A 57,671-nucleotide genomic window follows, 5' to 3' on the forward strand; every position below is an offset into this window, starting at 1 on the left:
CCTGATCATTCTCGATATCGGCCTGCCGGATATCAGCGGCTTCGAGACCTGCAAGCAATTGCGGCGTTTCAGTGACGTGCCGGTGATGTTCCTCAGTGCCCGTGACGCCGAGATCGACCGCGTGGTGGGCCTGGAAATCGGCGCCGACGACTACGTGGTCAAACCGTTCAGCCCCCGGGAAGTGGCGGCGCGGGTCCGGGCGATTCTCAAGCGCATGGCACCACGACCGGTGGTGGAGGTGGCGGAGGTGGCTTCAGCGCTGTTTCGCATCGACGGCGATCGGGTGCAGATCAGCTATCGCAACCAGCCGCTGAGCCTGACTCGCCATGAGTTTCGTTTGCTGCAATGCCTGCTGGAACAACCGGAGCGAGTCTTCAGCCGCGAGCAATTGCTCGATGCGCTGGGGGTGGCCGCCGATGCCGGTTACGAGCGCAGCATCGACAGTCACATCAAGAGCGTGCGCGCCAAATTGCGCCTGGTGAAGGCCGACGCCGAGCCGATCCAGACTCATCGCGGCCTCGGCTACAGCTACAGCCCGGGGCACAGCTGATGTCACTGGGGATCCGGATTTTTCTGGTTTACGTGCTGTTCATCGGCCTGACCGGTTACTTCGTGCTCAACACCGTGATGGAAGAAATCCGCCCCGGTGTGCGCCAGTCCACCGAAGAAACCCTGGTGGACACCGCCAACCTGATGGCCGAGATCCTGCGCGACGACTTCAAGGCCGGCACCCTCAGCCAGAACCGCTGGCCCGAATTGCTCAAGGCTTATGGCGAGCGACAACCGCAGGCGAAAATCTGGGGCCTGTCGAAGAATCAGGTCAATCACCGCATTTACGTCACCGATGCCAAAGGCATCGTGGTGCTGGATTCCAGCGGGATTGCGGTGGGCCAGGACTACTCGCGCTGGAATGACGTCTACCTGACCCTGCGTGGCGAGTACGGTGCGCGTTCGACGCGCAGCAACCCCGATGACTCGAACTCGTCGGTGATGCACGTCGGGGCACCGATTCGCGACAACGGCCAGATCATCGGCGTGGTGACCGTGGCCAAACCCAACAGCTCACTGCAGCCTTACGTCGATCGCACCGAACGGCGATTGCTGACGTATGGCGCCGGATTGATCGGCCTCGGTTTGTTGTTCGGTGCGCTGTTGTCCTGGTGGCTGAGCGCGGCACTGCGGCGGTTGACGGCCTATGCCCAGGCCGTCAGTGAAGGCCGCCGGGTCGAGGTGCCGCATTACCGCGGCGGCGAGCTGGAGCAACTGGCCACGGCACTGGAGCACATGCGCACCCAGCTCGAAGGCAAAGCCTACGTCGAACGTTATGTACACACCCTGACCCATGAATTGAAAAGCCCGCTGGCGGCGATTCGTGGCGCGGCGGAGCTGCTGCAAGGCGAAATGCCGCCGGCACAGCAGCAGCGTTTCGTCAGCAACATCGACAGCGAAAGCGCGCGCATGCAGCAGTTGATCGAACGACTGCTGAACCTGGCGCAGGTTGAGCAGCGCCAAGGGTTGGAGGAGCGGGTGGCGGTGCCGTTGGCGGGCCTGGTGGAAGAACTGTTGAGCGCGCAGGCTGCACGAATCGAAGGCAAGCAATTGCGTGTGGAACGGCAAATTGCAGCGGATCTGAATCTGCTTGGCGAGCCGTTCCTATTGCGCCAGGCGCTGGGCAATCTGCTAGAGAATGCCTTGGACTTCACCCCAGCGCATGGCGTGCTGCGATTGTGTGCCGAGCGAGTCGGTGAGCAGATCGAGTTCAGGCTGTTCAACCAGGCCGAAGCGATTCCCGACTATGCGTTGCCACGCTTGAGCGAGCGCTTCTACTCACTGCCGCGTCCGGACAGTGGACGCAAGAGCACCGGTTTGGGGCTCAACTTCGTTGAGGAAGTGGTCAAGTTGCATGGTGGTGTGATGAGTATCGGCAACGTCGACGGCGGTGTTCAAGTGCGTTTGCGGTTGCCTTCAAGCCGCTGAAGATCGCAGCCTTCGGCAGCTGCTGCGCCGAGCGCAAATTCCACACACTCTCCACATTCCTCCCACAAAACCCCCACATACCCAATCCAGACTTTCCCCATCCAAACAGGGAGAGTCCCATGAACCGAAGCCTGACCCTAAAACTCGGGGCAATTGCCCTGCTGATTCTGTTGCTGCTGATCCCGCTACTGATGATCAACGGCGTGATCCAGGAGCGCCAGCAACTGCGTGACGGTGTACTCGAAGACATCGCCCGCAGTTCCAGTTACAGCCAGCAATTGAGCGGCCCGCTGATGGTGGTGCCCTATCGCAAAACAGTGCGCACCTGGAAAACCAACGAAAAAACCAACCAGCGTTATCAGGATGTCGGCGAGGAGCGTGGACGTTTGTATTTCTTGCCGGAGCGTTTCGAACTCGACGGCCAGGTCCAGACAGAGCTGCGCTCCCGGGGCATCTACGAGGCGCGACTGTTCCATGCCGATAACCGCATCAGCGGGCATTTTTCGGTTCCGGCACAACTGGGCATCAAGGAAGACTTCGCCGATTACCGCTTCGATCAGCCGTTCCTGGCTGTTGGCATCAGCGACATCCGCGGCATCGAAAATGCGCTGAAACTCGAACTCAATGGCCAGAAGCTGGATTTTGTACCGGGTAGCCAGGTGGGCTGGCTGGGCGAGGGTGTGCATGTGACGTTGCCGGCGCTTGACACCCAACAGGCCACGGAGTTGGCCTTCGGTTTCGACTTGCGTCTGCAAGGCACCGGCCAGTTACAAGTTCTGCCGGTGGGCAAGACCAGCAAGGTTTCACTGGCGGCCAATTGGCCTCACCCCAGCTTCATCGGCAATTACCTGCCGGCCCAGCGGGAAATCACCGATCAGGGCTTTACGGCCAATTGGCAGACCTCGTTTTTCTCCACCAACCTGCAAGAAGCGTTGAACAGTTGCGTGTCGGGCGGTCATTGCGAGGCGTTCAGCGGTCGCAGTTTCGGCGTGAGTTTCATCGACCCGGTGGACCAGTACCTGAAAAGCGACCGGGCAATCAAATATGCATTGCTGTTTATCGTCCTGACCTTCGCCGGTTTCTTCCTGTTCGAAGTGTTGAAAAGCCTGGCGGTGCACCCGGTGCAGTACGCCTTGGTGGGTGTAGCGCTGGCGTTCTTCTACCTGTTGCTGTTGTCGCTGTCCGAACACATCGGCTTTGCCCTGGCGTATCTGCTGTCGGCGAGTAGCTGTGTGGCGTTGATCGGTTTTTATGTCTGCCATGTGCTGCGCAGCGTGCGTCACGGTTTGAGCTTTTCGGCGGGGTTGGCGGCGTTATACGGGCTGCTTTACGGCTTGTTGAGCGCCGAGGATTACGCGCTGTTGATGGGCTCGCTGCTGTTGTTCGGGCTACTGGGTGTGTTCATGGTGCTGACCCGCAAGCTGGACTGGTACGGGATCGGGCAGAAAACCGCGAAGCCCTTGGACTTTGATATAGGTGCCGTGGAATGAGCCGGTGGTTGGGGTTGCGCGAGGATCAGCGTGTGGGTGAGGTGTTGGCGACGCGGATTTGCCAGTTATTTCCGTCAGATCCGGTGTGGTGCCATCGCGAGCAGGCTCGCTCCCACATTGGAACTCAGTTGCGCACCGATGGTGTGAACAACACAAATCCCCTGTGGGAGATTCTATGGTTGAGGGGAAACCCTCAACTTGCTTTCGGCTGGTATTCGCTCTGCCCCTTCAGTAGTGCGAATACGACCCGAGCAAGTTTACGGGCCAGAATCACCAGTGCCTGAGTGGTGCTGAACCCTTTAGCTCGTTGCTCTTCATAAAAACCTTTCCAGGTTGCCGTTCGGCTGGCCGACATGGCTGCATTGTGCAAAAGTCGGCGCGCCTCCGGATCACCTCGTTTTGTCAGACTGCGGCGACCGTCCTTCTGTCCCGACTGTGAAACCCGTAAATCCATCCCCAAAAAAGCGATGAATGCGTCAGCGTTTTTAAACTCGCCCCGCTGAAACGCCGCGATCAGGCGAGCTCCAGTCAAAAAGCCTATGCCTTCAACTTTCATGCAGCGCCTTAGATGGGTAAGTAAACCGGCCTCTTTAAGGAGGTCGTTGATCATCTTCTCGACCAGCACTTCAAGCCTCTGCATTGAGGCTATTTGCTCGGCAAAAGCGGCTTTGAGCAGCGGCTCACTTGCCCAGCTCTGTACCAGGCCAACTCGTGCCTGAACCAGCGCGGCGCGCCGGCGGAAAAGGCTCAAGAGCTGACGATACAGCGGCGATGGTGGAGTCCATGGGTGAAGCTCTTCATATTCGTTTTTCAGATAACGGGCGAGCAGCTTTGCATCCAGCGCGTCGGTTTTGGCGCGAACCTTCACACCTTTGCGGTAGTGGCTTAGTTCATAGCCACCGACCATGTAAATCGTGCAGCCGGCATCATGGGCCAGGTCGGCGAATTCCAAGTGATAGATATTGGTCGACTCAATTGCTACGTCGACCGGTTCCGGCAAGGCTTTCAGCCATTTCTTGATGGCTGGCTTGTTATTGGGAAGCGTCTCCAGCAGATCCAGTTCGGTCTGGTAGATCACCAGTTCATTTTTGGCGACATCCACGCCCACGATTGGCTTGGAAACAGAAACCGACATTGCCATTGAACACCCCCCCGAGATATGGTTTTGAGCACTTGAAGGGCTCACCCAGAGGCGCAGGCTTGTTCCTATCGTCGGTCTAGCCAGATGCATTCTTTATCGGCGCTTGGGTGAAAGGAGGAGGGGCGAAATCTCCCACGGATCTGTACTGCGCCAACAGTCAGAATCGAGCCTTGTCCCTCCTCCTCCCTTCAAGTACCAGCATACAAGCGAGCCGGCTTGCGATGAGGCCGGTACAGCCAGCGAAGATTTAAGCCTTGGGCATCGTCGCGATCATCGAAGGCCGCTGACTCACTTCGAAATACCACTCGGCCAACTTTGGATTTTCCTTGCGCCATTCCAGATCCGGATGGCGCAAATCCAGATAACCCAAGGCACAGGCCACACTGATCGCTGCCACATCGAAATGGCTGGTCAGCTCGGCAATCGCATCGGCCTCCAACAGCGCCAGGGCGCGACGAATCTTGTCGCGTTGACCGTCGAGCCATGCGTCCCAATGTTTCTCCGGTGAGCGCAGGGCCACTTCATAGCGAATCATCACGGCGGCATCCATGATCCCGTCTGCCAGAGAAGCCAGGGTCAAGCGCCGCCAGCGCGCCGAGCCTTCACGAGGAATCAGCGGATTGCCGACGTGCTGGTGATCGAGGTAATCGAGGATCACCCGGCTGTCGTACAACACATTGCCGTCGGCCAGGCGCAGCGCCGGAATCTTGCCCAGCGGGTTGTCTTTGTTGAGAGCCTGATCCGGGCTGACCGGCGTGAGCTGGCAGGCTTGCAGCGCCACGCGGTTCGTTTGGCCGGTCTCGTGCAACAGCACCATGACTTTGCGAACAAAGGGCGAGGCGGGGTTGTGGAACAAGGTCATGCTGGGGGCGGACATGTCGGCATCTCGATCATGGGCAGAGTCGGGAGCATAGCGCTTTAGTGCCTGAGCTCAAGCTCGTTTCCACAGGTTTTGTACCGTTCGCCGATGTCGCAAGCGACACAAAGCCTGTAGGAGCAAGGCTTGCCCGCGAAGGCATCAGCACAGCCACCGCAGATTCAGAAAGAAGGCGCTTGCCGCCGCCGCTTCCACTGACTCAGCCGCTGCTGCAGGTTCAACGGGCTATGAATCTGTTGCTGCCGCGCCCGGCTGAACAAAATCAGCATCAGCTCCGCCGTTGCCAAGGCATCGGCACTGGCGTTATGCCGTTCGAAGACCTCCAGCTTGAACCAGTCGATCCACTCATCCAGCCCGGCCTCGCGAAAGTGTGCCTGGGGACAAAGCAGCGGGGCGATGTCTGCCACGTCCAGAAACGGATGCTGCAGCTTGTAACCCAGATGTTCTTTCAGTGCGCGCCCGAGCATGTGCTGATCGAACGGCGCATGAAACGCCAACACCGGGCTGTCGCCGACAAATTCCATGAATTCGAGCAGGGCCTGCGCGGGGTCGCTGCCGGCGGCAATGGCGCTCGGACCCAGCCCATGAATCAACACGCTGGGGCCGAGTTTGAGTTCGGTGCATTGCAGCGTGCGCTCGAACTGCTGGCTGAAGTCGATCGCCCCATCCTCGATCACCACGGCTCCGATGGACAGCAGCCGATCCTTGTTCAGATTCAGTCCAGTGGTTTCCAGGTCGAGCACCACCCAGCGTTGCTCGCGCAGGCTGCAGTCGCTCAGCTGGGTCACGGCCGGCAAGCGCTCCAGACGGTGTTGCAGTTCGCCGGGTAAAACGGGACTGGCCGGGCGCAGCCATGAAAACAGGCTCATAACTGATACCGCAGGGTCAGGCTGCTTTGCAGGCGCTGGGCCTGGCGCAGGGATTCACGCAGGATGCGTCGGTCCAGATGATTGAGGCTGTCGGGATCGACTCGGTTGGAGTAGGGCAAGTTCTCCCGGGTCTGTAGCTGATGTTGCTGCATGCGGGTTTGCTGGATGAAGTGGTACGCCTCTTCATAGGCCGCGCCGTCCAGCTGATCGATGACCTCTTTTTCCACCAATTGGCGAAAGCGCTCCAGGGTGTTGTTGGCATCGATGCCGTGGGCCAGGGCCAGCACTCGCGCGCCGTCGACGAATGGAGTCAGGCCCTGAAGTTTCAGGTCGAGGGTGGCTTTCTCGCCATTCTTGCGCGCCAGCACGAATTCGCGGAAACGTCCTACGGGCGGACGGTTGCGCAGGGCGTTCTCGGCCATCATGCGCTGGAACAACCGGTTGTCGCCGACCTGATCGAGAATGCCCCGGCGCAGTTGCTCACAGCCTCGCTCATCGCCCCAGACCACGCGCAGATCGAAATAGATACTCGACCCCAACAGGTTTTCCGGTGTCGCCTCGCGGATAAACGCCGCAAAGCGTCGTGCCCACTCGATCCGGGACAAACACAGCTCGGGGTTGCCGGCCATGATGTTGCCTTTGCACAAGGTAAAGCCGCACAGCGCCAGGCTCTGATTGACCTGCTGGGCGATGGGCAGCAACTTGCCGCGAATCTCGGCGGCGTGGGCCGCATCGCGAGCTTCGAACAGAATGCCGTTGTCCTGATCGGTGTGCAGCGTCTGCTCGCGGCGGCCTTCGCTGCCGAAGCAAAGCCAACTGAACGGCACACCGGGATCACCTTTCTCCGCGATGGCCAGTTCGATCACCCGGCACACGGTATGGTCGTTGAGCAGGGTGATGATATGGGTGATCTGCGTCGAGGACGCGCCGTGGGCCAGCATCCGCTCGACCAATTGGCCAATCTCGCCGCGGATCGCCACCAGGTTCTCTACCCGTTGGGCACTGCGAATGGTCCGCGCCAGGTGCACCAGATCGACCCTTTGCAGGGAAAACAGGTCACGCTCCGAAACCACGCCGCACAGGCGCTGGTCCTTGACCAGGCAGACGTGGGCGATGTGTCGTTCGGTCATGGCGATCGCTGCGTCGAAGGCACTGTGGTCCGGCGTCAGGTAAAACGGTGCCGGGGTCATGTGCCGCTCGATGGATTCATTGAAATCACTGGTGCCGTTGGCCACCACGTGTCGCAAGTCGCGCAGAGTGAAAATGCCCAGCGGCGCCTTTTGCTCATCGACCACCACAATGCTGCCGACTTGCTGATCGTGCATCAGTGTCACCGCTTCACGCAGGGGTGTGATCGGGCTGCAGGTTACCGGGTGACGCATGGCCAATTCGCCCAGCCGGGTATTGAGCGAATACTGGGTGCCGAGGGTTTCCACGGCTTTTTGCTGGACTTGCTGATTGACCTGGTCCAGCAAGCTGCTGACACCCCGTAGGGCAAAGTCGCGGAACGGATTGGACAGTGCGAACAGTTTGATGAACGCGAGCTTGTTCAGCTGTAGGCAAAAGGTATCTTCGGCCGCCAGATGTTCGGTGCGGGTTGCACGTTCGCCCAGCAGCGCGGCAAGGGGGAAACACTCGCCGGTGGTGATTTCGAAAGTGGTTTCGGTGCCGCCCTTGGCCGTGTGCGGGCGCTCCCCCACGACCCGGCCCTGTTTGACGATGTAGAAATGCTCGATCGGGCCATCGGCGGGTTTGATGATGCTCTCGCCGGGGGCATAAAAACGCAGCTGGCATTGCTCCACCAGATAGGCCAGATGAGCGTTTTCCATCTGATTGAAGGGTGGGAAGCGCTGCAGGAATTGCAAAGTGCCCTGGATGTTCTGCAACACCGCGGTTTTCCCTGCCTGGGTGAAGGCGTCGGCTTTACTCATAACCATTACCGCAGTCTTTTTCTGATTGTTGTGTCGGATCGTTGTTTCAGATCGTTCCAGGCATGGTCGACCCCTGCGGGCAGGGTGCCCATTGGACGTAAGTCTAGGTAGGCAGTGCAGCGGCCGGAATATGGGAAATGTCTGACACAACGGTGGGAAAAACCTCCTACATTGTCTATTGGAAAAGATTCCGACGAAGTGCACATTGAAGTCAGCTGAGCGATGTCTGACACCCTGTGTCAGGGATCGCATTGAAAACGTTGAGAACGCCATGTCCGACCACGATATTTTGAGTGATGCCGAGCGCGAAGCGCTCAGCGCCGTCATGCTGGAACCAGACTTGCCGCCGCAGCGGGTGCTGATCGTCGATGACGATAAGGATGCCCGCGAATTGCTGTCGGAAATTCTGGGGCTCGATGGCATTCACTGCATGACGGCGGCCAGTGGCGAAACGGCGCTCAAAATGCTGGAAGAGAAGCCATCGATCGGTCTGGTGATTACCGACCTGCGGATGGGGCACGTCGATGGCCTGGAACTGATCCGCCAAGTGCGTGAGTCGGCACGTGCGGCATTGCCGATCATCATCGTTTCCGGCGACGCCGACGTGAAGGATGCGATCGAAGCCATGCATTTGCACGTCGTGGACTTTTTGCTCAAGCCCATCGATAGCGAAAAATTGCTTGAATTGGTCAAGCATGAGCTGGGGATGGATCTGTAGCGCGGACTTCCAGGTTGGCAGCTTTTGTGGCGAGGGAGCTTGCTCCCGTTGGGTTGCGAAGCAGCCCCAAAAACTGCGATCCCAATGTCCCTGATACACCGCATACACCGGATTTACGACTGCTGCGCAGTCGAGCGGGAGCAAGCTCCCTCGCCACAGGGGACCGCAGCGTGTCTAGTCCTGAAATAGGTGTGAACCTATTTCAGGAAGAGACAGCGTAAATGAAAAAGCCCTGATCTCTTGATCAGGGCTTTTTCACGTCCGGCGTCAGCGTTTACTCAAAGGCCGTTGGCAGCCTTGAACTCACGACGACGACGGTGCAGAACCGGCTCGGTGTAGCCGTTCGGCTGTTTAGTGCCTTCGACCACCAGCTCGACCGCCGCCTGGAAGGCGATGTTGCTGTCGAAGTTCGGTGCCAGCGGGCGGTACAGCGGGTCGTTGGCGTTTTGACGGTCAACCACCGGCGCCATGCGCTTGAGGCTTTCCATCACTTGCGCTTCGGTAACGATGCCGTGGCGCAGCCAGTTGGCGATGTGCTGGCTGGAAATACGCAGCGTCGCACGGTCTTCCATCAGGCCTACGTCGTTGATGTCCGGCACTTTCGAGCAACCTACGCCCTGGTCGATCCAGCGCACCACGTAACCAAGGATGCCCTGGGCGTTGTTGTCCAGTTCGTTTTTGATCTGTTCCGCAGTCCAGCTCGGATTCACAGCCAACGGGATAGTCAGGATGTCGTCCACCGAAGCACGCGCACGTTTGGCCAGTTCGGCCTGACGGGCGAACACGTCGACCTTGTGGTAATGCAACGCGTGCAGCGCAGCAGCGGTCGGGGATGGAACCCAGGCGGTGTTGGCACCGGCCAATGGGTGAGCGATTTTCTGTTCCAGCATCGCTGCCATCAGGTCGGGCATGGCCCACATGCCTTTACCGATCTGGGCACGACCTTGCAGGCCGGTGCTCAAGCCAATATCGACGTTCCAGTTCTCGTAGGCACTGATCCACTTCTCGGCCTTCATGTCGGCCTTGCGCACCATCGGGCCGGCTTCCATGGAGGTGTGGATTTCATCGCCCGTGCGGTCGAGGAAACCGGTGTTGATGAACACTACGCGCTCGCTGGCAGCCTTGATGCAGGCCTTGAGGTTGACCGTGGTACGGCGCTCCTCGTCCATGATCCCGACTTTCAGCGTATTGCGCGGCAGGCCGAGGACGTCTTCGATGCGACCGAATAGCTCGTTGGTGAACGCGGCTTCTTCCGGGCCGTGCATCTTCGGCTTCACGATGTAGACCGAACCGGTACGGCTGTTCTTGCGCGAGCTGTTGCCGTTGAGGCTATGGATCGCCGCGAGGCAAGTCACCAGACCGTCGAGAATGCCTTCTGGCACTTCGTTGCCGTCTTTGTCGAGGATCGCGTCAATGGTCATCAGGTGACCGACGTTGCGCACGAACAACAGCGAGCGACCGTGCAGGCTCAGTTCGCTGCCATCGAGAGCGGTGTAGGTGCGGTCGGCGTTCATGGTGCGGGTAAAGGTCTGACCGCCCTTGGAGACTTCTTCCGACAGATCGCCCTTCATCAGGCCGAGCCAGTTGCGGTAGATCACCACTTTGTCATCGGCATCGACGGCGGCGACCGAGTCTTCGCAGTCCATGATGGTGGTTAGCGCGGCTTCCATCAGGATGTCTTTGACACCGGCCGCGTCGGTCTGGCCGACCGGGGTGCTGGCGTCGATCTGGATTTCGAAGTGCAGGCCGTTGTTCTTCAGCAGGATCGCGGTCGGAGCCGCTGCATCGCCGTGGAAACCGATCAGTTGAGCATCGTTGCGCAAGCCGGAGTTGCTACCACCCTTGAGGGCGACAACCAGTTTGCCGTCAACGATCTTGTAGCCGGTGGAATCGACGTGGGAGCCGGCAGCCAATGGCGCGGCTTCGTCGAGGAAAGCGCGGGCGAAGGCAATAACCTTGTCGCCACGTACCTTGTTGTAGCCTTTGCCCTTTTCCGCGCCATCCGCTTCGCTGATGGCGTCGGTGCCGTAGAGCGCGTCATATAGCGAACCCCAGCGGGCGTTCGAGGCGTTGAGCGCGAAGCGCGCGTTCATCACCGGCACCACCAACTGTGGGCCGGCCATGCGGGCGATTTCGTCATCGACGTTTTGTGTCGTTGCCTGGAAATCGGCCGCTTCTGGCAGCAGATAACCGATGTCTTGCAGGAAGGCTTTGTAGGCCACCGCATCGTGCGCAACACCTGCACGAGCCTGGTGCCAGGCATCAATGCGAGCCTGGAAATCATCGCGTTTGGCGAGTAGGGCTTTGTTCTTCGGTGCCAGGTCATGGATGACCTTGTCGGCACCGGCCCAGAACGTGTCGGCGGTGAGGCCGGTACCGGGAATGGCTTCGTTGTTCACGAAGTCGAACAGGACTTTGGCGACCTGCAGGCCACCGACTTGAACGTGTTCAGTCATTGCTTGCCTCACTCTGCTCAGCTATTTCGCTTTTCAGCTCTTCAATTTAACAATGAAGCCTCTGGCCATTTAAACCACAAACCCTTCTACCAGTACATGCCATTGCTGGCGGCTGGGTTCGTTCCGATCAACGGCATTGCGGCCTTGCTGACGGGGCTTTCAGGGTTGCGAGTGTGCCTGCGGCAGACATCGATCCAACGTTATGTAGTGCGCGCTGCGGCATACTACATGATGAATTGCGGTTGTGAAAATTAGACTAATTACGTCGTTCTGCGACCCCATGACGCATTGCAGTCATGTCGGGGAACGGGATGTTCTCAAAAAACTATTGGATTGTTCCAGTTAAATATAAAAACTTGTACACATAATATTCGATGCCCTGCTATGGAGATGGGGCTTTTGTGGCTAGGGGGCTTGCCCCCGTTCGGCTGCGAAGCAGTCGTAGATCGCCTGATGCGAATACGCTGGAGAAACTCAAGTGGCCGCTTCGCGACCCAACGGGGGCAAGCCCCCTCGCCACAACCAGCGCCTTGCCTATACTTGCCTTTCCATAACAAAAGTCATGACAAGAGGGCTGTGCCATGGACCATCTCGTACTCACGGTATTCGCCCCGGACAAGCCCGGGCAGGTCGAGCGCATTGCCCAATGCATTGCCGAGCATGGCGGCAACTGGCTGGAGAGCCGCATGTCGCGCATGGCCGGGCAGTTCGCCGGGATTCTTCGGGTGGGCGTACCGGCCGAAGCCTACGATGAACTGGTAGACGCCCTACAGGGACTGTCGACCCAGGGCATCCGTGTGATGATCGCCGAAAGCAGCATCGAACAATCCTGCACCTGGAAGCCGATTGCCATGGAACTGGTGGGCAATGATCGTCCGGGCATTGTGCGGGACATTACGCGTCTGTTGAGTGAGCAAGGGGTGAGCCTGGAGCGGCTGGTGACCGAAGTGCGTCCGGCGCCGATGAGCAGCGAGCCGTTGTTCCATGCCGAAGCAATTCTTGCGGTGCCCTTGACCTTGTCGCTGGAGGTGCTGCAATCGCGCCTGGAAACCCTGGCGGACGACCTGATGGTCGAATTGGTGCTGCGCAGCGAACCTTGAACAGGTTATCCAAGTTATACGTGCACCTGCCTGTGGATAACCTGTAGAGACACCCCGCCAGCCCACGCCGGCCGGGGCTCTTCAGGATCTGATCAAAAAACCAGCAGTTTCAGTGACTTGCGCACAAACGCCGGGGATCACGTTGTGGATAACCTTGGGAAGGATGGATGCAGGCCACGGGAGACGTGGCCTGTAGAGATTTGTACGTTTTCTGATCAGCTGCGGCGGCGCAGACTTATCCACGCGTCGACGCTGTAAACCGCCAGACCTGCCCAGATAAAGATGAACGCCACCAGCGTGCTGGACGACAAGTGTTCGCCAAACAGCAGGACGGCTTGCAACAGCACCAGCGTCGGCGCCAGGTACTGGAGAAATCCGAGGGTGGTGTAGGGCAAGTGCCGGGCGGCGGCGTTGAAACACACCAGCGGCACCAGCGTCACCGGACCGGCGGCTACCAGCCACCAGGCTTCGGAGCTGGTCCAGAATGCGGCTTGCGCGCTGGTCGCCGTCGGATTGAACAGCAGCCAGGTGACAGCAATCGGCACCAGCATCCAGGTTTCCACCACCAGCCCCGGCAACGCCTTGACCGGTGCCTGCTTGCGGATCAGGCCGTAGAAGCCGAAGGTCAATGCCAGCACCAGCGACACCCACGGCAGGCTGCCGACCTGCCACACTTGCTGCGCGACACCGACCGCCGCCAGCCCCACCGCGATCCACTGCATGCGCCTTAGCCGTTCGCCGAGGATCAGCATCCCCAGCAGCACGTTTACCAACGGGTTGATGTAGTAACCGAGGCTGGCCTCAAGCATGCGTCCGTTGTTCACCGACCAGACGTAAGTCAGCCAGTTGGCCGCGATCAGCGTGCCGCTCAGGGCCAGGATCGCCAGCCGCCGTGGATTCTCACGCAGCTCGCGCCACCAGCCGGGATGTTTCCAGACGAGCAGCAGCAAGGCGCCGAACAACGCGGACCAAAGCACTCGGTGGATGATGATCTCCACGGCGGGTACGTTGGCGATGGCTTTGAAGTAGAGCGGGAAAAGTCCCCAGATGATGTAGGCACTCAGGCCCAGGATGTACCCGCGACGCAGGTTGGCGGCTTGCATGAGAATCCTTGCTTAGGCAGCTAACAAAGAGGGGATTGTATAGATGTGTCATGACTTTTGTAGGCGCGAGGCTTGCTCGCGAAGAACTTTAACGCCGTTTGCCGGCTAGCCCGCATCGATCTTTTCGCGGGCAAGCCTCATTCCTGCAAGGGGAGCGGCGTCAAAAGAGTTTCAACGGCTCTTCATTCAGTGCCGCCAATTGCTCACGCAACGCCAACACTTGATCGCCCCAATAGCGCTCGGTGCCGAACCACGGAAAGCTGCGAGGGAAGGCCGGGTCGTCCCAGCGACGGGCGAGCCAGGCGCTGTAGTGCATCAACCGCAAGGCACGCAGCGGTTCGATCAGTGCCAGTTCCCGCGGGTCGAAGTCGTGGAATTCGCTGTAGCCGTCCATCAGTTCCGACAGTTGCCCCAGACATTCCTGACGGTCACCCGCCAGCATCATCCAGATATCCTGCACCGCCGGGCCCATGCGGCAGTCGTCGAGGTCGACGATGTGGAACATTTCGTCGCGACACATCATGTTGCCGGGGTGGCAATCGCCATGTATGCGGATGTTCTGGTGTGGCGTGGCCTGGTAGACCTCTTCCACGCGCTTGAGCAAGTCGCGGGCGACGGACTCGTAGGCCGGCAGCAGACTGCGCGGTACGAAATTGCCTTCGAGCAAGGTGGCCAGTGAGTCGTGACCGAAGTTTTTCACCCCAAGCACTTCACGGTGTTCGAACGGTTTTGTAGCGCCGACCGCATGCAGACGACCCAGCAGTTGGCCCAGGCGATACAGCTGATCAAGGTTGCCGGGCTCCGGTGCGCGACCACCCCGGCGCGGGAACAGGGTGAAACGGAATCCGGCATGTTCGTGCAGGCTCTCGTCGTTGTGGATCAGCGGCGCGACCACCGGTATATCGCACTCGGCGAGTTCGAAGGTGAATTGGTGCTCTTCGAGAATCGCTTCGTTGGTCCAGCGCAACGGACGGTAAAACTTGGCGATCAGCGGCTCGGAGTCTTCGATGCCGACCTGATAGACACGGTTCTCGTAGCTGTTGAGCGCCAGAATGCGCGCGTCGCTGAGAAAGCCGATGCTTTCGACGGCATCGAGCACGAGGTCTGGGGTGAGGGTTTCAAACGGGTGGGCCATGCTGACTCCTGCGCGCGGCAGGCTGCCGCGTCCGGCCAAGCATGGTAGCGCAGACGGGGCCTCTTTAGGGGGGGCTTGAGGTAAGTATGGTTTGGGCTGACGCTTTCGCGGGCAAGCCTTGCTCCTGCAGTAGGCGTGAGACTTGCCGCGAAGAGGCCCTGTCAGGCGCCGACGATCCCGCCATCCTCGCGGGTAATCGCCATCACCGAAGACCGCGGCTTGCCATTGGGCAGGTGTTCAGGGAATGTCGACCCGCCGTTTTCCCCCGGATGCTGAATCCCGACAAACAAGGTCTTCTGATCCGGCGAGAAGCTGATCCCCGTCACTTCACAGCCAACCGGCCCCACCATGAAACGACGGATCTCGCCGGTCATCGGGTCGGCACACAGCATCTGGTTATTGCCCATGCCCGCGAAGTCGCCCGTGTTGCTCGTGTCGCCATCGGTCAGAATCCACAAGCGTCCGGCCTTGTCGAAGCCCAGGCCGTCCGGGCTGTTGAACATGTTCTGCGGGGTGATGTTTGACGAGCCGGCCTTCGGCGTGCCGGCGTGGACGCCCGGGTTGCCGGCGACCACAAACAGGTCCCAGGCAAAGCTATTCGAACCGTGATCGTCGCGGTCGGTGCGCCAGCGCAGGATCTGCCCGTAGACGTTCTTCTCGCGTGGGTTCGGGCCGCCCACCGGTTGGCCTTCTTCGCCGCGCTTGGCGTTGTTGGTCAGGGTGCAATAGACCTGGCCGTCCTTGGGGCTGACGACGATCCATTCCGGGCGGTCCATGCGCGTGGCGCTCACCACGCTGGCGGCGAGGCGCGCATGAATCAGCACTTCGGCCTGATCGGCAAAACCGCTGCTGGCGTCGATGCCGTTCTTGCCGTGGGTCAGTTCGATCCACTGGCCCTGGCCTTTCGGATGATCGGCGTTGCCGTCGCCCGCATCGAAACGCGCCACGTACAAGGTGCCGTGGTCCAGCAGATCGCGGTTGGCTTTGGGGTTTTTGTGGTTGATCTTGTCGCGGCTGACGAATTTATAGATGAACTCGCCACGTTCGTCGTCGCCCATGTACACCACGGCGCGACCGTCGTTGGTTTCGGCCAGGGCAGCGTTTTCATGTTTGAAGCGGCCCAGCGCGGTGCGTTTGACCGGCGTCGAGTGCGGATCGAACGGGTCGATTTCCACCACCCAGCCGTGGCGGTTGAGTTCGTTGGGATTTTTCGCCAGGTCGAAGCGTGGATCGTGTTGATGCCAGTTGATGTCTTTGCTGGTTGCCACTGCGCCGTAGCGTTTCTGCGCGGCGTCGAATTTTTGCTCGGCATTGCTGCTGCCGAAGCAGTCGGTGAAGTTCTCTTCGCAGGTCAGATAAGTGCCCCACGGCGTTTTGCCGTTGGCGCAATTCTGGAAGGTGCCGAGGACTTTCTTGCCGTGTTTGTCGGCACTGGTTTTCAGCAGGTCGTGACCCGCTGCGGGGCCGCTCAGTTTGATGGGCGCATTACCGTGAATGCGCCGGTTGTAGCGCGAGCCCTGGACGAACTGCCACTGGCCGTTCTTGCGCTGCACTTCGATCACTGACACGCCTTCGCAGGCCAGGGCCTTGCGCACATCTTCCGCCGATTGCGGCATGCCGCCGTGGGGGTAGAGGTAGCGGTAATTGGTGTATTCGTTGTTGATCGCCATCAGCGCCCGGTCTTTGTCACCGGGGAATTCGAACAGGCTCATGCCGTCGTTGTTGTCGCCGAACTGGACTTCCTGCGCCTGGGCCGTGCCGTTACCGCTAGGGTCGAATGCCGGGCCATTCTTTTGCAGAGGCTGACCCCAGCTAATCAAAACCGAGGACTTGTAGCCCGGTGGCAGGGTGATGGTATCGGTGGTGGCGGCGGCAATGCTGTCGAAGCCCAACAGCTTGCTGGAACCGGCGCTGACGCTGGCGGCCAGCACGCTGCGACTCAGCAGGTTGCCACCGAGAAACATCGCCGCACCGCAGAGGGCGCCGGCGCTGATGAAGCCACGACGGCTGAGGCCGACCATTTTTTCGAGGTCGGTGGGTTGGTTGTCTTCTAATAGGCTCACATCAGGCTCCCTGCGGGTTTTTGCAGCCACCTTAAGGGCGGTTGATGAAGCTTTTGTTGCAGCGCCTGCAGGCTAGAGCGGTGTACCCAGCAGGATGTTCGATGGCGCGAACTGCACCTGCACCGGTTTACCGGCGGCAAGCCCGAGGTTTTTCAGGTGCAGCGGCTCGGCCAGGGCGCAAAGTGTCTGGCCATTGGGCAGGCCGATGCGCACTTCGCTGGGGCTGTCTTCGGCGTCGAGGATTTCTTCGATCGTGCCCTTCAGGCAATTGTTGCCATGTGTTGCAGCTTGATCGATGCCAAGCAGTTCCAGCCAACCGGCCTTGATCAGTGCGACCACTTCGGTACCCGTTTCCAGCTCCAGGCGCAGGGTGCTGTCGTGAGTGATCTGCGCGTCAATGAGCAAGCCTTCGGCCAGTTCAAGGCGGATCCGGTCGTTGCGCCCCTGTGCATCGATCGCCACGACCTTGCCGTGCAATTGATTGCGCGCGCTGGTTCTGAGCATCAGCCGACCGAGCAAGTCCAGGTCGCTGGCCTCTTCGGCGGCTTCCAGAACCTGAGCCTGCAACGCTTGCAGCTTTTGATACAGGCGCAACACGCGCTCGCCTTCGCTGGACAATTTGGCGCCACCGCCGCCCTTGCCACCAACGCTGCGCTCCACCAGTGGTTTCTGCGCGAGGTTGTTCAGCTCGTCGATGGCGTCCCACGCGGCCTTGTAACTCAGGCCGGCGCTTTTTGCGGCGCGGGTGATCGAGCCCTGTTCGGCGATGTGTTGCAGCAACGCGATGCGCTGCGGACGACGGACAATGTGCTGGGACAACAACGTAGGCAAGGACATGGCAAGGCGCTTTGGGCTGTGGCGATGGATGGGACGTTGGCGACTTGGCGTGCGGGAGTCAAGTCAGGCCCCATCGCCAGGTTTGGGGGTACGGGCCAGGCAGTAGACGTCGACCCGCGTCGCACCCGCCGCCATCAACAGCCGGGCCAGGGCCTGTGCGGTGGCGCCGGTGGTCAGCACATCGTCCACCAGTGCGAAGTGGCGACCTTTGACCGAAGCCTCGGGCGCCAGTGCGAAGGCGTGGCGCAGGTTCTTTTTACGTGCATCGGCATTAAGGTCTTGTTGCGCGCTGGTGTCCTGAGTCCTCACCAACAGCGTTTCATCACAAAGAATGTCGAGGCCGGCGCTGAGCCAGCGGGCGAGCATCGCCGCTTGGTTGAAACCCCGCTGTCGCAGCCGCTTGGGGGCCAGCGGTACCGGTATCAGCGCGTCGGGCCGATCCAGATCTTCATCGAAGCGATGTTGCAGGAACTGAGCAAGAAGTTCGGCGAGCAGGCGGCCAAGCGGCCATTTTGCGCTGTGCTTGAAGCGGGTGATCAAACTGTCGACGGGAAAGCTGTAAGTCCAGGGCGCGGCGACTCGCTCGAAGGCTGGCGGTTGTTTCAGGCATTGGCCGCACGTCAGACCGGTGGCGGGCAAGGGCAGGGCGCAGGTGTGGCATTGGTCGTCCAGCCAGGGCAGCTCGGTTTCGCAGGCCATGCAGATCGGTATGGTGTCGTCCGCGACCTCTGAGCAGAGCAAACAGGATTGTTTATTTTTTAACCAGATGTAAACCGGTCCTTCGTATCGTGGTTGACAGTGCATGAGTCTTCCTTAAATATGCCGAACATCCGTGTCGCGTCTGTGGGTATTCCATTCCCCCAGTCGCTTGCCAAGCATAACCAAGGAATCGCCCATGAGCGCCAGCACCACTGCCACCCTGCGTCACGACTGGTCTTTGGCTGAAGTCAAAGCACTCTTCGTTCAGCCATTCAATGACCTGCTGTTCCAGGCGCAGACGGTGCACCGCGCGCATTTCGACGCCAATCGCGTCCAGGTTTCCACCCTGCTGTCGATCAAGACCGGCGCGTGCCCTGAAGATTGCAAATATTGTCCGCAGTCGGGTCACTACAACACTGGCCTGGAAAAAGAAAAGCTGATGGAAGTGCAGAAGGTCCTCGAAGAGGCTGCTCGCGCCAAGGCGATCGGTTCGACCCGTTTCTGCATGGGCGCGGCGTGGAAACACCCGTCGGCCAAAGACATGCCTTACGTGCTGGAGATGGTCAAAGGCGTGAAAGCTATGGGCCTGGAAACCTGCATGACCCTTGGTCGTCTCGATCAGGACCAGACCGTCGCCCTGGCCGAAGCCGGCCTGGACTACTACAACCACAACCTCGACACCTCGCCGGAGTTCTACGGCAGCATCATTACCACCCGCACTTACAGCGAACGCCTGCAAACCCTGGCCTACGTGCGTGATTCGGGGATGAAGATCTGCTCCGGCGGCATTCTCGGCATGGGCGAGTCCCTCGACGACCGCGCCAACCTGCTGATCCAGCTGGCCAACCTGCCAGAGCATCCAGAGTCGGTGCCGATCAACATGTTGGTGAAAGTCGCCGGCACGCCGCTGGAAAATGCCGACGACGTCGATCCGTTCGACTTCATCCGCATGCTCGCCGTTGCACGCATCCTGATGCCGAAATCCCACGTACGCCTGTCCGCCGGTCGCGAAGCGATGAACGAGCAGATGCAGGCTCTGGCGTTCTTTGCCGGCGCCAACTCGATTTTCTACGGCGAAAAACTGCTGACCACCGCCAACCCGCAGGCAGACAAGGACATGCAACTGTTCTCGCGTCTGGGCATCCTGCCGGAAGCCCGCGAAGAGCACGCCGACGAAGTGCATCAGGCCGCCATCGAACAGGCACTGGTGGAGCAGAAGAGCAGCGAGCAGTTCTATAACGCTGCTGTTTAACCCACGCAAAACCCTGTAGGAGCCTGCTTGCTGGCGATAGCATCACCACGGTCTGTCTGATGACCGTGGTGATGCTATCGCCAGCAAGCAGGCTCCTACACTCTGATCTTCGAGGCCTGCATGTCTTTCGATCTCGCCGCACGCCTTGCTGCCCGTCGTGCCGAAAACCTTTATCGCCAGCGCCCGCTGCTTGAAAGCCCTCAAGGCCCGGAAGTGGTGGTCGATGGTCAGCCATTGCTGGCGTTCTGTAACAACGATTACCTGGGCCTGGCCAATCACCCGCAAGTGATCGAAGCCTGGCGCGCCGGCGCGTCTCGTTGGGGCGTGGGCGGTGGTGCTTCGCATCTGGTGATTGGCCACAGCGGCCCGCATCACGCGCTGGAAGAAGCCCTTGCCGAATTCACCGGCCGTCCGCGCGCATTGCTGTTCACCACCGGCTACATGGCCAACCTCGGCGCGGTCACCGCATTGGTCGGGCAGGGCGATACGGTGCTGGAAGACCGGCTCAATCACGCGTCGTTGCTGGATGCCGGTTTGCTGTCCGGTGCGCGTTTCAATCGCTATCTGCATAACGATGCGGCCAGTCTGGCCAACCGCCTTGAGAAGGCCACCGGCAATACGCTGGTGGTCACCGACGGCGTGTTCAGCATGGACGGTGACATCGCCGATCTGCCGGCGCTGGCGCGGGAAGCCAAGGCCAAAGGTGCCTGGTTGATGGTCGATGACGCTCACGGCTTTGGTCCGCTGGGCGCCAATGGCGGTGGGGCCGTCGAGCATTTCGGCCTGAGTCAGGAGGACGTGCCGGTGTTGGTTGGCACCCTCGGCAAGGCGTTCGGTACGGCCGGTGCTTTTGTGGCTGGCAGTGAGGAGTTGATCGAGAGCCTGATCCAGTTCGCTCGCCCCTACATCTACACCACCAGCCAGCCGCCGGCACTGGCCTGCGCGACGCTTAAAAGCCTGGAATTGTTGCGCAGCGAACACTGGCGACGTGAGCATTTGCAGGCGCTGATTCGCCAGTTCCGCCAAGGCGCCGAGCAGATTGGCCTGGAGTTGATGGACAGCTTCACGCCGATCCAGCCGATCATGATTGGCGATGCCGGGCGTGCGGTCCGGCTGTCGCAGATGCTGCGTGAGCGTGGCCTGATGGTGACCGCGATCCGTCCACCGACCGTGCCCGCCGGCAGCGCCCGCTTGCGCGTTACCCTGACCGCCGCTCACAGCGAGGCGCAGGTGCAGCTATTGTTAAATGGACTGGCCGATTGTTTTCAACAACTGGGACCGGAGCCAAGCCATGCGTGATCGTCTGATTCTGCTGCCGGGCTGGGGTCTCGGGATTTCTCCGCTGGAACCCTTGGCGGCTGCCTTGCAAGGCCTGGATGAGCATCTGCGCGTCGAAATCGAACCACTGCCGGAACTGGAATCGAGCAACCTTGAAGAATGGCTCGATGAACTGGATTCGACGCTGCCCCAGGATGCCTGGCTAGGTGGTTGGTCATTGGGCGGCATGCTGGCATCCGAATTGGCGGCGAAGCGCGGTGACCGTTGCTGCGGTTTGGTGACCCTGGCGAGTAACCCTTCTTTTGTCGCCCATGAGCAGTGGTCGAGCGGGATGCCTGGCGAGACCTTCGACGCGTTTCTGGCCGGTTGCAAAGCCGATCCGGGCATGACGTTGAAACGTTTCTCGCTGCTGTGCACCCAAGGTGCCGCAGACCCGCGCGGGCTATCGCGGCTGTTGCTCGCTGGCGCACCGCTTTCGTCTCCATCGGTGCTGATGAGCGGCCTGGAGTTGCTTGCACAGCTGGATACCCGGCAAGCGTTGCAGGCGTTTCGCGGTCCGCAATTGCACTTGTTTGGTGGTCTCGACGGATTGGTCCCGGCCGAAGCGGCGGGGGATTTGCTGGCGCTGCTGCCGGATGTCGAAATCGGTCTGATTGAACAGGCCAGCCACGCGTTTCTTCTGGAAGACCCCCACGGTGTGGCGGGGGCGATTCAGGCCTTTTTGCATGAGTCCGGTGATGACTGATTTGTCCTTTCCCAACCTGCCCGGCGGCTTGCCCGATAAACGCCAGGTAGCGGCGTCCTTTTCCCGAGCGGCGGCGAGCTACGACAGCGTGGCCGAGTTGCAGCGCGACGTTGGCAATGAATTGTTGCGTCGTTTGCCGGAGGATTTTGTCCCGGGTCGATGGCTGGACATGGGTTGTGGCACCGGGTATTTCAGCCGTGCGCTCGGTGAGCGTTTTCCTGCCGGCAACGGGCTGGCCCTTGATATCGCAGAGGGGATGCTCAATCACGCCCGTCCCTTGGGCGGCGCCAACCATTTCATCGCCGGTGATGCCGAACGCTTGCCGTTGCAGGATTCGACCTGCGACCTGGTCTTCTCCAGCCTGGCGGTGCAATGGTGCGCGGATTTCGCCTCGGTGCTCAACGAAGCGTATCGGGTGCTGAAACCGGGCGGTATTTTCGCGTTTGCTAGTCTGTGTGTAGGCACGCTGTACGAATTGCGCGACAGCTGGCGTCAGGTGGATGGCATGGTGCACGTCAACCGCTTCCGCGAGTTCGGTGTTTACCAGCAGCTTTGCGCGGGCAGTGGCTTGAAGGTCATCAGCCTTGAAACACATCCACATGTGTTGCATTACCCCGATGTCCGCAGCCTGACCCATGAGCTCAAGGCACTCGGGGCGCATAACCTGAACCCCGGTCGGCCGGGCGGTTTGACCGGCAGGGCGCGAATCCTCGGCTTGATCGAGGCTTACGAGCAGTTTCGTCAGGCACAGGGACTGCCGGCGACTTATCAAGTGGTTTACGCCGTGCTGGAGAAACCCTTATGAGCGCAGCCTATTTCATCACCGGTACTGACACCGATGTCGGCAAGACCACCGTCGCCGCAGGTTTGCTGCATGCCGCGCGATTGTCAGGCTTGAGCACAGCGGCGGGTAAGCCGGTAGCCTCCGGGTGTGAGCTGACGCCCAAGGGATTACGCAACGCCGACGCACTGGCACTGCTGGCCGAATGCTCGATACCGTTGACCTACGATCAGGTCAATCCGGTCGCGTTCGAGCCGGCGATCGCACCGCATCTGGCGGCGCGGGAGGCTGGCGTGGCGCTGACCGTGCAATCGTTGCTGGCACCAATGCGGCAGGTTCTCGATCTGCAGGCGGACTTCACCTTGATCGAAGGCGCTGGCGGCTGGCGAGTGCCGTTGGCGGATCAAGACAATCTGTCAGACCTGGCCATGGCGCTGGATCTGCCGGTAATCCTGGTGGTTGGTGTGCGCCTGGGCTGCATCAACCATGCGCTGCTGACGGCTGAGGCAATTGCTCGGGATGGTTTGCAGTTGGCGGGGTGGGTGGCGAACATCATCGATCCGAAGACCTCGCGCCTGGAAGAAAACCTGGCGACGCTGGCCGAGCGCATTCCCGCGCCGTGCCTGGGGCGGGTGCCGAAACTCAAGTCGGTGACGGCCGAAGCGGTGGCCGAACATCTACAGCTGGATCTGCTGGACTGACGTTTCTGGCGTGGGTTTTACCTATGATAAGGCACTGTGCCATTAGTGTTTTTGTCGGGCCTTTTAGCGGCGTGTCTGGTTCAATGGCCGCTGTTGATCCTTTGTAGGACGAGTTCTCCCATGGAAATCTCAGGAAACACCGCTTTCTATGCCGGTCTGAGCACTATTCAGACAGGGCAGAGCCGCGTCGATCAGGCTTCGGGGCAGATCGCCAACAACACCATCGAGCGTTCGGTCACCAGTCAGTCCTCCGAGGTTCAGGTCGATCGTCTGCGCTCGGTAGACCGCAGCCAGCAATCGGATCTGGCCAGCAATGTGGTCGAGATGTCTCAAGGCAAGTTCCAGGTGGAACTTGGCGTCAAAGTCGCCAAGGCCTCCGATGAAATGCTCGGTACGTTGATCGATACCTTCGCCTGATTCCTCATTGAATTCACTACCCCAGCGCCGCGCCTGTTCGCGGCGTTTTTCTGCGTAAGTCCTTCTCCCTCAACTAATCTCTCCTACATGACGTGTTGCTCAATCAACGACGTTGCGCCACTGCGCGCCCAAGATTTTCATAGATCGAAGACGAACGGCAAAAGATCGGCGCTTGACAAGGTTTGGGCGTAAACGTATGTTTCAAACAACTGTTTGACCGTCACAACAAATCACCACGGTCGTTCATTCCCGGTTACATCAGCAGAGGTTTATCGCTATGCCTGACTACAAGGCCCCCTTGCGTGATATTCGCTTCGTTCGTGACGAACTGCTCGGCTACGAAGCGCACTATCAGAGCCTTCCGGCTTGCCAGGACGCAACTCCGGACATGGTTGACGCCATTCTCGAAGAAGGCGCCAAGTTTTGTGAGCAGGTGCTGGCTCCGCTGAACCGCGTGGGTGACACCGAAGGCTGCACCTGGAGCGAGTCGGGCGTTAAAACCCCGACCGGTTTCAAAGAAGCCTACAAGCAATTCGTCGAAGGCGGCTGGCCTAGCCTGGCCCACGATGTAGAGCACGGCGGCCAGGGCCTGCCGGAGTCTCTGGGCCTGGCTGTCAGCGAAATGGTTGGCGAGGCCAACTGGTCGTGGGGCATGTACCCAGGCCTGTCCCATGGCGCGATGAACACTATTTCCGAGCACGGCACGCCTGAGCAGCAAGAGGCTTACCTGACCAAACTGGTTTCCGGCGAATGGACCGGCACCATGTGCCTGACCGAACCGCACTGCGGCACTGACCTGGGCATGTTGCGCACCAAGGCTGAACCTCAGGCCGACGGCTCCTACAAAGTGTCCGGCACCAAGATCTTCATCTCGGCCGGTGAGCACGACATGGCCGACAACATCGTCCACATCGTTCTGGCACGTCTGCCGGACGCACCTGCCGGCACCAAAGGCATCTCGCTGTTCATCGTGCCGAAATTCCTGCCGAACGTAGATGGCTCGATCGGCGCGCGCAACGCTGTGAGCTGCGGTTCCCTGGAACACAAGATGGGCATCCACGGCAACGCCACCTGCGTGATGAACTTCGACGCGGCCACCGGTTACCTGATCGGCCCGGCGAACAAAGGCCTGAACTGCATGTTCACCTTCATGAACACCGCACGTCTGGGTACCGCGCTGCAAGGTCTGGCACACGCCGAGATCGGCTTCCAGGGCGGCCTGAAATACGCTCGCGATCGCCTGCAAATGCGCTCCCTGACTGGCCCGAAAGCGCCGGACAAAGCCGCTGACCCGATCATCGTTCACCCTGATGTTCGTCGCATGCTGTTGACCATGAAGGCGTTCGCCGAAGGCAACCGTGCGATGGTTTACTTCACCGCCAAGCAAGTCGACATCGTCAAATACGGCGTCGATGAAGAAGAGAAGAAGAAAGCCGACGCATTGCTGGCCTTCATGACGCCGATCGCCAAAGCCTTCATGACTGAAGTCGGTTTCGAATCCGCCAACCACGGCGTGCAGATCTACGGTGGCCACGGCTTCATCGCCGAGTGGGGCATGGAGCAGAACGTTCGCGACAGCCGTATTTCGATGCTGTACGAAGGCACCACCGGCATCCAGGCACTCGACCTGCTGGGCCGTAAAGTGCTGATGACTCAAGGCGAAGCGCTCAAGGGCTTCACCAAGATCGTCCACAAGTTCTGCCAGAGCAACGAAGGCAATGACGCGGTCAAAGAGTTCGTCGAGCCATTGGCTGCACTGAACAAAGAATGGGGCGAGCTGACCATGAAGGTCGGTATGGCGGCCATGAAAGATCGCGAAGAAGTCGGCGCAGCATCCGTGGACTACCTGATGTACTCCGGTTACGCCTGCCTGGCCTACTTCTGGGCTGACATGGCGCGTCTGGCGGCCGAGAAACTGGCTGCCGGTACCACCGAAGAGGCGTTCTACACCGCCAAGCTGCAGACTGCGCGCTTCTACTTCCAGCGCATCCTGCCGCGTACCCGCACTCACGTTGCAACCATGCTGTCGGGCGCCAACAACCTGATGGACATGAAAGAAGAAGACTTCGCACTGGGTTACTAAGCCCTACGCAGTCTCTTCACAAAGCCGCTGCTTCCTCGGAAGCAGCGGCTTTTTTATGCCTGACGCAAACGATCACGTCTTTAAATATTCCTGACTAAAACGCTAAGAAGAACGACTTTGCTGCCGTTAAAGAGGCTGCGATGTGACGCCTGTCACGTTGCACGTGCTTAGCTGCGCCAAATGCAGGCACAATGCCATCTTTGTTTGCCGGGTCGGAGCTTTACCCTTGCCGCGTTCTTCCGCTGTACGTTTCAGCCATTTTTTGCCATCGCTGCTGTTGTTGCTCGCGGGGCTTGCGGCTGCCTACGTCAAGGATCTCAACGTCTTCTTCACTTCGCTGTTCAACGTGCTGCCCACTCTGGTGCTGTTGCTCGGCGGTGCGTATTGCGCGGTTTATCGACGTCAGCGTGAACTGTTTCTGATGGTCACGGTGTACATCGCCTACTTCCTGCTCGACACCCAGACCGACTATTACCGCGACAACGGCAAGGTTCGTGAAGACGCCGCGGTGGTGTTCCATCTGTGCTGTCTGTTGTTGCCATTGCTGTTTGGCTTGTTCGCTGCCTGGCAAGAGCGTACTCACCTGTTCCAGGACATGGTGGCGCGTTTCGCTGTGTTGCTGGCGTTCGGCAGTGTGGCGCTGGGGCTGGAGCAAAGTTACCCACAGGCGCTGCTGATGTGGCTGTCGGAGATCCGCTGGCCGGCGTTACATGGTGCGTGGATGAGCCTGATCCAATTGTCTTATCCCGTGTTCATCGCCTCGTTCCTGTTATTGGCCTGGCAATACTGGCGCAACCCAAGACCTTTGCACGCTGCGCAATTGGTGGGGCTGTTGGGATTGTTCTGGATGTTGCCGAAAACCTTCATCCTGCCCTTCACCCTCAACATCATGTGCAGCCAGGTGATGTTGATGATTGCCGCCGCGGTTGCCCATGAGGCCTATCAGATGGCTTTCCGCGACGAGCTCACCGGCCTGCCGGGGCGCCGCGCCCTGAACGAGCGCATGCAACGGCTGGGGCGCAATTACGTGCTGGCGATGAGCGACGTCGATCACTTCAAGAAATTCAACGACACCCACGGCCACGATGTCGGCGACCAAGTGTTGCGTCTGGTCGCCAGCAAGCTGTCGAAAATCAGTGGTGGCGGTAGGGCATATCGCTACGGCGGTGAGGAATTTGCCTTGGTGTTCGCAGGCAAGACCCTCGAAGAGTGCATGCCGCATCTGGAGGTCATCCGCGAATCCATTGCCACTTACAACATCCAGCTGCGCAATCAGGACAGCCGTCCCCAGGATGACCAGCAGGGGCGCCAGCGTCGCGCGGGTTCGGGTGCCTCGAGTGTTTCGGTCACCGTCAGCATCGGCGTCGCCGAACGCCTGGAACAACGCACCCCCGAAGAAGTGCTCAAATCCGCCGACCAGGCGCTCTACAGCGCCAAGGGCGCGGGGCGAAACTGTGTGATGGCCTTCGGTCAGAACCGCCGTGGCGCAGTGCGCATGGACGCCGCTGCGGGTTGAGTGATGATGGCGCATTCAGCGTCTGGACTGTGATTGTGAGGTGTGATGCACGGCAGTAGGTTTGAGCCATCTGCTGCCGGAGAAATGAACATGCCCGAGTACAAAGCTCCCCTGCGCGACATGCGCTTTCTGATCGATCACGTGTTTGATTTTCACAGCAACTACGCCGCGCTGGGGGCCTCCGATGCCAGCCCGGACATGGTCAATGCGATTCTCGAAGAAGGCGCGAAATTCTGTGAGAACGTTCTCGCACCGCTGAACCGCAGCGGCGACGAAGAAGGCTGCCATTTCGACAACGGTGTGGTCACAACGCCTACAGGCTTCAAGCAAGCATTCGCACAATACGTGGAAGGCGGCTGGCATGGTCTGGCGGCGGACCCGGCTTACGGCGGCCAGGGCTTGCCAAGTTCCTTGGGGCTGGTCATCAGCGAAATGGTCGGCTCCAGTAACACGTCCTGGGGCATGTACCCCGGCCTGACCCACGGTGCGATGTCGGCCATCCATGCCCATGGCACTGAAGAACAGAAACAGACCTACCTGAGCAAGCTCACCGCAGGCCAATGGACCGGCACCATGTGCCTGACCGAAGCCCATTGCGGCACCGATCTGGGCATCATCAAGACCCGCGCCGTGCCTCAGGCCGATGGCAGTTACGCGATCTCTGGCAGCAAGATATTCATCTCCGCCGGTGAGCACGACATGAGTGACAACATCATTCATCTGGTGCTGGCCAAACTGCCGGACGCGCCAGCGGGGACCAAAGGTATTTCGCTGTTTATCGTGCCCAAATTCCTACCCAATGCCGAGGGCGAGGCAGGCGAGCGCAACGGCGTTTCCTGCGGCTCGATCGAACACAAAATGGGCATCAAGGCCTCGGCCACCTGCGTGCTGAATTTCGACGATGCCAAGGGCTTCTTGATCGGTGAGCCGAATAAGGGCCTGAACTGCATGTTCACCATGATGAACCACGCGCGGCTCGGCACCGGCATGCAAGGTTTGTGTCTGGGGGAGGCGAGCTTCCAGGGTGCGATCAAATATGCCAACGACCGTCTGCAAATGCGCTCGCTGACCGGCCCGAAAGCCCCGGAAAAACCTGCCGACCCGATCATCGTGCATCCCGATGTGCGCAGGATGTTGTTGACCATGAAGGCCTTCAACGAAGGCAACCGGGCGCTGACTTACTTCACCGCACAGTTGCTGGACGCTGCGCACCTGAGCCCGAATGAAACGGCGCGTCAGGACGCTGAGGATTTGCTGGCGTTTCTCACACCGATCTGCAAAGCCTTCATGACCGACACCGGGCTGGAGGTGACCAACCTCGGCATGCAGGTGTTTGGCGGCCACGGTTTCATTCGTGAGTGGGGCATGGAGCAATTGGTTCGCGACTGCCGGATCGCGCCGATCTACGAAGGCACCAACGGCATACAGGCGCTGGATCTGCTTGGGCGCAAAGTCCTTGGCAGTCAGGGAAAACTGCTGCGTGGTTTCACTAAAATCGTCCACAAGTTCTGTGCGGCAAACGCTGAGCACCCGCAACTCGGCGGTTATGTGGCGCAACTCAACGATCTGAATCAGCAGTGGGGTGAATTGACCACTAGGATTGGCATGGCTGCGATGAAAAATCCGGATGAGGTCGGCGCCGCTTCGGTGGATTACCTGATGTACTGCGGCTACATCATCCACGGCTACCTGTGGCTACGCATGGCGCTGGTGGCTCAGTCGCAGTTGGAGGCGGGCAGCGGTGATGCCGATTACTGCCGAGGCAAACTGGCGACCAGCGAGTTTTACTTCAAGCGTTTACTGCCGCGGACGGCTGCTCATCGGGCGGCCATCGAGGCGGGTAGCGATTGCCTGATGAAGTTGCCGGCGGAGTCGTTTGCACTTTAATCATTCAAATCGGCCATAAAGAAGCCCGCCTTGCTGCGGGCTTCTTTATGAAGAACAGGTCAGTGACTAAAAATAACAAATCGGTCATGGGCTGACCCTATGTGTCGTAAAAGTTGTTGAGGTACACTCGGACACAGCGAAATCACTATTCCTACGAACCACCTGTTTAGATCTTGCGAGGTTTGCCATGGCTGACTACAAAGCGCCCCTGCGCGATATGCGCTTCGTCCTCAATGAAGTTTTCGAGGTCGCCAAACTCTGGGCCGAACTGCCTGCGCTCGCCGAGACCGTCGATGCTGAAACCGTCGAAGCCATTCTGGAAGAAGCCGGCAAGGTCACCAGCAAAAGCATCGCGCCCCTGAGCCGTGCGGCTGACGAAGAAGGTTGCCACTGGGCCGACGGTGCCGTCACCACCCCGGCCGGTTTCCCACAGGCGTATCAGACCTACGCTGAAGGCGGTTGGGTCGGTGTCGGTGGCGATCCAACCTACGGCGGCATGGGCATGCCCAAGGCGGTTTCGGCGCAGGTCGAAGAAATGGTCAACTCCGCCAGCCTGTCGTTCGGTCTGTACCCGATGCTGACCGCCGGCGCCTGCCTGTCGATCAACGCCCACGCCAGCGAAGAGCTGAAAGCCGCGTACCTGCCGAACATGTACGCCGGTGTCTGGGCCGGTTCCATGTGCCTGACCGAGCCACACGCCGGTACTGATCTGGGGATTATCCGCACCAAGGCCGAACCTCAGGCTGACGGTTCCTACAAGGTCAGCGGCACCAAGATCTTCATCACCGGCGGCGAGCACGACCTGACCGAAAACATCATCCACCTGGTATTGGCCAAACTGCCAGACGCGCCAGCAGGGCCGAAAGGTATTTCGCTGTTCCTGGTGCCGAAGTTCATGGTCAATGCCGATGGCAGCCTCGGTGCGCGCAACCCGGCGACCTGTGGTTCGATCGAACACAAGATGGGTATCCAGGCATCCGCAACCTGCGTGATGAACTTCGACGAAGCCGTGGGTTACCTGGTCGGCGAGCCGAACAAAGGCCTGGCGGCGATGTTCACCATGATGAACTACGAGCGTCTGGGTGTTGGCATCCAGGGCCTGGCCTCGGGTGAACGTTCCTACCAGAACGCCATTGAATACGCTCGCGACCGCCTGCAGAGCCGTTCGCCGACCGGCGCGCAGAACAAGGACAAAGTGGCTGACCCGATCATCGTCCACCCTGACGTGCGTCGCATGCTGCTGACCATGAAAGCCTCGAACGAAGGCGGCCGTGCATTTTCCACTTACGTGGCGATGCAACTGGACACCGCCAAGTTCAGCGAAGACGCCACCACCCGCAAGCGCGCAGAAGACCTGGTCGCACTGTTGACGCCTGTTGCCAAGGCATTCCTGACCGATTTGGGGCTTGAAACCACAGTTCATGGCCAGCAGATTTTTGGCGGCCACGGCTACATCCGTGAGTGGGGCCAGGAGCAACTGGTTCGTGACGTGCGTATCACGCAGATCTACGAAGGCACCAATGGTATTCAGGCGCTGGACCTTGTCGGGCGCAAGATCGTCGGCAGCGGCGGGGCGTTCTACAAACTGTTCGCTGACGAGATTCGTCATTTCACCGCGACGGCCAGTGCTGATTTGGCGGAGTTCACCAAACCGCTGAACGATGCAGTGGGCACCCTCGACGATCTGACCGCATGGCTGCTGGACCGGGCGAAAAACAACCCGAACGAAATCGGCGCTGCTTCGGTCGAGTATCTACAAGCATTCGGTTACACCGCCTATGCCTACATGTGGGCACTGATGGCCAAGGCAGCCTTCGGCAAAGAAGCGCAGGACGATTTCTACGCGAGCAAGCTCGGTACGGCGCGGTTCTATTTCGCTCGTCTGCTGCCACGTATTCACTCGTTGAGCGCGTCGGTAAAGGCAGGAAGCGAATCGTTGTTCCTGTTGGACGCAGGACAGTTCTGACTTCTGTAACGTCATGTAAGCATTCTCTTACATGACGTGCTGCTGTTTTCCCATATGCGCAGATTGGATCCAGAGCTAATCTACTTCACATGGACGTCGCGCAGGAAGCGCAAAGCAACAACACGGACACGTAGGATTCTGCCAGGATGGCGGAGTGAAATGGATGTCAGGGAAACAGTCTGCAAAGCCCCGCTTCGGCGGGGTTTTCTTTTGCCTGAAGAAAAGTTCAGCTCAACCCGTCCAGGGCCGTCGGGCTACGCATGTGTTCATCCATCACCTCTTCCAGCAATGTCCGCAACAACGCCAGCGAAGCCTGTTGCCGCTGCACATCCCGACACACCAACCCCACTTTCAGCGGCACCCGCGGCTCACTCAGTGGTTTCCACAGCAACTCTTGGTCGCCATGGGTCTTTTGCGAGCGTCCGGGCAGCACAGTCGCCAGCCGCGTGTGCGGCAGGCTGTCGAGAATCCCCGCCATGTTGTTCAGCTCGGCCTGCACCTGCGGCCGGCGCCCAAGACTGGCCAGTTGTGCCTGCCAGATCTGCCGCACCTGGAACTCTTCACCCAACAGCAACATGGGCAACTCGGCCGCCTGGCTCATGGAGACCTTCTTGAATTCGCGCAACGGATGGTCCGCCGGGATGACAAGGGTCAGCTCATCTTCGTACAACGGCACGCCGTGCAAACCCGGCTGACGGGGCGGCAGGTAACTGATCCCGATGTCCAGCGAACCATTGAGTAGTCGCCGCTCGATTTCCAGGCCGGTCAGTTCATAGATCTGCACCACCAGATGCGGCTGTGCCTTGCGCACGCGTTCGAGCATTTGCGGCACCAGGCTGGAGTGGACGGTCTGCAGTACGCCAATGGCCAAGGTTCGCAGCGCCTTGCCCTTGAAATTGCCCAAGGCTTCGCGCGCGCGTTGCAAGCCATCGAGCAAGGGCAGGGCATGGTTGTACAACGTGTGGGCCGCCAGGGTTGGCAGCAGACGCTTGCTGCTGCGTTCGAACAGGCTTACATCGAGGTTCTGTTCGAGTTGGCGGATCTGCTGGGACAACGCAGGCTGGGAGATAGAAAGCCGCTCGGCGGCCCGACCGACGTGGCCCTCTTCGTAGACCGCGACGAAATAACGCAGTTGTTTGAAATCCATAAGTAATACTTATCGAAAATGCTGAGAAATCGAAATGGCTCAGTGCCTTGCCTACGCCTAGTCTAACCGCATTCACAAGGCTTACAGGGCCATAAAGCACGATGAATACCGTTTACAGCGATGGTGTTTACATAGGCAAGGCAAAAAACCTCGGACGAGGTTTTATCCGATGAATCTGTTCAACCTGCGACGCAAGCCACCGAGCCTTGATGACCTGGCGATGGACACTTCCCTGCCGGCCAGAAGCGACAACTTTTCCAGCGAGTGCCTGATGCCCAGTGTCGAACGACCGAAACAGATTTTCGTGCGTGGCCAAGGCTCCTGGTTGTGGGACAGCGATAACCGCGCTTACCTGGATTTCTCACAGGGTGGCGGCGCCAATAGCCTCGGACATAGCCCTTCAGCACTGATCAAAGCGATTTCGGAGCAGGCTCAGTCGCTGATCAATCCGGGTTTCGGACTGCACAACCGCGGCATGCTCAACCTCGCCGACCGGCTCTGCGCCAGTACCGGCAGTGACCAGGCGTACCTGCTCAACAGTGGCAGCGAAGCCTGTGAAGCGGCGATCAAACTGGCGCGCAAATGGGGCCAGCAACATCGTGGCGGCGCTTCGCGGATCATTGTGGCCAGCAAAGGTTGTCATGGCCGTAGCCTGGGGACGATTTCTGCGTCGGACAGTTCGAATCTGATCAACCGATTCGAGCCACAGTTGCCGGGCTTCAGCCATGTCCCGTTCAATGATCTGCCCGCCTTGCATGCGGCCGTGGATGCCCAGACGGTCGCGATCATGCTCGAACCGATCCAGAGTGAGGCTGGGGTGATTCCCGCTACCGAGCACTACCTCAAGGGCGTCGAGCGCCTGTGTCGTGAGCTTGGCATTCTGCTGATATTTGACGAAGTGCAAACCGGCGTCGGTCGCTGCGGCACATTGCTTGCCGAACAGTCCTACGGCGTGCGGGCAGATATCGTGGTGCTCGGCAAAGGGCTCGGTGGTGGCGTGCCATTGGCGGCATTGTTGGCGCGAGGCAAGGCCTGTTGTTTCGAAAACGGCGAAATGAGCGGCACTCATCATGGCAATGCGTTGATGAGTGCCGCCGGGCTTGTCGTGCTCGACACCGTGCAGGACAAGGGCTTTCTCGATCATATGCGGGAAACCGCTCAGCATCTGGGCGAAGGGCTGAGTCGTCTGGCCCATCGCTATGGTCACGGCGAATTGCGCGGGCAAGGGCTGCTCTGGGGGCTCGAACTGTCCGACGATTCGGCTGACGCCGTAGTCAAGGCTGCGTTGTACGAAGGTCTGCTGCTCAACGCCCCGCAACCCGATTGCCTGCGCTTTACCCCGGCCCTTACGGTCAGCAAGGCCAATATCGACGAAATGCTCCTGCGCCTGGCCCGCGCCTTCTCCCGCGTACGCACCGCGCAACTGCAGTGTCGCAAAGGTATTGCGGTCTGATCAGACCCGCCCTACACGAATTTCCGAACCGTCTCGCGGTATAACGCAGCGCCCCACGTTTGACTCTTTTCGCGTGGGGCGTTTTTTTGTCTCTGCGTTTTGCCGAAGGCATTTCAATGCTTGAGCGATAGCAGGATCAATGGTTGCCCGCGAATGGGGCGCTACGCTTTCAATCCGCCAACTCCATCACCCGCCGATAAAACAACCATTCCTGCTCCAGCGCATGGGCCTGGTTGCCGGCCTTGCGAAAGCCATGGCGTTCGTCGGCGTAGTAATGCGCTTCGACCAGAATGCCGTTGTCCTGTAATGCCTTGACCATGTCGCGGGTCTGTTGCGGCACCACCACGGCGTCCAGTTCACCCTGAAAGAAGATCATTGGAACGCTGATGTTGTTCGCATGCAGCAGCGGCGTGCGCGCGGCGTAGCGTTCAGCGTCCTCTACCGGGTCGCCGATCAACCAGTCCAGATAATCGCTTTCGAACTTGTGGGTGACGCGGCCCAGCGCAACGGGATCGCTGACGCCATACAGGCTGGCGCCCGCACGAAAGATCTTGTGAAAGGCCAATGCGCACAATGCGGTGTACCCGCCGGCGCTGCCACCACGGATAAACGCTTTATCGCCGTCGATCAGTCCGCGCTCGGCCAGGTAGCCGACCACTGCGCAGGCATCTTCCACGTCCGCGTCGCCCCAGCTCAAATGCAGCGCGTGGCGATAAGCACGGCCGTAGCCGCTGCTGCCTCGGTAGTTGAGATCGGCCACGGCGAAGCCGCGTTGTGCCCAATACTGGATTCGCGGGTCGAACATCGGGTAGCAGGCCGAAGTCGGGCCGCCGTGAATGAACACCACCAAGGGCGGTTTCGTATCGTCGTTCATTGCCGGGTAGAAGAACCCGTGGGCCTCGCCCGAACCGCTCGGATAACGCAGGGTTTGCGGGCGGCTGATCTGATCGGCCGGCAGGGGGACAACGCCACCGGCGAGAGTCTTCACCTGCCGGGTCTTGCGGTCAATGGCAATCACCGACGCCGAACTGACTGGTGAAGCAGCGATGCAGTAGATGAACTGTTCATCCTGTGCGAGATGGCGGAAGCGGCTGTAGTCGCCCGTGAAATCCTCACGGGAGCCATCGCCATGACAAAGCCCCAGTCGCCCAAAACCCTCTTCGGTCCAACTCGCCAGATAAGTGTCTTCGCTCAACGGTAACCAGGTGCAACCACCCAATTGCCAGGGCGCCGGTCCATGGTCGGCAGCAGCGCTCGGGAGTGGGCTCAGTCCTTCTGTCGACTCCACCCACGGCTGCCAGAAACCGCCGCGATCGGTCAGACAATACAGACGGCCGCTGTCATCGAATCCCGGTTGTTGCAGTGACTCCTGAGCACCGTCACCGGCCACACAATGCGGCTGCGCAAAGGTGTGATCGCGCTGGCGCTCGGCAACCATCAGGCGTGTTGCGGTCCAGGGCTGATCCGGGCGATTCCACTCGATCCAGGCCAGACGCCGACCATCAGGACTCAAGGTCGGTGCCGCGTAGAAATCAGCGCCTTCGGCCAGCAGATGGCGTCGGCCATCGGCCAGATCGATCGCCACCAGGCGATGCCGATCGCGGTTTTCTTCCACTGCCAGCACTTGCCCGTTGGCGAAGTGCAGATCGCCGTACCGGCATTCACTTGAAGTCAGCACCTCAGGCGTCCCATCGCTCAGCGATTGCCGATACAGCTGCTGATCGGCCTCGTTGACGAACACCAGCCCGTCATCGGTCAGACAAAACGCGCCACCGCCATATTCGTACACCCGGCTGCGCACACTGAACGTGGGTGGCGTCAGGCAATGGGCCTGACCGTCGCGCCACTGCCAGACTCGGCAGGCAGCATCTTCGGGGCGGTACTCGTTCCAGAACAGGCCATGTGGCCCGACCTGCAACTCGGCGAAGTCGATGCCGGCCGCGACGGCCCTGGCGGCGCTCAAGGGTTCAGCTTTTGGCGATGAGGCGTGAGTTTCGTTCATTGCGAAAGGCCAGTTGTTCGATGGTCTGGGTCGCGTGCTCGGCTTCTTCGCGGGCCTTGAGGATCACGCCGTGATGTTTCGACTTGCTGCACACCGGGTCGGCATTGCTCGCGTCACCCGTGAGCATGAACGCCTGGCAACGGCAGCCGCCGAAGTCCTTTTCTTTCTCGTCGCAGGAGCGGCACGGCTCGGGCATCCAGTCGTAACCGCGAAAGCGGTTGAAGCCGAACGAGTCGTACCAGATGTGCTGCATGCTGTGGTCGCGCACGTTGGGAAACTGCACCGGCAGCTGTCGGGCGCCATGACAGGGCAGGGCGGTTCCGTCTGGTGTGACCGTCAGAAAAATACTGCCCCAGCCATTCATGCAGGCTTTCGGACGTTCTTCGTAATAGTCCGGCGTCACGAAAATCAGCTTGCACGGATGCCCTTCGGCTTCCAGTTTGGCGCGGTATTCGTTGGTGATGCGTTCGGCGCGAACCAGTTGCTCTTTGGTCGGCAACAGGCCGACCCGATTGAGCTGCGCCCAGCCGTAGAACTGGCACGTCGCGAGTTCGACGAAGTCTGCCTCAAGGGCAATGCACAGCTCGATGATCCGGTCGATCTTGTCGATGTTGTGCCGATGGGTGACGAAGTTCAGCACCATCGGATAGCCGTGTGCTTTCACCGCACGGGCCATTTCGAGTTTTTGCGCGAAGGCCTTTTTCGAGCCGGCCAGCAGATTGTTCACCTGCTCGTCGCTGGCTTGAAAACTGATCTGGATGTGGTCCAGGCCGGCCTTTTTGAAGTCGCTGATTTTCTGCTCGGTGAGGCCGATGCCGGAGGTGATCAGGTTGGTGTAGAACCCCAGTTTGCGCGCCTCAGCGATCAACTCGGCGAGGTCCTGGCGTACCAAGGGCTCACCGCCGGAAAAGCCCAACTGCGCCGCGCCCATTTCCCGGGCTTCGCGAAAGACTTTGATCCACTGCTCGGTGGTCAACTCCCGGCCTTGCTCGGCGAAATCCAGCGGATTGGAGCAGTACGGGCATTGCAACGGGCAGCGATAGGTCAGCTCGGCCAGCAGCCAAAGGGGCAGGCCGATTTCGGGCTTGGGCGGTAACTTGCCTGACACGGAATCAGGCAAGTTCGATCCAGTGCTGAGCACGGGCGACCTCCATGAATTGCTCGATGTCTTCACCGAGCTCGGGCACGTCGGGGAACTGCGCGCCCAGTTTGGCAATGATCGCCGCGACATCTCGCTGGCCATCGATCAAGCCGCCGATCAGCGCGGCGCTCTCATTGAGTTTGATCATGCCTTCGGGGTAGAGCAATACATGGCCCTTTTGCGCCGGTTCGTACTGGAAACGGTAGCCGGGACGCCAGGTCGGGGTTTTGCTGCGATCAAAACTCATAAGGTGATTCCTTTATGCCAGACCCGCTGTTCGGTCACGCTGTGGTACGGCGGGCGGTTCAGTTCGTAGGCCATGCTCATGGCATCGAGCATGCTCCAAAGAATGTCCAGTTTGAACTGGAGAATTTCCAGCATGCGCTCCTGGCCTTCCCGCGTAGTGTAATGCTGCAACGTGATTGCCAGACCGTGCTCCACATCCCGGCGAGCCTGGCCCAGGCGCGTACGGAAATATTCGTAGCCGGCCGGGTCGATCCACGGGTAATGCTGCGGCCAACTGTCGAGGCGCGATTGGTGGATTTGCGGCGCGAACAGCTCGGTCAATGAGCTGCTAGCGGCTTCCTGCCAACGGGCCCGGCGGGCGAAGTTGACGTAGGCATCCACGGCGAAACGCACGCCGGGCAGCACCAGCTCCTGGGAGCGCAACTGATCCGGGTCGAGGCCGACCGCTTGCCCAAGACGCAACCAGGCTTCGATACCGCCGTCTTCGCCGGGGGCGCCGTCATGGTCCAGCAGGCGCTGAATCCACTCGCGACGAATCTCGCGGTTCGGGCAGTTGGCCAGGATCGCGGCGTCCTTGAGCGGGATGTTCACCTGATAGTAAAAGCGATTGGCGACCCAGCCCTGGATCTGCTCGCGAGTCGCCCGACCTTCATACATCGCCACGTGATATGGGTGATAGATGTGGTAATAGGCGCCCTTGGCGCGCAGGGCCGCTTCGAATTCGGCGGGGGACATTGGGGTATCAGTCATTGCGGTTCTCCGGGAACAACCGGTGGATTCTTTGGTGTCTGGTCTGACGCCTTCGCGGGCAGGCCTGCTCCCACAGAGATAGCGCTATCCCTGTGGGAGCGTGGCTGGCCCGCGAAGAGGCCATCCGCTACAGCACAATACTCATGCCGTCATAAGCCACTTCAACTTCACGACGGGCCAGCTCCGCACGCTCTGGCGAATCCTCATCGAGAATCGGGTTGGTGTTGTTGATGTGGATAAGCACTTTGCGCTGCTTGGGCAGTTGTTCCAGCACTTCGAGCATGCCGCCGGGGCCGTTCTGCGCCAGATGGCCCATTTCCCGACCCGTGCGCGTGCCGACACCACGGCGCTGCATTTCGTCGTCGTCCCACATCGTACCGTCCACCAACAGGCAATCGCTGCTGGCCATGATCTTCAGCAGTGGTGCATCGACCTTGCCCAGGCCCGGTGCGTAGAACAGTTTACCGCCGGTGCCCAGGTCTTCGACGATCAGGCCGATGTTGTCGCCCGGATGCGGGTCGAAGCGGTGCGGCGAGTAGGGTGGGGCGGCGCTGCGCAGGGGCAGTGGGGTGAAACGCAGATTCGGGCAGGCCGGGACGGTGAAGCTCTGATCGAGTTCGATACGGTTCCAGTTCAACCCGCCATTCCAGTAGGTCAGCATGGTGAACAACGGGAACCCGGTGCTCAGGTCTTCATGGACCATGTCGGTGCACCAGACCTGATGCGGGCAGCCTTCGCGCAAGCTGAGCAGGCCGGTGGTGTGGTCGATCTGGCTGTCCATCAGGATGATTGCGCTGATGCCGGTATCACGCAGCGCGCGGCCCGGCTGCATCGGCGCGAAACTCTGGAGCTGGGCGCGGATGTCCGGCGAAGCATTGCACAGCACCCAGTTCACGCCATCATCGGAAATCGCGATGGACGACTGGGTACGCGCCTCGGCCCGCAGGCTGCCGTCGCGAAAACCTGCGCAGTTCGCGCAGTTGCAGTTCCACTGGGGGAAACCGCCGCCGGCGGCGGAACCTAGAATCTGGACAAACATGGCCGCTCCATCATCGAAAACTGAAAATAAAAACGCCCCGGCAAGCCGAGGCGTAGCACTGCATTCTCTACCAAACGGCAGAGCTTAGCGGCTTGCGAAGTACATGGTGACTTCGAAGCCGATACGCAGGTCGGTGTAAGCAGGTTTGGACCAGGACATAGAAGCGCTCCTTCAGGTGGATGGGACAGTTGAGACCTACACATATAGTCCACCTCCAGCCGGAGATGTTCAGATAGTTAGGTGGCTATGTTACTCAAAATTACAGAGTGATTGGCTGCGAATCTTTGAGAAAGCTAATTGCAGCGCAGGTAATGATCATTTTGCCACTTGCCAGCGCGTAGTCGGGCAAGCTCCGCTGGCCAGACAGCGCCAGCCACCTTCGGCCCTATTCAGTCGCTGTGCCGCGGCCAGCAAGGCTTTGCGGTCGATCTTCAGAATCGCTTGAGGTAAAAGGCCCAGATAATCCGACGAGTGGCCGGCCAGTTTGCCTTGCCAGAGCAGTTCGGCGGCCTGGGTGTTGGGCAGGGCGGTGCTGTCGAATTGATCGGCCAGGGCTTGGCGTTGGGCGATGAAGGTCAGCTCATCGATGCTTTCGATCATCCTTTCGAGCTCGCCGAGGAATTGTTCGATGTGCTGCAACAAGTCCAGAGGCGCGACGCTCGGCGATTGCACGCCGAACAACAGCCCGGTCTGACCGTTGATCTGGCGCAGGCCACTGAACACCGCGTAACCGAGTTGCAGCTCCACCCGCAAGCGTTGATAGAACGGTGTCTGGCACACGTGTGCGAGCAAGCGCCAGGCAGCTTCGTCGGCGATGTCGTGGGTTGCTGTCGGACAAAAGAGTAACAGCGCGTGTTCGCTGGAGCCGGTATCGATGGCGCTCCAGAGATGCTGTGAGCCGATCGATAGAGGTGACGTCGATTGATGGTCCGGCGTTCCCGGCACACGACTCAAGACCAGCCCCATCGCCGCTTGCGTCTGGGCCGACAGTCCGGTCGCCAGGCCATCCCAACGCGCGCTCGACCAGAGTTGCTGCAAGTCATCCGAGGCTGCGGTGTGCTCAGTGCATAGATCGGGCAGCACCTTGAGCAACTGTCGAATCGGCATCAAAGGGATGGCCATCGGAGCTTCCTGTGAGAAACGGGCATCAGGTTGTGTCAGCGCTTTCAGCACATGCTCGAGGACTGTTGGCATCGGCTCCTGCAGGCCCGTCAGTTTCAGCAGCCATTCATTGCCCGATGCACTGAAGGAAACGTCGACACCCGCCTGACGTGCATCTTCGCGCAACGGCCCCAGGCTGTTTTCCAGATTCGTCTGAAGACGGCTGTGAGGTGCGGATTCCAGGCGCCAGCGCAGATACACCGCACCTTCATCCGTGTTATCCGGCAATGCCTGACTGAACTGCATCGGCGATCGCTCGCGGCGACTGCGTGAGCGATCCTGGGCAAAGGTCCGCAGGCCGCGATGAGCGCTGGTCTGGCCGCGAATCAACCCGGCATTCGCGGCTGGAGCCTCGGTACGCAAAAACGGATTGGGCGTTGGCAGTTGCCACTGGCCGGTGAAGTTATCCACAGCGCCGATTTGTTTCAGGATTGCCTTGAGTGCGACAACGCCCTGTTCGGATAACCCCGGTTCAAGTTGCTCGCTGTCCCGTTGGGCCAGTTGCAAGGCGCTGCTGACTTGCTGTTGGCGCTGCTGCAGGGTTGCGTACTCTTCGCGCAATAGAGCCCAATCCTGACGAGAGGCAAAAAAGCCCAGCCAATCCAGAAGCTGTTCGCGGATTGCGCTGCCCGGTTGCGTGGCGTTCGCCCGCAGCATGAATTCGATGTGCAGCAAGGCTTGCCCGGCGTAGCGGTAGAGCGGCGCGGCTTTCAGGTTGTCCGCCAGCCCAGAGTTTTGCAGCTGCGCCAACAGGCCGCCGGGTTTTGCGGCATTCAACCAATGACACAGGAACGCCAGTGCTTCGGGCGATGAGTCGGGCAGCGCTTCGAGGGTGATCAGCAGATCCAGTCGACGTTCTCCAGCCTGTTGATAACTATTGGCCGAAGAATCCATCAACAGGGTGGGCTTTGTCTGAGGGACTTTCTCCCCGGTGGTAATGGCCGCGGCAAACTTCTGCGCCATCCCTTTCAATTCGTCGAGACTCTGCGGGCCGGCCAGGCTCAGCGTCATCTGGCCGGTCTGATAAAACCGCTGATAGAAGCCCTGTAAGGCTTGCTGAAACTCGGGCTGCGGAATCGGCAGGCTGTAACGGTTGCCAGCATGAAACGCCCGCAACGGGTGAGCCGCCGAGAGCCCGTCGAACAGCGCGAATTGCTGTTGGGCTGTGGCATCCCGCGACCAGGCGACAAATTCAGCGTGCAGCACTTCCCGTTCCCGCCGCTGATCGTCCGGATTCATACGCGGATGGGCGAGCATGTCTGACAGACGCTCCAGCCCAGCGCTGAACGCCTGGGGTGGCAGTTCAAAAAAGAAGTCCGTCGTCCGTTCGCTGGTTCGCGCGTTTACCTGCCCGCCATGACCTTGTACGTAGGCCATCAGCCCTTGCTCTGCAGGAAAGCGCTCCGTACCCAGGAACAGTAAATGCTCAAGAAAGTGCGCCAGCCCCGGCCAGGCCGGTGGCACGTCGTGACTGCCGGCAGCGACCCGCAACGCCGCGGCGCAGCGCTTCAAACCGGGAGCATGACGCAGCGTCACCCGCAGACCGTTGGCCAGGGTTTCAGTGTGAAGGTGGGGGTGATTCAGCGCAGGCATGAGCACTTCCAGAACAGAGAAGCGCTAATGCTAGCGGATTAGGGGGCGTTCTCAATGAGTTTCCACACTGCGCCGGGGAAACATATTGAGAACGCCCCCTAAGTGGATCAGCGCTTGTTCAGCGCGTCGTAAAGCTCGGGACGGCGATCGAGGAAGTAGCGATTGGTGGCGCGGGAATCGATCATCAGCTGGCGATCCAGCTCACCGACAATCAGTGCTTCATCAAGGCCGGCCTGGGCGATACGGCTGCCATCCGGCGCGGCGATGCTGCTCTGGCCGCAATACTGGATCTCGCCCTCGCTCCCACAGTAGTTGGCGTAAGCCACATAACACTGGTTTTCGAAGGCCCGGGCGCGGACGGTGACGTCGGCGATGAAATCGTAGGGAATCATGTTCGCCGTCGGCACCAGGATCAGCTCGGCACCGGCCAACGCCAGACGCCGGGCGTTCTCCGGGAACTCCAAGTCGTAGCAGATCAAAAAGCCAAGCTTCCAGCCATTGAGTTCAACCAACGGAAACTCATCCGACCCGGGGCTGAACATCGAGTGATCGAGGTCACCGAACAGATGAGTCTTGCGGTAGTTGCACAGCCGCTCGCCATGGGCGTCGATCAACTGCACGGCGTTGTAGATCTGCCCGTCCTCGGTACGCTCGGGGTAGCCATACAGAATGGCGATCCCGGCTGCCTTGGCGATGCGCGCGATTTGCTGCGCCGATTCACCGTTGTGCACCTCCGCCAGCACGCTGACGGCGTCTATGCCGATGTTGTAGCCGGTCAGGAACATCTCCGGCACCACCAGCAAATCCGCGCCCTTGGCCTCCAGCGCCAGTTGATGTAGGCGTTGCAGGTTGCCTGCGACATCCAGGGGCAGCGGTGGACATTGGTAAAGGGCTACGCGCATTTCGGATTCCTCTTACTCGGGCAGGGCGATCGGACCGATCTCGTTGAACACATCTCCTGGACCCGGGTTTTCGGCGTGAGTTTCACCGCCGAAGTGTTTCATGATGCCCCATACCGCGTTGAGCGACGTCTGCACCGCGCCTTCAACCCACGCCGGCGTCCATGAAACGTCATCGCCGGCGATGAAAATCCCGCGTTGCTCGGGCGGCATGTCGTCCTGCATGAAGTGCGCATACATGCGCTGGTTGTAGCGGTAGTGACCGGGCAGGGCGCCCTTGAAGGCCCCGAGGAAATGCGGGTCGGCTTCCCACGACACGGTGATCGGATCGCCGATGATCCGCGCGGCGATGTCGACTTTCGGGTAGATCTTCTTCAACGCATCCAGCGCCAGCTTCACGCGCTTTTCCACTGGCTGTGGAAGCATTTTCAGGGCGTCGCTCATCCATGAGTACGACAGGCAAATCACCCCAGGCTTGTCGTCGCCGTTATCGAACAAGTACGTGCCACGGGTCAGGCGATCAGTGAGGGTCATGCTCATCAGGTCGCGGCCGGTTTCCGGGTCTTTGTCCTTCCAGAACGGGCGGTCGACCATCACGAAAGTTTTCGACGACTGCATGTAGCGGGTACGGTCCAGGGCCATCCACATCTTTTGCGAGAACAGGCTCTCGTCGCATTCGATCTGGGTGGTCAGCAGCCAGCTCTGGCAAGTGGTCAGCACCGCTGCGTATTCGCGGGTGTCGCCCCAGTTGTCGGTGACCGCAAAACGGCCGCCTGCCGCGTGGGCAATTTTCTTCACGCCGGTACGCGGTGCGCCGTTGTGCAGCGAGCTGAGGCTGGTGCCTTCAGGCCAGTGCACGCAACGCTCCGGCACATGGCGCCAGATGCCTTGCGGCACTTGTTCCACGCCGCCGACCACCAGGTGCTGGTGATCGTCGCAGTTGGTCATCACTACGCGGAAGATTTCCAGCATCGAGTTGGGGAAGTCCGAGTCCCAGCCACCGGTGCCGAAACCGACCTGGCCGAACACTTCGCGGTGATGGAACGATAGCTTGGCGAAGGCTTTGGAGGTGGCGACGAAATCGTAGAACGTGCGGTCGTCCCACAACGGCACGAGGGTGTTCCACAATTCCTTGAGGCGCGGCACGTCGCGATCGCGGATCGCCTGCTGGATCTCGCCGAAGCGCGAACCGTCTTCCAGGGCATCGGCCCAGGCGTCAGCGACTTCCTGGAACAGTGCAGGAAGATCCGCCAGTTTCTGTGCGTAATGGGTTTTGCCTTCCAGATCGATCACTGTGCTGCCAGACGCGGGGGTCAGCGGGTTCGGGAAGGGCTTGGTCTCGAGGCCGAGCTTGTCGACGTAGTGGTAAAACGCAGTGGACGACACCGGGAAGCGCATGCCGCCGAGCTCGGCGATGATGCCTTCGGCACCGTTGAACGCCTGGGAGCGCAGACGACCGCCCATTTTCGAGGCTTCGTAGACGACAGGTTTGAGGCCCAGTTTCATCAGTTCATAGGCGGCCACCAGACCGGCAATGCCAGCCCCGACGATCGCCACTTCGGCGCCGTGATTGTGCGCTGGAATGCTCCCCAGGCCGGCTGGGTGCTCGATCCAGTCGTCGAAGGCGAAAGGAAAATCCGGGCCGAAAATAGTGACTGGTTTTTTACCGTCTGCAGGATGGCGATTGTTCTTGTTCATGGCTGACCTTGCTGGCGACCCGACGCAGGATGCGCGTCTGAGTATAGGAAAAGATGGCAGCCATTCTAGAGAGCGTAGAACACGTTAATAAGACGCAATGTGTCGTCGTTTTGCTAATTGTTTTATCAATATGACGATGTATCACTACATATTGTAGGTGTGAGCAGTGCTGCGATCCGACTTGCCCGCGAAGAGTCCCGACCAGACACCGAATGCCTCAAACCGGCTGCCCCCGATCAATCTTGCTGCTCAGGATGATCGAAGTCGTCGTCTTCTCCACCCCATCCACACTGCCGATCTGATCCAGCAACTGATCCAGCTGCTCCGGCGAATCGGTGCGCAACCACGCCACATAATCAAACTCGCCACTCACCGCACACAGCTGCTGCACCTGAGCCATGGCGCTAAGTCGTCGCAGCACTTCCTTGCCAGACCTCGGTTGCACCGTAATCCCGACGTAAGCCTGCAATCCGCCATCCACCACACGCTGACCCAGTCGCACACCGTAACCGGTGATCACCTTGGCCTTTTCCAACCGGGCCAGGCGCGAAGTAACGGTGGTCCGGGCGATGCCCAGTTGCCGGGCAAGCATGGCCACACTTTCACGGGCATTGATCTGCAAGGCGGCGATCAATTGGCGGTCGATTTCGTCGAGAACGGGTGGGCGAGTGTCAGGCAAAGGGGTATCTCCAATGGTACAGAGCAATGGGCAGGCATATTACAGGCAGTCCATGCCCTCAACGGGTTAATTGGATGGACACAAATTGTCACTCGTAGTCGAATGCGCAACCAGGGGCTGTGAAGCGAGGGGATCGAAATGAAGGGTATGCCTGCGGCTCTGCGCGACTATGCACTGCAGATTGCCAATCACGAAATGGGGCATTACGTCGTAGCCCGAGCCCTGGGTTTTGAAACGGGTGATGTGACCCTGAAAGTGACCATGGGCCTGACGCATCATGGTGGGGCCTCCATTACCTTGACGCGGTCCATTTCGTCGCTCGAAGCCATGAAGGAACATTTGGAAGCCCGGATAATGGTCCTCTTCGCTGGCGCCATGGCGCAGACCTTGCCTGCAAAGCACTCGCCCGAGAAACGCGTCCATAAGTCGAAAGCGGCAGCCATCCTGAACGGAGAGTTTGGAGCGGAACAGGATCACGCAAAAATAAGAGAATTGCGGTACTTGCTTCGAAATATCGCCTATCCCGATACGGATCCAGCGTTGTCTGATCGCATCATTGCTGAGCTGACAGACATTAATGATCGCTTGTGGTTGCGCACCCAAGAAATCGTCGAGGTGTTGGCCGATACGATTACTGGATTGGCGGGGCTTTTGGTGGAGCGCATGGTCATTGTGGAGCAGTGGGGGCGGCCGGCGGATACGTATGAGGTTGTGTTGACCGCTGAAGTGCTTGAGCGGCTGGGCCCCGTGCAGGCCATTCCAGCGTTAAGTGTTTGGGCTTAAGCATCCGAACTCCCGATCACGATCTGGAAGCCCCGAAAAATCGGGGCGTGTTTCAAATAATGTGCAGGCGCTATTCCTCGGACTCTGTCGCCGTCCGGGCAGGTCGCGGTGTCAGCACTTTCACCACATCATCAATCACCGCTTTGCTCATCGCCGTCAGGTAGTGTGCGGCCCAGGCGTGGCGGTCGGTGTCTTTTGCGTAGGCTGCGTCCTCGGCAAATGACTTGGCGAGGGATAGCAGATCGGAGGTTTGAGTCAATGCGTCGAGGATGGGGACGCCAGCCTGACGTGGAACAGTGGCTGATCCGAGCAATAAGTGAACGGCGTGAGGCCGATGGTTTTCAGTTCGGAAGCTGCGGGCGAATCTGTTTTGCTCATTGTGTTGCTCCTTAACTCGAGGAGCTGCCGCATTCGTTACCACACGAATGGGTGGCAGCTGTACGCAGGGTGGTAAACCGGGAGCCAAGGAACCGGCAGACCCGAAGGTCTCCCACGCACAGCCGCCATAACACTGGATTGCAGGCGTAAAAAACGCCTGAAGTCGTGATGGGGGCGCTGTTGCGCTTAGCCTCGCCGGGTTACCACACCCGATCGCTGCATTGGCAGCGACGTCTGGAGAGTATCCCGTCGAAGAAAAGCCCAACAAGGCGGCAAAGTGCCCAAATGCGCCCATTACGCAATTCTCGGAGTTTGCCTGCAACGTTAGCGGACGTCATCCGATAACCCACCATCCGCGCAAAATATAACCTAGACGGCAGACAGGAAAAATGACGCACGACCCGCCTCGGAGCAGCGCACATGGTGCGACCCGAGCTCCGACAGGATGACTGATGCTACAGAATGACCGCGATAATCTGGAACTCGATAAGCTCCAAGTCGAAATCCGGAAATTCATGGCCGAGACCCGCAAGTTTATGGCCGAAGAAAGCAAGCTTAGACAGGAAGCTTTTTGGTATCCGTTTGCGGTGGGCGCCGGTCTGGTCACCGCCTTCGTCGCCGCTGTCGGGCTGTGGTCCAAGCTCTAATACCGAGCCCGTCAGAGCGCAGCCAATCATCGGCGGCACTTGAGTTTTGCCACGGAGCAGCTCACCGTATCCAACTAGGGTAAGCGCATTAGGCAGAGCCCGTGATCCACACAGGAAGAAGCAGTATGTCCACACCCCCCACGACTCAAGCCAGCATTGAGCAGTTGCACCGAGACGTGGCCGCCTTGGCTGAAGACATGCGTAGCCCGGCCCCCACCGCGACCCGAGCGATACTACTGCCGTTCGGGCTCGGCGCCGCTCTGGCCCTGGTGACCTTTGCTGTCGTCGCCTTGGTGGCTCGGCTGGTCTGAACCCTAAAATCAAACCTCAATCTCAGAAAGCCAAAAGCCGCGCATTAGCGCGGCTTTCTTGTTTGGTGGGCCCACACGGACTTGAACCGTGGACCAAAGGATTATGAGTTGCCGGGCGAGCAGATAAGCCTAGAGAAAACGTTCGTAGGTGAACGTAGGTTGGCATAGCTGGAGGCCCCGTAATACGTGGTGTTAAGCGTAATTTTGAGAAGGTTGCTCAAGCTGAATACTGTACCGTGGTTGTACTGATTTTGCAGCCTTTGAGTTTCGCAATTCGCCCCGCAGTGAATTCTTCGCCCACGATCTTCTGTAGTGCCCCCGGGCTAATTCTCTCGCAGCGCCAAACCACGTTCCATTCACAGATCGAGAAGCAAAACGCGGCTTGGCCTAAGGCATGCGTATAGTCTGACTTTAAAGGTTGGCGATTGCGGTGACCTTTCATGTGCGCTAGATCCGTGCTGTCTAGGATCAGAATTAGGCCGCGCCCGCAGAGTTGGCAAGGCTGGTCAATGTGGCATTACACATTTCCGACTGCACCTGGCCTGCGTTACAGCCGCCACCGATCATTTAGCAGTGATTTTGGCGGCATCTAACCAACGTTAGGAGTTACCAGTATGTTCAAAGTAACCCCCAATCCGCCGGCAAGGTCCAACGCTAAGATCATCGATCAACGCGCTGTTGATCGACTGTTGTCCCATATGATTTTGGGTCAGAGACGGCACCGAGAAATCGTGCCAGGGCTTCAGTCCCCCTCCGTGAACCGCCGCCGCGTCAGGAAAAGCACCACGCCCAGCGGCACGGCCAGCAGTGCTAGCAGTTCCAGGTCAAAGCCCAGCACCTGCTGCTCACCAACCTTGAAGATGCTGACCAAGCCCGTTGCCAGCAGCGTCAAACCCAGCCACTTGCGCAACGGGTACGGTTTCAGGAACTGAACGAGGATCGCGCCCAGCACCAGAAGGACGATAGTTTGCATGATGTAGGGCATGTGCAGTTCCTCAGACCTTGATGACCAGCGTCACGACAGAGCGCTGTGGGCCAATCCCGCCATGGACCTCTCCCTCGATGCTGACCAGCACGTCACCTGCATGCAGGTTCGGCAGGGCCCCTTTGAGGTACCAGTTGACACCTGTCGTCACGACTGCACCTGAAGCCCAGCCAATGAGCGGCCCGCCCAACGCACCTACCTTCCCGGCAACGCCACCTGAGGCCGCAGCAATTCCCTTGGCGACGTTGCCGCGCATAGTGCTGATAGCATCGGCCTGCTGCCGGGTGAGGGGATTGGAAATGCAGACTGTCAGCAGGCATGGCAGGTTTCGAGCCTGCATTCGGTCGTACATATCGACGACCATGCTGTTGACTTGCTAATGGGCGCGTTTCGCTTCGCCAAAGTGCAGCTCGCGCAGACGACCTCAGTCGCTTTCCATGAGGGTGATTTGAGACAGATTGAAGACGATCCCTTCCTCGGACCTGTACTGCGTGGTCTTCTCGAACTTCATGCGCGTATCCATTCGTGCAAAAAGACGATGATTTTCAACAAGCGGTGACTAAGATGCAAACGGTCTTTGATGTGAGGCCCCGGGGAATTTGACGTCTGCACGGGTCTCATCGCCAGCTACCGCACCCCCGCAAGGTCAGTTTTCGGTCAGCGGCAACAGCGACGGCTCTGGGACGGTACTCCTTCGCGGTGCCGGATGAGGTTGCACGCGGTGAGTTGCGGCTGTTGCGCAATCCAGAGGATGACCTGTAGGCCAAGGCACCTCCTTGAAGCGCCTTGGCGGCTGGCGAACCAGCACTGTACCTAATTTGTACCCTTGGACCCTAGGACTGTATCTGTGGTGGACCAGCCAGAAACGCGAAAGCCGCGCAATGCGCGGCTTTGGAGTTGGTGGGCCCACACGGACTTGAACCGTGGACCAAAGGATTATGAGTCCTCTGCTCTAACCAACTGAGCTATAGGCCCTCAGTAGGCCGCGGATTATAGCGATGGTTTCTCGGCTGTGCTATCCGAAAAATCCGATACGGTTATACGAAGAAACGTCGCGGCGAATTCGTCGGGGGAAAGTGGCAGGCTGACGATGTAGCCCTGGATCTGTTCGCAGCCTTCGGTGGTGAGGAATTGTTGCTGGGCATGGGTTTCGACGCCTTCGGCGATGACGGTGAATTGCATGCTGCGGCCCAGGGCGATGATTGCGCGGACAATCGCCGCGTCGTGCGGGTCGTCCGGCAAGCCGCGGACGAAGGACTGGTCGATCTTGAGGATGTCCAGCGGCAGGCGTTTGAGGTAGCTCAGGGACGAATAACCGGTGCCGAAATCGTCGATCGCCAGCTGCACGCCCAGGCGTTTGAGTTGGTGCAGGACCGTCAGCGCTTCTTCGGCCTGGCTCATGATGAAGTTTTCGGTAATCTCCAGTTGCAGAAAATCAGGTTTGAGGCGGTTGTCCTTGAGCAATTGCTCGATCCGGCCGAGCAGGTTCGGCTGGCGTAATTGAGCGCCCGCCAGGTTGACCGAGAGTGGGCCGAGGCACTCATAGACCTGATTCCACTCGTACATCTGCTGGCAGGCAGTCTCCAATACCCAATCACCGATTTGCAGGATCATGCCGTTTTCTTCGGCCAGGGGAATGAAGTGCTCGGGGGGCACATCGCCAAAGGTCGGGTGATGCCAGCGAATCAGCGCTTCGGCACCGACCAGCCGATGATCCTTGAGGCTGATTTTGGGTTGGTAGTACAAAAACAGCTCATTGCGCTCGATGGCGCGTCGCAGTTCATGCTCCAGTGCCACGCGTTCGCTGGCCTGGGCGGTGAGGTCGCGGGTGTAGCTTTCAACCCGGTTACGGCCCTTGGCCTTGGAGCGATACATCGCGGCATCGGCGTTCTTGACCAGCGTGGCAACGTCGCAGCCGTCCTTGGGATACAGGCTGGTGCCGATGCTGGCGCTGATGAAAAACTCGTGCTCGCCGGCCTGGAAAGGGGCGCTGAAGCAATTGAGCAGCTTGGTGGCAATGTTGTCGGCATCGCTGGCCTGTTGCAGGCCGGGGAGCAGGATGATGAATTCGTCGCCACCCAGCCGCGCCACGGTATCGATATCGCGCAACTGCTCCTTGAGGCGTACGGCGATGCCTTTGAGCAGCAGGTCGCCGACCGGGTGACCGAGGCTGTCGTTGATGTGTTTGAAACGGTCCAGGTCCAGGAATAGCACGGCGCCTTGGCCACCGTTTTCCTGCTGGTTGTTCAGCGCGGTCAGCAGGCGGCTTTCGAACAGTGTGCGATTCGGCAGGCCGGTCAGCGGATCGTGGTGCGCCTGGTAGTCGAGTTTGGCTTGCGCATGCTTGAGGCTGGAAATGTCCGCGAACACCGCGACAAAGTGGGTGATGAGTTTGTCCCGGTTGCGCACGGCGCTGATGGTCAGCCAGCTCGGGTAGAGCTCGCCGTTCTTGCGCCGGTTGGAAATCTCGCCTTGCCAATGACCTTCGGCGGTCAGTTGATGCCACATCGCAGCATAGAAGGCGCTGTCGTGCAGGCCCGAGGCGAGCAGGCGAGGGGTGTGGCCCAGTGCTTCGGTCTCGCTGTAGCCGGTGATTTCGGTGAATGCCCGATTGACCGCGCTGATGTGCTGTTGGGTGTCGGTGATCAAGACGCCCTCGGCGGTGCTTTCGAACACGGTGGCGGCCTGTTGCAGTTTTTCCTGCATCAGGTGTCGCTCGGTAATGTCCCGGGCGATGGTCAGCATGCAGTCTTCATCGCCGATGGGCAGTGGCCGGCTTGAAACTTCGCAGAGCCGGATCTGCCCGTCCTTGCGGCGGATGTGGCAACTGAAATCGCGGACGAAACCATCCCGGTGCAGCAATTCGAGCATCTGTTTGCGCTCGTTGAGATTGACCCAGATCCCCAGGTCCAGCGCCGACCGATCTACCGACATCGCACTGTTGAACCCGGTTATACGGCTGAAACCTTCGTTGACCTCCAGCAGCAAGCCGTCGCTCTGCCGGGACAGCAGCAAGCCGTCGGGGGAGGCGTGGAAGGCCTTGGCGAATTTCTCTTCGGAGGTTTGCAGCTGTTGCTGGGTTTCCTTGAGCTGACTGATGTCTCGTACGACGACCACCAGGGCCGGGGTCGTGTCGAGGTCGAAAGGCTCGGCAGAGATCAGGCCGGTAAACACCTGGCCATTGTTGCGGCGAAAGGGCATCTCCAGGTTGCGGATACTGCCGGCCTGCAATCGCTGCAGCAAACCCGGTCCCACGCCAGGAACGCCCCAGATGTTCAGGTCGGTGGCCGTCTGGCCTATGACGTCTTCGGCCTTGAGGCCGATCTGTTCCTCGAACGCTTCGTTGACTTCCAGCAGGCAGCCATCGGAAAGCCGTGCGATCACCAGAATATCCGGGCATTGCTGGAACACTGAGGCGAACTTCTGTTCCGACAGGCGCAGCGCCTCTTCGGTGCGTTTGGCTTCGCTGATATCGATCATCAGCCCGCGCAGGACCGGTTCACGGCCATGTTCGATCAGGCTGACGATATCGCGGACCCACAGGCAACGGCCATCAGCGGTGATGACCCGGTAATCGACGCTGTGATCGCGCCCGGCCGCCACTTCACGGTCGCAGAACGCCTGGGCCCGAGTGAGGTCTGCGGGGTGGATGATGTTGCGCCAGAAGCCCGGAATCAGCCAATGGGACAGGGGATAACCGAGGAGGTCCTGGGCGTGGGGCGACACGTAACTGTAGGTGTAATCGCTGATCTGCGCTTCCCAGGCGATGGCTGAAAGACTCTCCACCAGCCCGCGATAATGGTATTCGCTGCTGCGCAGCTCCTGTTCCAGATTGACCCTGCGGGCTATTTCCGAACTCAGTCGGCGGTTGATCCGGATAACCACTGCCAGAACGACGATCAGAAGCAGTAGTCCTGGGAGGCCGTACATCAGCACATCGGACCAGAAGGTTCGATGATCGAGGACATTACCGACCCAATGTTCTTGGATGGCACTGATTTCACTCGGGCTCATGTCTGCCAGGACTTTGTCCAGGATACTGACCAGCAGCTTGTCGTTCGGCGGGACGGCCATCGCCAATTGATAGCGGTAGGGCGTTTCACCGCTGACGTAGAGCCCTTCGAGCTTGAGCTGGCGCAGGCTCCAGACGCTGGAGGCAAGATCGCCCACGACGGCGTCCACCGCATCGGTGGCAAGTGCCTGCAGCGCCGAGCTGACATTGGGCATTGCCACCAGATTCAAGTCGGGATGCTGGGTGCGCAACAGTTCATGGGGAGCGTAGTTTTCCACCACGGCGATCTTCAGCCCGTACAGATCTTTGAGTTTGCGCGGTTGGGGGCCTCCGACGTGGGCCAGAATGACAATCGGAAAATCGAGGTAGGGGCGGGTGAACGACAGATAGGTCTGGCGCTCGGGGGTCGACATGATGCCCGGCAAGATGTCTAGCTTGCCTTGTTTGGCCTGCTGCAGCACTTCAGTCCAGCTGACCGGTTCGATGGGCGTGAGTTTGATGGCCAGCCGTTGCCGGATGACGTTGATATAGTCCGCTGCCAGGCCCTGATAACGCCCATGATCGTCGCGAAACTCAAACGGCGGCCAGGAGGCATCGACGCCCAGGCGCAATTCCGGGTGAGCCGCCAGCCAGCTACGTTCTTCGTCGGTCAGAGTCAGCGCGCCAGCCGTTGCGGTCCAGGTCATCAGCGACAGCAAAAAAAGCACGGTCGACCATCTGGGCATAACGGTCTCGTTATGGCTTTGGGGGAATGCTTCGAGTGTAGACGGGCTATTCGGCGGGTGGGACGTGCGGGGAATTTAATCTGCATAAAGCAAAACCCCCGGCCTGGGCCGGGGGTTTTGTGATCACTCGTCGAGGAAGGAGCGCAAATGCTCGCTTCTCGTCGGGTGGCGCAGCTTGCGCAGCGCCTTGGCTTCGATCTGACGAATCCGTTCACGGGTCACGTCGAACTGCTTACCAACCTCCTCGAGGGTGTGGTCGGTATTCATGTCGATACCGAAGCGCATGCGCAAAACCTTGGCTTCACGGGCAGTGAGGCCGGACAGGACTTCGCGTGTCGCTTCTTTAAGGCTCTCAACGGTGGCGACATCGATTGGCGACTGCATGGTCGAGTCTTCGATGAAGTCACCCAGATGGGAGTCTTCGTCATCACCGATCGGGGTTTCCATGGAGATCGGCTCTTTAGCGATCTTCAATACCTTGCGGATCTTGTCCTCAGGCATTTCCATGCGTTCGCCCAGCTCTTCCGGGGTCGGTTCGCGACCCATTTCCTGCAACATCTGCCGGGAAATACGGTTGAGCTTGTTGATCGTCTCGATCATGTGCACCGGAATACGGATGGTGCGGGCCTGGTCGGCGATCGAGCGAGTGATCGCCTGACGGATCCACCAGGTGGCATAAGTCGAGAATTTGTAGCCGCGGCGGTATTCGAACTTGTCTACCGCTTTCATCAAGCCAATGTTGCCTTCCTGGATCAGATCGAGGAACTGCAGGCCACGGTTGGTGTACTTCTTGGCGATGGAGATCACCAGACGCAAGTTCGCTTCGACCATCTCTTTCTTCGCGCGGCGGGCCTTGGCCTCACCGATCGACATGCGACGGTTGATGTCCTTGATCTCGGCGATCGTCAAACCGGTTTCGGTTTCCAGCGCGGTCAGCTTCTGCTGGCAACGAATGATGTCCGGTTGCAGGCGACCAATGGCTTCAGCGTATTTGCTTTTGCCTTTGGCCAGTGCATCGCTCCAGCTTTCGTCGACTTCATTGCCCGGGAACTGGCGCAGGAAGTCGGCACGCGGCATGCGGGCATCACGAACGCACAATTGCATGATCGCGCGCTCTTGCTGACGCAGACGATCCAGGGCGCTGCGAACACGCTCGACCAGGCCTTCGAATTGCTTCGGCACCAGTTTGATCGGCATGAACAGCTCAGCCAGGGCCAACAGCTCGGCAATCGCAGCCTTGTTGTAGCGACCGTGCTTTTTCAGCGCCTTGCGGGTGATTTCCATCTGATCGGCGACAGCGCCAAAACGCTGTGCGGCGATGACCGGATCCGGACCGCTTTCGGCTTCTTCTTCGTCATCGCTTGCTTCGGCGTCATCGTCGTCGGTGTCGTCGTCCGCTTTCACGGCTTTCGGGTCGACAGGCGGTGGCACTTCGGCTGCAGGCGGCGCAATGCCGTCGTCCGGGTCGATATAACCGCTCAGGACGTCGGACAGGCGGCCACCTTCGGTGGTGACGCGAGTGTACTCGGAGAGAATATGGTCAACCGTGCCAGGGAAGTGCGCGATTGCGCCCATCACTTCGCGGATGCCCTCTTCAATACGCTTGGCGATTTCGATTTCGCCTTCACGTGTGAGGAGCTCTACCGTACCCATTTCACGCATGTACATGCGCACTGGGTCGGTGGTGCGACCAATGTCGGTCTCGACCGCTGCCAACGCTGCTGCTGCCTCTTCGGCCGCGGCTTCGTCGGTATCGGCGTCGGCCAGCATAAGGGAATCCTTATCTGGCGCAACCTCGAATACGTTGATCCCCATGTCATTGATCATGCGGATGATGTCTTCCACCTGTTCCGGATCTGAAATATCCTCCGGCAGGTGGTCGTTGACCTCCGCGTAAGTCAGGTAGCCCTGCTCACGACCAAGTGTGATCAACTCTTTGATACGAGACTGCTGTTGCGCTTTTCCGGACATAACACCCTATCCACTGAAGGTCTTGGCGGGCAAAAAACAAGCCGAGGATTATACCTGAGCTATGACCTCACGCGCCAGTTGAGGTCGGGTTTGATGCGCAAACATTGCGGCTTAAAAGGTCGCGCAGTTGATTTTTCTCTTCGGCACTCAACTCACTTTGACGCGCTTTTCGAAGAAGTTGTTCCAGATTTCGCTCGCGTTGGCGGGCTGACAAGCTAGTAATGGTGTCGAAAAACTGTTGTTCAAGGTTATCTCCATCAATCAGCCATTCCTTTTCTGCCAGCGCTTTCAGCAGTCGGCCCTGTTCAGTGCCGTGCCAACGCGCAATCAGTTGAAATGAGTTTAGCTTGGGATTCTTCTGTACGGCTTCGAGCAGGGCGACCAGCAGTTGCGTGTTAGTGTGGTCTTCGGCCGCAAAGTGCCCGGCATCCTCGACTTTTTCGGCCAATTGCGGGTGATGCAGCAACGTGCGCAAGGCGGCCAGGGTGGGTGGCTCTACAGCAGCCGGTACTCGTGGCGCGCGTGGTTGATCGCGATCGCCGCCACGTTTGCCGTTCTTGTCCCACGGTTTCTTGTCCCATTTCTTGCCGCCCGCACCGGGTTTTTTCGGCGTCCACTCCTGCTGCGGCACATACATCTCTTGTGCCTGCGGCTGATGGTAGTCGCTGTAATCGGGCATGGCGTCGTAATCAATGCCCGGGTCGTAAGCCGGTGGTGCTTCCTGAGGTGCGCTTTGCACCAGTTGACTCACGGCTTCGCCGCTGAGCCCGGTAATTTCGGTCAGGCGCTGGCGCATCAGAATGCGTAGGTTGGCGCCCGGAACCTTGTCGATCAGTGGCGCGGCGAGGGTAGCCATGTGGGCCTTGCCTTCAAGCGAGCGCGGGTCCGATTCCTCGGTCAGCTGTTGGAAAAAATAATCGGCCAATGGCTGTGCATGCTGATTGATCCGCGCGCGGAAGGCGTCAGTGCCTTCGGAGCGGACCAGCGTGTCCGGGTCTTCGCCTTCGGGCAGGAATAGAAAGCGTGCGCGCCGTCCGTCCTGCAGGCTCGGCAACGTCGCTTCCAGTGCACGCCAGGCAGCGTTGCGGCCGGCCTGGTCGCCGTCGAAGCAGAACAGTACGTTGGGTACGACGCGAAACAGTCGCTTCAAGTGCTCTTCGCTGGTGGCGGTGCCCAGGGTTGCCACAGCATTGCGCAGGCCTTGCTGGGCGAGGGCGATGACGTCCATGTAGCCTTCGACGACGATGATTTCGTCGAGGTTGCGGTTGTTCTTGCGCGCTTCGTAAAGGCCATAGAGTTCCTGGCCCTTATGGAAAACCGGGGTTTCCGGTGAGTTCAGGTATTTCGGCTTGTCGTCGCCCAGTACCCGGCCGCCGAAGGCGATGATGCGCCCGCGACTGTCGCGGATCGGGAACATCACGCGATCGCGGAAGCGGTCATAGCGCTTGCCGGTTTCGGCGTTCTCCACCAGCAGGCCGGCATCGATCATGGCCTTTTGCTGCAGGGTGTCGCTGCTCAGATGCTTGAACAGATTATCCCAGCCGGGCGGAGCGAATCCGAGGCCGAAATCCCGAGCAATTTCGCCGGTCAATCCACGACCTTTCAAGTAATCCACGGCCGCTTTGCGCGCCGGATGGCTTTTCAGGGCCTGGCGGTAAAAATCGGCGGCAGCGGTGAGCAGCGGATACAGCGGCGAATCGGTGGGCTGTCGCGGTTTGTGCGGTCGGCCGCTTTCTTCGCGGGGGATTTCCATGCCGGCGGCTTTGGCCAGTTCTTCGACTGCCTGGGGGAAGTCCAGGTTGTCGTGGTCCATGATGAAGCCGAGGGCGTTACCGCCAGCGCCGCAACCGAAGCAGTAATAGAACTGTTTGTCGGGGCTGACGCTGAAGGAGGGGGTTTTCTCTTTGTGAAACGGGCAGCAGGCAGTGTAGTTCTTGCCGGCCTTTTTCATTTGCAGGCGCGAGCTGACCACATCGACGATGTCGGTGCGGTTCAGAAGGTCGTCAATGAAGCTCTGGGGAATTAGCCCGGCCATGGCGTTCTCGTCATCTGCGCTGAAATGGACCCGAAACGAAGTGCGGCCGAACGCAGGTCGTTGTTTGAGGCGCGCAGGGTGTGCGGCTCGACCGGTGTCGTCTGCGTAATCGCTGTCGGGAAGTGTATCTGCCGAAAATCCACTGACGTTAGTACCAATCAGCATTCGACTATTCGAAAGTGTTTCGCTGAGTCCGGCGACGGCCAATCTATGGCCTCGGATAGCTCAATAAGCGGGCACGCAAGACGGTGCCTTGGGCTGATCGTCGTGAGAGGAATCAGTGGGTGTGCTCGTCAGTAGCCTTGAAAGGCTCGTCAGAAAAGACGTGCACCGCTGGCAAAAGAGCCAGGTCTGACGCTGTGAAGCAGGTTTGTCTCGGTCGCGTCTGCGGCTTTGACGGTGAAGCATCAAGCGTTGTCCGCAAATGCCATTAGCCCGGCTGAGGGCCGGGCTTGGCAGAAGCTTGCTACGATCGTCTGTGTATTAGTACAGACGAACGGCGCGGCGCTGTTCGCGCTGTACTTTCTTGGCGTGACGCTTAACAGCGGCTGCTGCTTTGCGCTTACGCTCAGAAGTAGGCTTCTCGTAAAATTCGCGGCTACGAACTTCAGCCAGTACACCGGCTTTTTCGCAGGAGCGCTTGAAACGACGCAGAGCTACGTCGAAGGGTTCGTTCTCTTTAACTTTGACGGCTGGCATCCAGAGCTACCTTCATTCATTACCGGGGTCAACATCCTCGCGGCAAAAGAGCACTTGAAGACGTCGGTTTTTAAGGGTTGCGGATGTTAACCCCTCATCGCTCGGAATGCAAAGCCTCTGATCGAAAACCGCTGGTCGGGGCATCACGCGACGACTATTATGCGCGCCTTCGAATTCAGCCTCTACAAGGCGCAAACCCATGCTAGTACTGGGATTAGAAACCTCTTGCGACGAAACCGGTGTCGCACTTTACGACAGTGAACGCGGGTTGTTGGCCGATGCGCTGTTCAGTCAG

At 59.5% G+C, this 57,671-nt stretch carries 47 protein-coding genes, 1 tRNA gene and 1 pseudogene (2 of these 49 running past the window's edge); 20 read left to right on the forward strand and 29 right to left on the reverse strand.

All coding sequences use genetic code 11. The features are described 5' to 3' along the window. The 3 genes from creB to creD all read left to right on the forward strand — a co-directional run. On the forward strand, positions 1–550 hold the 3' portion of the coding sequence (creB, locus tag ACEN8R_RS26655) for a two-component system response regulator CreB (RefSeq protein WP_495624469.1). Its footprint begins 140 nt before the window's first position; the window shows 550 of its 690 coding nt (coding positions 141–690); its start codon lies off the left edge, out of view; its stop codon occupies positions 548–550. Continuing rightward, entirely contained in the window at positions 550–1,977 is a 1,428-nt protein-coding gene (gene creC / locus ACEN8R_RS26660; protein WP_477746209.1) for a two-component system sensor histidine kinase CreC, read from the forward strand. The genes creB and creC overlap by 1 nt, the downstream gene beginning before the upstream one ends. Before the next feature lie 119 nt (positions 1,978–2,096). Beyond that, complete coding sequence (gene creD, locus ACEN8R_RS26665) at positions 2,097–3,467, forward strand: cell envelope integrity protein CreD (RefSeq protein WP_064620818.1); 1,371 nt, start codon at positions 2,097–2,099, stop codon at positions 3,465–3,467. A 193-nt stretch (positions 3,468–3,660) separates the two neighbouring features. Here creD and ACEN8R_RS26670 read toward each other — a convergent pair whose 3' ends face one another. From ACEN8R_RS26670 to ACEN8R_RS26685, 4 genes are all read right to left on the reverse strand, one after another. Beyond that, positions 3,661–4,608, reverse strand: coding sequence for an IS110 family transposase (locus ACEN8R_RS26670; protein WP_495624416.1), 948 nt, complete (start codon positions 4,606–4,608; stop codon positions 3,661–3,663). 247 nt (positions 4,609–4,855) lie between these two features. Next, a complete protein-coding gene (locus tag ACEN8R_RS26675) occupies positions 4,856–5,485 on the reverse strand; it encodes a glutathione S-transferase (protein ID WP_018928807.1) in 630 nt (209 codons plus the stop codon). A 161-nt stretch (positions 5,486–5,646) separates the two neighbouring features. Continuing rightward, entirely contained in the window at positions 5,647–6,354 is a 708-nt protein-coding gene (locus ACEN8R_RS26680; protein WP_019580698.1) for a 3'-5' exonuclease, read from the reverse strand. After that, complete coding sequence (locus ACEN8R_RS26685; protein WP_096479451.1) at positions 6,351–8,291, reverse strand: putative nucleotidyltransferase substrate binding domain-containing protein; 1,941 nt, start codon at positions 8,289–8,291, stop codon at positions 6,351–6,353. The genes ACEN8R_RS26680 and ACEN8R_RS26685 overlap by 4 nt, the downstream gene beginning before the upstream one ends. Before the next feature lie 265 nt (positions 8,292–8,556). Between ACEN8R_RS26685 and ACEN8R_RS26690 the strand changes: the two genes are divergently transcribed. After that, positions 8,557–9,003 carry a response regulator gene (locus ACEN8R_RS26690; RefSeq protein ID WP_018928810.1) on the forward strand — a complete coding sequence of 149 codons (447 nt, stop codon included), beginning with the start codon at positions 8,557–8,559 and terminating at the stop codon, positions 9,001–9,003. 278 nt (positions 9,004–9,281) lie between these two features. Here the strand turns inward: ACEN8R_RS26690 and ACEN8R_RS26695 are convergent, their stop codons facing one another. Continuing rightward, positions 9,282–11,459 (reverse strand): malate synthase G, encoded by a 2,178-nt coding sequence (locus tag ACEN8R_RS26695; protein ID WP_018928811.1) that lies wholly within the window; start codon positions 11,457–11,459, stop codon positions 9,282–9,284. Between the two features lie 581 nt (positions 11,460–12,040). On the opposite strand from ACEN8R_RS26695, the gene ACEN8R_RS26700 reads away from it, so the two are divergent. Then, on the forward strand, positions 12,041–12,559 hold the full coding sequence (locus ACEN8R_RS26700; protein ID WP_007936467.1) for a glycine cleavage system transcriptional repressor: 519 nt from the start codon (positions 12,041–12,043) through the stop codon (positions 12,557–12,559). 215 nt (positions 12,560–12,774) lie between these two features. Here the strand turns inward: ACEN8R_RS26700 and rarD are convergent, their stop codons facing one another. The 5 genes from rarD to ACEN8R_RS26725 all read right to left on the reverse strand — a co-directional run bounded on the left by rarD (position 12,775) and on the right by ACEN8R_RS26725 (position 18,501). Beyond that, a complete protein-coding gene (gene rarD / locus ACEN8R_RS26705; protein ID WP_495624470.1) occupies positions 12,775–13,662 on the reverse strand; it encodes an EamA family transporter RarD in 888 nt (295 codons plus the stop codon). Between the two features lie 160 nt (positions 13,663–13,822). Continuing rightward, the gene (locus ACEN8R_RS26710; protein ID WP_018928813.1) at positions 13,823–14,797 is read right to left on the reverse strand and encodes a serine/threonine protein kinase; all 975 of its coding nucleotides are present in this window, start codon (positions 14,795–14,797) and stop codon (positions 13,823–13,825) included. A 161-nt stretch (positions 14,798–14,958) separates the two neighbouring features. Then, the gene (locus ACEN8R_RS26715; protein WP_495624471.1) at positions 14,959–16,860 is read right to left on the reverse strand and encodes a PhoX family protein; all 1,902 of its coding nucleotides are present in this window, start codon (positions 16,858–16,860) and stop codon (positions 14,959–14,961) included. 72 nt (positions 16,861–16,932) lie between these two features. Further along, on the reverse strand, positions 16,933–17,697 hold the full coding sequence (locus ACEN8R_RS26720) for a TOBE domain-containing protein (RefSeq protein ID WP_018928815.1): 765 nt from the start codon (positions 17,695–17,697) through the stop codon (positions 16,933–16,935). A 63-nt stretch (positions 17,698–17,760) separates the two neighbouring features. Then, positions 17,761–18,501, reverse strand: coding sequence for a ComF family protein (locus tag ACEN8R_RS26725; protein ID WP_495624472.1), 741 nt, complete (start codon positions 18,499–18,501; stop codon positions 17,761–17,763). A 91-nt stretch (positions 18,502–18,592) separates the two neighbouring features. Here ACEN8R_RS26725 and bioB point away from each other — a divergent pair, with 91 nt between their 5' ends. The 10 genes from bioB to ACEN8R_RS26775 all read left to right on the forward strand — a co-directional run bounded on the left by bioB (position 18,593) and on the right by ACEN8R_RS26775 (position 31,022). Then, positions 18,593–19,648, forward strand: a complete 1,056-nt coding sequence (bioB, locus tag ACEN8R_RS26730) for a biotin synthase BioB (protein ID WP_008008198.1) — start codon at positions 18,593–18,595, stop codon at positions 19,646–19,648. A gap of 120 nt (positions 19,649–19,768) precedes the next feature. Further along, on the forward strand, positions 19,769–20,947 hold the full coding sequence (gene bioF / locus ACEN8R_RS26735) for an 8-amino-7-oxononanoate synthase (protein WP_064620799.1): 1,179 nt from the start codon (positions 19,769–19,771) through the stop codon (positions 20,945–20,947). Next, positions 20,940–21,671, forward strand: a complete 732-nt coding sequence (locus ACEN8R_RS26740; RefSeq protein WP_018928818.1) for an alpha/beta fold hydrolase — start codon at positions 20,940–20,942, stop codon at positions 21,669–21,671. Before bioF ends, ACEN8R_RS26740 begins: the two co-directional genes overlap by 8 nt. Beyond that, positions 21,664–22,476 (forward strand): malonyl-ACP O-methyltransferase BioC, encoded by an 813-nt coding sequence (gene bioC / locus ACEN8R_RS26745; RefSeq protein ID WP_018928819.1) that lies wholly within the window; start codon positions 21,664–21,666, stop codon positions 22,474–22,476. Before ACEN8R_RS26740 ends, bioC begins: the two co-directional genes overlap by 8 nt. Next, positions 22,473–23,153, forward strand: a complete 681-nt coding sequence (gene bioD, locus ACEN8R_RS26750) for a dethiobiotin synthase (protein ID WP_018928820.1) — start codon at positions 22,473–22,475, stop codon at positions 23,151–23,153. Before bioC ends, bioD begins: the two co-directional genes overlap by 4 nt. 120 nt (positions 23,154–23,273) lie before the next feature. Then, a complete protein-coding gene (locus tag ACEN8R_RS26755; protein WP_018928821.1) occupies positions 23,274–23,570 on the forward strand; it encodes a hypothetical protein in 297 nt (98 codons plus the stop codon). A gap of 277 nt (positions 23,571–23,847) precedes the next feature. Further along, positions 23,848–25,653, forward strand: a complete 1,806-nt coding sequence (locus ACEN8R_RS26760; RefSeq protein WP_495624473.1) for a phenylacyl-CoA dehydrogenase — start codon at positions 23,848–23,850, stop codon at positions 25,651–25,653. A gap of 226 nt (positions 25,654–25,879) precedes the next feature. Then, a complete protein-coding gene (locus ACEN8R_RS26765; protein ID WP_018928822.1) occupies positions 25,880–27,169 on the forward strand; it encodes a GGDEF domain-containing protein in 1,290 nt (429 codons plus the stop codon). A gap of 90 nt (positions 27,170–27,259) precedes the next feature. Beyond that, positions 27,260–29,056, forward strand: coding sequence for an acyl-CoA dehydrogenase C-terminal domain-containing protein (locus ACEN8R_RS26770; protein WP_495624474.1), 1,797 nt, complete (start codon positions 27,260–27,262; stop codon positions 29,054–29,056). 187 nt (positions 29,057–29,243) lie between these two features. Beyond that, complete coding sequence (locus tag ACEN8R_RS26775; protein ID WP_018928824.1) at positions 29,244–31,022, forward strand: acyl-CoA dehydrogenase C-terminal domain-containing protein; 1,779 nt, start codon at positions 29,244–29,246, stop codon at positions 31,020–31,022. A 226-nt stretch (positions 31,023–31,248) separates the two neighbouring features. Here ACEN8R_RS26775 and ACEN8R_RS26780 read toward each other — a convergent pair whose 3' ends face one another. Further along, positions 31,249–32,169, reverse strand: a complete 921-nt coding sequence (locus tag ACEN8R_RS26780) for a LysR family transcriptional regulator (protein WP_018928825.1) — start codon at positions 32,167–32,169, stop codon at positions 31,249–31,251. A 169-nt stretch (positions 32,170–32,338) separates the two neighbouring features. Here ACEN8R_RS26780 and ACEN8R_RS26785 point away from each other — a divergent pair, with 169 nt between their 5' ends. Beyond that, a complete protein-coding gene (locus ACEN8R_RS26785) occupies positions 32,339–33,622 on the forward strand; it encodes an aspartate aminotransferase family protein (RefSeq protein WP_495624475.1) in 1,284 nt (427 codons plus the stop codon). A gap of 169 nt (positions 33,623–33,791) precedes the next feature. Here the strand turns inward: ACEN8R_RS26785 and ACEN8R_RS26790 are convergent, their stop codons facing one another. The 10 genes from ACEN8R_RS26790 to ACEN8R_RS26835 form a co-directional block, all read right to left on the reverse strand. After that, positions 33,792–35,624, reverse strand: coding sequence for a S9 family peptidase (locus tag ACEN8R_RS26790; RefSeq protein WP_495624476.1), 1,833 nt, complete (start codon positions 35,622–35,624; stop codon positions 33,792–33,794). After that, a complete protein-coding gene (gene pqqE, locus ACEN8R_RS26795; RefSeq protein WP_168206208.1) occupies positions 35,590–36,732 on the reverse strand; it encodes a pyrroloquinoline quinone biosynthesis protein PqqE in 1,143 nt (380 codons plus the stop codon). Before pqqE ends, ACEN8R_RS26790 begins: the two co-directional genes overlap by 35 nt. Before the next feature lie 4 nt (positions 36,733–36,736). Further along, positions 36,737–37,012 carry a pyrroloquinoline quinone biosynthesis peptide chaperone PqqD gene (pqqD, locus tag ACEN8R_RS26800; RefSeq protein ID WP_495624477.1) on the reverse strand — a complete coding sequence of 92 codons (276 nt, stop codon included), beginning with the start codon at positions 37,010–37,012 and terminating at the stop codon, positions 36,737–36,739. Then, on the reverse strand, positions 37,009–37,761 hold the full coding sequence (gene pqqC / locus ACEN8R_RS26805; protein ID WP_495624478.1) for a pyrroloquinoline-quinone synthase PqqC: 753 nt from the start codon (positions 37,759–37,761) through the stop codon (positions 37,009–37,011). Before pqqC ends, pqqD begins: the two co-directional genes overlap by 4 nt. A gap of 127 nt (positions 37,762–37,888) precedes the next feature. Next, on the reverse strand, positions 37,889–38,800 hold the full coding sequence (gene pqqB / locus ACEN8R_RS26810; protein ID WP_495624479.1) for a pyrroloquinoline quinone biosynthesis protein PqqB: 912 nt from the start codon (positions 38,798–38,800) through the stop codon (positions 37,889–37,891). Between the two features lie 84 nt (positions 38,801–38,884). Continuing rightward, entirely contained in the window at positions 38,885–38,959 is a 75-nt protein-coding gene (pqqA, locus tag ACEN8R_RS26815) for a pyrroloquinoline quinone precursor peptide PqqA (RefSeq protein ID WP_009045898.1), read from the reverse strand. 156 nt (positions 38,960–39,115) lie between these two features. After that, the gene (pqqF, locus tag ACEN8R_RS26820; RefSeq protein WP_495624480.1) at positions 39,116–41,554 is read right to left on the reverse strand and encodes a pyrroloquinoline quinone biosynthesis protein PqqF; all 2,439 of its coding nucleotides are present in this window, start codon (positions 41,552–41,554) and stop codon (positions 39,116–39,118) included. Positions 41,555–41,661: 107 nt separating this feature from the next. Then, the gene (locus tag ACEN8R_RS26825) at positions 41,662–42,456 is read right to left on the reverse strand and encodes a carbon-nitrogen hydrolase family protein (RefSeq protein WP_018928832.1); all 795 of its coding nucleotides are present in this window, start codon (positions 42,454–42,456) and stop codon (positions 41,662–41,664) included. 12 nt (positions 42,457–42,468) lie between these two features. Further along, the gene (locus ACEN8R_RS26830) at positions 42,469–44,151 is read right to left on the reverse strand and encodes a flavin monoamine oxidase family protein (protein WP_018928833.1); all 1,683 of its coding nucleotides are present in this window, start codon (positions 44,149–44,151) and stop codon (positions 42,469–42,471) included. Between the two features lie 217 nt (positions 44,152–44,368). Next, complete coding sequence (locus ACEN8R_RS26835) at positions 44,369–44,830, reverse strand: Lrp/AsnC family transcriptional regulator (protein WP_007980298.1); 462 nt, start codon at positions 44,828–44,830, stop codon at positions 44,369–44,371. A 138-nt stretch (positions 44,831–44,968) separates the two neighbouring features. On the opposite strand from ACEN8R_RS26835, the gene ACEN8R_RS26840 reads away from it, so the two are divergent. Further along, the gene (locus ACEN8R_RS26840) at positions 44,969–45,613 is read left to right on the forward strand and encodes a peptidase M41 (RefSeq protein WP_018928834.1); all 645 of its coding nucleotides are present in this window, start codon (positions 44,969–44,971) and stop codon (positions 45,611–45,613) included. 70 nt (positions 45,614–45,683) lie between these two features. Here the strand turns inward: ACEN8R_RS26840 and ACEN8R_RS26845 are convergent. Then, a pseudogene (locus ACEN8R_RS26845) lies at positions 45,684–45,991 on the reverse strand (DUF3077 domain-containing protein). Between the two features lie 452 nt (positions 45,992–46,443). Between ACEN8R_RS26845 and ACEN8R_RS26850 the strand changes: the two are divergent. Then, positions 46,444–46,638 (forward strand): hypothetical protein, encoded by a 195-nt coding sequence (locus ACEN8R_RS26850; protein WP_018928835.1) that lies wholly within the window; start codon positions 46,444–46,446, stop codon positions 46,636–46,638. A gap of 125 nt (positions 46,639–46,763) precedes the next feature. After that, the gene (locus tag ACEN8R_RS26855; RefSeq protein WP_007936539.1) at positions 46,764–46,949 is read left to right on the forward strand and encodes a hypothetical protein; all 186 of its coding nucleotides are present in this window, start codon (positions 46,764–46,766) and stop codon (positions 46,947–46,949) included. Positions 46,950–47,691: 742 nt separating this feature from the next. On the opposite strand, the gene ACEN8R_RS26860 is transcribed toward ACEN8R_RS26855, so the two are convergent. From ACEN8R_RS26860 to rpsU, 7 genes are all read right to left on the reverse strand, one after another. Then, the gene (locus ACEN8R_RS26860) at positions 47,692–47,934 is read right to left on the reverse strand and encodes a hypothetical protein (protein WP_018928836.1); all 243 of its coding nucleotides are present in this window, start codon (positions 47,932–47,934) and stop codon (positions 47,692–47,694) included. A gap of 10 nt (positions 47,935–47,944) precedes the next feature. Continuing rightward, complete coding sequence (locus ACEN8R_RS26865) at positions 47,945–48,298, reverse strand: hypothetical protein (protein WP_018928837.1); 354 nt, start codon at positions 48,296–48,298, stop codon at positions 47,945–47,947. Positions 48,299–48,832: 534 nt separating this feature from the next. Then, a tRNA-Ile gene (locus ACEN8R_RS26870) sits at positions 48,833–48,909 on the reverse strand. 15 nt (positions 48,910–48,924) lie between these two features. Then, the gene (locus ACEN8R_RS26875) at positions 48,925–52,671 is read right to left on the reverse strand and encodes a bifunctional diguanylate cyclase/phosphodiesterase (RefSeq protein ID WP_495624481.1); all 3,747 of its coding nucleotides are present in this window, start codon (positions 52,669–52,671) and stop codon (positions 48,925–48,927) included. Between the two features lie 123 nt (positions 52,672–52,794). Beyond that, positions 52,795–54,642: an RNA polymerase sigma factor RpoD gene (gene rpoD, locus ACEN8R_RS26880; RefSeq protein ID WP_007936542.1), complete on the reverse strand. Its 1,848-nt coding sequence runs from the start codon at positions 54,640–54,642 to the stop codon at positions 52,795–52,797. A 67-nt stretch (positions 54,643–54,709) separates the two neighbouring features. Further along, positions 54,710–56,677, reverse strand: a complete 1,968-nt coding sequence (gene dnaG, locus ACEN8R_RS26885; protein WP_018928839.1) for a DNA primase — start codon at positions 56,675–56,677, stop codon at positions 54,710–54,712. 483 nt (positions 56,678–57,160) lie between these two features. Beyond that, on the reverse strand, positions 57,161–57,376 hold the full coding sequence (gene rpsU / locus ACEN8R_RS26890) for a 30S ribosomal protein S21 (protein WP_002551877.1): 216 nt from the start codon (positions 57,374–57,376) through the stop codon (positions 57,161–57,163). Between the two features lie 199 nt (positions 57,377–57,575). On the opposite strand from rpsU, the gene tsaD reads away from it, so the two are divergent. Further along, positions 57,576–57,671 carry the start of a tRNA (adenosine(37)-N6)-threonylcarbamoyltransferase complex transferase subunit TsaD gene (gene tsaD / locus ACEN8R_RS26895; protein ID WP_495624482.1) on the forward strand. It continues 930 nt past the right edge of the window, so the window shows 96 of its 1,026 coding nt (coding positions 1–96); it begins with the start codon at positions 57,576–57,578; its stop codon lies off the right edge, out of view.

Source organism: Pseudomonas sp. Pseusp15 (genome assembly GCF_059492165.1).

Excerpts from the sequence above, each read along its gene's own strand:
- ACEN8R_RS26725 (WP_495624472.1), bottom strand. The coding sequence starts at position 18,501 with ATGCACTGTCAACCACGATACGAAGGACCGGTTTACATCTGGTTAAAA.
- ACEN8R_RS26780 (WP_018928825.1), bottom strand. The coding sequence starts at position 32,169 with ATGGATTTCAAACAACTGCGTTATTTCGTCGCGGTCTACGAAGAGGGC.
- dnaG (WP_018928839.1), bottom strand. The coding sequence starts at position 56,677 with ATGGCCGGGCTAATTCCCCAGAGCTTCATTGACGACCTTCTGAACCGC.
- ACEN8R_RS26675 (WP_018928807.1), bottom strand. The coding sequence starts at position 5,485 with ATGTCCGCCCCCAGCATGACCTTGTTCCACAACCCCGCCTCGCCCTTT.
- bioD (WP_018928820.1), top strand. The coding sequence starts at position 22,473 with ATGAGCGCAGCCTATTTCATCACCGGTACTGACACCGATGTCGGCAAG.
- ACEN8R_RS26850 (WP_018928835.1), top strand. The coding sequence starts at position 46,444 with ATGCTACAGAATGACCGCGATAATCTGGAACTCGATAAGCTCCAAGTC.
- rpsU (WP_002551877.1), bottom strand. The coding sequence starts at position 57,376 with ATGCCAGCCGTCAAAGTTAAAGAGAACGAACCCTTCGACGTAGCTCTG.
- ACEN8R_RS26865 (WP_018928837.1), bottom strand. The coding sequence starts at position 48,298 with ATGGTCGTCGATATGTACGACCGAATGCAGGCTCGAAACCTGCCATGC.
- bioF (WP_064620799.1), top strand. The coding sequence starts at position 19,769 with ATGTCTTTCGATCTCGCCGCACGCCTTGCTGCCCGTCGTGCCGAAAAC.
- bioC (WP_018928819.1), top strand. The coding sequence starts at position 21,664 with ATGACTGATTTGTCCTTTCCCAACCTGCCCGGCGGCTTGCCCGATAAA.
- creC (WP_477746209.1), top strand. The coding sequence starts at position 550 with ATGTCACTGGGGATCCGGATTTTTCTGGTTTACGTGCTGTTCATCGGC.
- ACEN8R_RS26695 (WP_018928811.1), bottom strand. The coding sequence starts at position 11,459 with ATGACTGAACACGTTCAAGTCGGTGGCCTGCAGGTCGCCAAAGTCCTG.
- ACEN8R_RS26790 (WP_495624476.1), bottom strand. The coding sequence starts at position 35,624 with ATGAACGAAACTCACGCCTCATCGCCAAAAGCTGAACCCTTGAGCGCC.
- ACEN8R_RS26860 (WP_018928836.1), bottom strand. The coding sequence starts at position 47,934 with ATGCCCTACATCATGCAAACTATCGTCCTTCTGGTGCTGGGCGCGATC.
- bioB (WP_008008198.1), top strand. The coding sequence starts at position 18,593 with ATGAGCGCCAGCACCACTGCCACCCTGCGTCACGACTGGTCTTTGGCT.
- ACEN8R_RS26755 (WP_018928821.1), top strand. The coding sequence starts at position 23,274 with ATGGAAATCTCAGGAAACACCGCTTTCTATGCCGGTCTGAGCACTATT.
- ACEN8R_RS26825 (WP_018928832.1), bottom strand. The coding sequence starts at position 42,456 with ATGCGCGTAGCCCTTTACCAATGTCCACCGCTGCCCCTGGATGTCGCA.
- ACEN8R_RS26710 (WP_018928813.1), bottom strand. The coding sequence starts at position 14,797 with ATGGCCCACCCGTTTGAAACCCTCACCCCAGACCTCGTGCTCGATGCC.
- ACEN8R_RS26680 (WP_019580698.1), bottom strand. The coding sequence starts at position 6,354 with ATGAGCCTGTTTTCATGGCTGCGCCCGGCCAGTCCCGTTTTACCCGGC.
- ACEN8R_RS26690 (WP_018928810.1), top strand. The coding sequence starts at position 8,557 with ATGTCCGACCACGATATTTTGAGTGATGCCGAGCGCGAAGCGCTCAGC.
- rpoD (WP_007936542.1), bottom strand. The coding sequence starts at position 54,642 with ATGTCCGGAAAAGCGCAACAGCAGTCTCGTATCAAAGAGTTGATCACA.
- ACEN8R_RS26840 (WP_018928834.1), top strand. The coding sequence starts at position 44,969 with ATGAAGGGTATGCCTGCGGCTCTGCGCGACTATGCACTGCAGATTGCC.
- ACEN8R_RS26760 (WP_495624473.1), top strand. The coding sequence starts at position 23,848 with ATGCCTGACTACAAGGCCCCCTTGCGTGATATTCGCTTCGTTCGTGAC.
- ACEN8R_RS26720 (WP_018928815.1), bottom strand. The coding sequence starts at position 17,697 with ATGTCCTTGCCTACGTTGTTGTCCCAGCACATTGTCCGTCGTCCGCAG.
- ACEN8R_RS26775 (WP_018928824.1), top strand. The coding sequence starts at position 29,244 with ATGGCTGACTACAAAGCGCCCCTGCGCGATATGCGCTTCGTCCTCAAT.
- ACEN8R_RS26770 (WP_495624474.1), top strand. The coding sequence starts at position 27,260 with ATGCCCGAGTACAAAGCTCCCCTGCGCGACATGCGCTTTCTGATCGAT.
- ACEN8R_RS26740 (WP_018928818.1), top strand. The coding sequence starts at position 20,940 with ATGCGTGATCGTCTGATTCTGCTGCCGGGCTGGGGTCTCGGGATTTCT.
- pqqB (WP_495624479.1), bottom strand. The coding sequence starts at position 38,800 with ATGTTTGTCCAGATTCTAGGTTCCGCCGCCGGCGGCGGTTTCCCCCAG.
- ACEN8R_RS26875 (WP_495624481.1), bottom strand. The coding sequence starts at position 52,671 with ATGCCCAGATGGTCGACCGTGCTTTTTTTGCTGTCGCTGATGACCTGG.
- pqqC (WP_495624478.1), bottom strand. The coding sequence starts at position 37,761 with ATGACTGATACCCCAATGTCCCCCGCCGAATTCGAAGCGGCCCTGCGC.
- pqqD (WP_495624477.1), bottom strand. The coding sequence starts at position 37,012 with ATGAGTTTTGATCGCAGCAAAACCCCGACCTGGCGTCCCGGCTACCGT.
- ACEN8R_RS26785 (WP_495624475.1), top strand. The coding sequence starts at position 32,339 with ATGAATCTGTTCAACCTGCGACGCAAGCCACCGAGCCTTGATGACCTG.
- rarD (WP_495624470.1), bottom strand. The coding sequence starts at position 13,662 with ATGCAAGCCGCCAACCTGCGTCGCGGGTACATCCTGGGCCTGAGTGCC.
- ACEN8R_RS26855 (WP_007936539.1), top strand. The coding sequence starts at position 46,764 with ATGTCCACACCCCCCACGACTCAAGCCAGCATTGAGCAGTTGCACCGA.
- creD (WP_064620818.1), top strand. The coding sequence starts at position 2,097 with ATGAACCGAAGCCTGACCCTAAAACTCGGGGCAATTGCCCTGCTGATT.
- pqqF (WP_495624480.1), bottom strand. The coding sequence starts at position 41,554 with ATGCCTGCGCTGAATCACCCCCACCTTCACACTGAAACCCTGGCCAAC.
- ACEN8R_RS26670 (WP_495624416.1), bottom strand. The coding sequence starts at position 4,608 with ATGGCAATGTCGGTTTCTGTTTCCAAGCCAATCGTGGGCGTGGATGTC.
- ACEN8R_RS26700 (WP_007936467.1), top strand. The coding sequence starts at position 12,041 with ATGGACCATCTCGTACTCACGGTATTCGCCCCGGACAAGCCCGGGCAG.
- ACEN8R_RS26830 (WP_018928833.1), bottom strand. The coding sequence starts at position 44,151 with ATGAACAAGAACAATCGCCATCCTGCAGACGGTAAAAAACCAGTCACT.
- ACEN8R_RS26685 (WP_096479451.1), bottom strand. The coding sequence starts at position 8,291 with ATGGTTATGAGTAAAGCCGACGCCTTCACCCAGGCAGGGAAAACCGCG.